This window comes from Limnoraphis robusta BA-68 BA1, assembly GCF_034932365.1.
GTDB lineage: Bacteria > Cyanobacteriota > Cyanobacteriia > Cyanobacteriales > Microcoleaceae > Capilliphycus > Capilliphycus robustus.
The window spans coordinates 1-53,882 of the sequence record NZ_JAYGHR010000020.1 but is presented as its reverse complement, the minus strand read 5'-3'; the positions used below and the strand labels follow the sequence as shown (position 1 = coordinate 53,882).

36 protein-coding genes are annotated in these 53,882 nt (G+C 41.0%); 13 read left to right on the top strand and 23 right to left on the bottom strand.

Translation table 11 applies throughout. The annotated features are described in order from the left end of the window. Nucleotides 1-939 (top strand): CHAT domain-containing protein (locus VB836_RS10150; protein WP_323219250.1); only part of this gene is annotated, 939 nt, incomplete at its 5' end. 223 nt (nucleotides 940-1,162) lie between these two features. Here VB836_RS10150 and VB836_RS10145 read toward each other — a convergent pair. Then, a complete protein-coding gene (locus VB836_RS10145; protein WP_323219249.1) occupies nucleotides 1,163-1,423 on the bottom strand; it encodes a hypothetical protein in 261 nt (86 codons plus the stop codon). A 258-nt stretch (nucleotides 1,424-1,681) separates the two neighbouring features. On the opposite strand from VB836_RS10145, the gene VB836_RS10140 reads away from it, so the two are divergent. The 4 genes from VB836_RS10140 to VB836_RS10125 are packed head-to-tail and all read left to right on the top strand — an operon-like array spanning nucleotide 1,682 to nucleotide 7,328. Beyond that, nucleotides 1,682-3,004 (top strand): hypothetical protein, encoded by a 1,323-nt coding sequence (locus VB836_RS10140; RefSeq protein ID WP_323219248.1) that lies wholly within the window; start codon nucleotides 1,682-1,684, stop codon nucleotides 3,002-3,004. A gap of 37 nt (nucleotides 3,005-3,041) precedes the next feature. Further along, entirely contained in the window at nucleotides 3,042-4,172 is a 1,131-nt protein-coding gene (locus VB836_RS10135) for a DUF1822 family protein (RefSeq protein ID WP_323219247.1), read from the top strand. 17 nt (nucleotides 4,173-4,189) lie between these two features. Then, on the top strand, nucleotides 4,190-6,598 hold the full coding sequence (locus VB836_RS10130; RefSeq protein ID WP_323219246.1) for a CHASE2 domain-containing protein: 2,409 nt from the start codon (nucleotides 4,190-4,192) through the stop codon (nucleotides 6,596-6,598). Continuing rightward, nucleotides 6,591-7,328 (top strand): hypothetical protein, encoded by a 738-nt coding sequence (locus VB836_RS10125; RefSeq protein WP_323219245.1) that lies wholly within the window; start codon nucleotides 6,591-6,593, stop codon nucleotides 7,326-7,328. Before VB836_RS10130 ends, VB836_RS10125 begins: the two co-directional genes overlap by 8 nt. Before the next feature lie 484 nt (nucleotides 7,329-7,812). Here VB836_RS10125 and VB836_RS10120 read toward each other — a convergent pair whose 3' ends face one another. From VB836_RS10120 to VB836_RS10085, 8 genes are all read right to left on the bottom strand, one after another. Next, nucleotides 7,813-11,010, bottom strand: coding sequence for a CHAT domain-containing protein (locus tag VB836_RS10120; RefSeq protein WP_323219244.1), 3,198 nt, complete (start codon nucleotides 11,008-11,010; stop codon nucleotides 7,813-7,815). A gap of 89 nt (nucleotides 11,011-11,099) precedes the next feature. Further along, nucleotides 11,100-11,327, bottom strand: coding sequence for a DUF2281 domain-containing protein (locus tag VB836_RS10115; protein WP_323219243.1), 228 nt, complete (start codon nucleotides 11,325-11,327; stop codon nucleotides 11,100-11,102). 43 nt (nucleotides 11,328-11,370) lie between these two features. After that, a complete protein-coding gene (locus tag VB836_RS10110) occupies nucleotides 11,371-11,706 on the bottom strand; it encodes a XisI protein (RefSeq protein ID WP_323219242.1) in 336 nt (111 codons plus the stop codon). Continuing rightward, nucleotides 11,694-12,113: a XisH family protein gene (locus tag VB836_RS10105; RefSeq protein ID WP_323219241.1), complete on the bottom strand. Its 420-nt coding sequence runs from the start codon at nucleotides 12,111-12,113 to the stop codon at nucleotides 11,694-11,696. Before VB836_RS10105 ends, VB836_RS10110 begins: the two co-directional genes overlap by 13 nt. Before the next feature lie 46 nt (nucleotides 12,114-12,159). Beyond that, entirely contained in the window at nucleotides 12,160-12,951 is a 792-nt protein-coding gene (locus VB836_RS10100) for a Uma2 family endonuclease (RefSeq protein WP_323219251.1), read from the bottom strand. Nucleotides 12,952-12,976: 25 nt separating this feature from the next. Continuing rightward, nucleotides 12,977-13,747 carry a Uma2 family endonuclease gene (locus VB836_RS10095; protein WP_323219240.1) on the bottom strand — a complete coding sequence of 257 codons (771 nt, stop codon included), beginning with the start codon at nucleotides 13,745-13,747 and terminating at the stop codon, nucleotides 12,977-12,979. A 25-nt stretch (nucleotides 13,748-13,772) separates the two neighbouring features. Next, entirely contained in the window at nucleotides 13,773-14,522 is a 750-nt protein-coding gene (locus VB836_RS10090) for a Uma2 family endonuclease (RefSeq protein ID WP_323219239.1), read from the bottom strand. 42 nt (nucleotides 14,523-14,564) lie between these two features. Beyond that, nucleotides 14,565-16,835: a caspase family protein gene (locus VB836_RS10085; RefSeq protein WP_323219238.1), complete on the bottom strand. Its 2,271-nt coding sequence runs from the start codon at nucleotides 16,833-16,835 to the stop codon at nucleotides 14,565-14,567. Nucleotides 16,836-17,765: 930 nt separating this feature from the next. On the opposite strand from VB836_RS10085, the gene VB836_RS10080 reads away from it, so the two are divergent. The 6 genes from VB836_RS10080 (at nucleotide 17,766) to VB836_RS10055 (ending at nucleotide 30,774) form a co-directional block, all read left to right on the top strand. Beyond that, complete coding sequence (locus VB836_RS10080) at nucleotides 17,766-20,945, top strand: helicase-related protein (RefSeq protein WP_323219237.1); 3,180 nt, start codon at nucleotides 17,766-17,768, stop codon at nucleotides 20,943-20,945. A gap of 14 nt (nucleotides 20,946-20,959) precedes the next feature. Continuing rightward, nucleotides 20,960-22,642, top strand: coding sequence for a DNA methyltransferase family protein (locus tag VB836_RS10075; protein WP_323219236.1), 1,683 nt, complete (start codon nucleotides 20,960-20,962; stop codon nucleotides 22,640-22,642). Then, nucleotides 22,614-23,969 carry a hypothetical protein gene (locus tag VB836_RS10070; protein WP_323219235.1) on the top strand — a complete coding sequence of 452 codons (1,356 nt, stop codon included), beginning with the start codon at nucleotides 22,614-22,616 and terminating at the stop codon, nucleotides 23,967-23,969. Before VB836_RS10075 ends, VB836_RS10070 begins: the two co-directional genes overlap by 29 nt. A gap of 104 nt (nucleotides 23,970-24,073) precedes the next feature. Then, nucleotides 24,074-24,451 carry a GxxExxY protein gene (locus VB836_RS10065; protein ID WP_046282166.1) on the top strand — a complete coding sequence of 126 codons (378 nt, stop codon included), beginning with the start codon at nucleotides 24,074-24,076 and terminating at the stop codon, nucleotides 24,449-24,451. 156 nt (nucleotides 24,452-24,607) lie between these two features. Next, entirely contained in the window at nucleotides 24,608-25,012 is a 405-nt protein-coding gene (locus VB836_RS10060) for an EVE domain-containing protein (protein WP_323219234.1), read from the top strand. 614 nt (nucleotides 25,013-25,626) lie between these two features. Beyond that, nucleotides 25,627-30,774 (top strand): SdrD B-like domain-containing protein, encoded by a 5,148-nt coding sequence (locus VB836_RS10055; protein WP_323219233.1) that lies wholly within the window; start codon nucleotides 25,627-25,629, stop codon nucleotides 30,772-30,774. Between the two features lie 64 nt (nucleotides 30,775-30,838). On the opposite strand, the gene VB836_RS10050 is transcribed toward VB836_RS10055, so the two are convergent. Both VB836_RS10050 and VB836_RS10045 read right to left on the bottom strand, forming a co-directional pair. Beyond that, nucleotides 30,839-31,297: a hypothetical protein gene (locus tag VB836_RS10050; RefSeq protein WP_323219232.1), complete on the bottom strand. Its 459-nt coding sequence runs from the start codon at nucleotides 31,295-31,297 to the stop codon at nucleotides 30,839-30,841. A gap of 59 nt (nucleotides 31,298-31,356) precedes the next feature. Further along, a complete protein-coding gene (locus tag VB836_RS10045) occupies nucleotides 31,357-33,132 on the bottom strand; it encodes an iron uptake porin (protein WP_323219231.1) in 1,776 nt (591 codons plus the stop codon). Between the two features lie 521 nt (nucleotides 33,133-33,653). Here VB836_RS10045 and VB836_RS10040 point away from each other — a divergent pair. Beyond that, the gene (locus VB836_RS10040) at nucleotides 33,654-36,566 is read left to right on the top strand and encodes a S8 family serine peptidase (protein WP_323219230.1); all 2,913 of its coding nucleotides are present in this window, start codon (nucleotides 33,654-33,656) and stop codon (nucleotides 36,564-36,566) included. Between the two features lie 27 nt (nucleotides 36,567-36,593). On the opposite strand, the gene VB836_RS10035 is transcribed toward VB836_RS10040, so the two are convergent. The 4 genes from VB836_RS10035 to VB836_RS10020 all read right to left on the bottom strand — a co-directional run bounded on the left by VB836_RS10035 (nucleotide 36,594) and on the right by VB836_RS10020 (nucleotide 41,154). After that, on the bottom strand, nucleotides 36,594-37,556 hold the full coding sequence (locus VB836_RS10035; RefSeq protein WP_323219228.1) for a S1 family peptidase: 963 nt from the start codon (nucleotides 37,554-37,556) through the stop codon (nucleotides 36,594-36,596). A gap of 2 nt (nucleotides 37,557-37,558) precedes the next feature. Next, on the bottom strand, nucleotides 37,559-38,488 hold the full coding sequence (locus VB836_RS10030; RefSeq protein WP_323219227.1) for a S1 family peptidase: 930 nt from the start codon (nucleotides 38,486-38,488) through the stop codon (nucleotides 37,559-37,561). A gap of 87 nt (nucleotides 38,489-38,575) precedes the next feature. Next, nucleotides 38,576-39,223 carry a COP23 domain-containing protein gene (locus tag VB836_RS10025; protein WP_323219225.1) on the bottom strand — a complete coding sequence of 216 codons (648 nt, stop codon included), beginning with the start codon at nucleotides 39,221-39,223 and terminating at the stop codon, nucleotides 38,576-38,578. Nucleotides 39,224-39,699: 476 nt separating this feature from the next. Continuing rightward, nucleotides 39,700-41,154 carry a hypothetical protein gene (locus VB836_RS10020; RefSeq protein ID WP_323219224.1) on the bottom strand — a complete coding sequence of 485 codons (1,455 nt, stop codon included), beginning with the start codon at nucleotides 41,152-41,154 and terminating at the stop codon, nucleotides 39,700-39,702. 129 nt (nucleotides 41,155-41,283) lie between these two features. Here VB836_RS10020 and VB836_RS10015 point away from each other — a divergent pair, with 129 nt between their 5' ends. Then, on the top strand, nucleotides 41,284-42,588 hold the full coding sequence (locus tag VB836_RS10015; RefSeq protein WP_323219223.1) for an RNA-guided endonuclease InsQ/TnpB family protein: 1,305 nt from the start codon (nucleotides 41,284-41,286) through the stop codon (nucleotides 42,586-42,588). Here VB836_RS10015 and VB836_RS10010 read toward each other — a convergent pair. From VB836_RS10010 to VB836_RS09975, 8 genes are all read right to left on the bottom strand, one after another. Then, nucleotides 42,585-42,815: a hypothetical protein gene (locus VB836_RS10010; protein ID WP_323219222.1), complete on the bottom strand. Its 231-nt coding sequence runs from the start codon at nucleotides 42,813-42,815 to the stop codon at nucleotides 42,585-42,587. The genes VB836_RS10015 and VB836_RS10010 overlap by 4 nt on opposite strands. Then, the gene (locus VB836_RS10005; protein ID WP_323219220.1) at nucleotides 42,778-44,745 is read right to left on the bottom strand and encodes a TnsD family transposase; all 1,968 of its coding nucleotides are present in this window, start codon (nucleotides 44,743-44,745) and stop codon (nucleotides 42,778-42,780) included. Before VB836_RS10005 ends, VB836_RS10010 begins: the two co-directional genes overlap by 38 nt. Then, nucleotides 44,745-46,298, bottom strand: a complete 1,554-nt coding sequence (locus VB836_RS10000; protein ID WP_323219219.1) for an ATP-binding protein — start codon at nucleotides 46,296-46,298, stop codon at nucleotides 44,745-44,747. Before VB836_RS10000 ends, VB836_RS10005 begins: the two co-directional genes overlap by 1 nt. After that, nucleotides 46,282-48,579 carry a Mu transposase C-terminal domain-containing protein gene (locus tag VB836_RS09995; protein WP_323219218.1) on the bottom strand — a complete coding sequence of 766 codons (2,298 nt, stop codon included), beginning with the start codon at nucleotides 48,577-48,579 and terminating at the stop codon, nucleotides 46,282-46,284. Before VB836_RS09995 ends, VB836_RS10000 begins: the two co-directional genes overlap by 17 nt. Next, a complete protein-coding gene (locus tag VB836_RS09990) occupies nucleotides 48,576-49,421 on the bottom strand; it encodes a TnsA endonuclease N-terminal domain-containing protein (RefSeq protein ID WP_323219217.1) in 846 nt (281 codons plus the stop codon). The genes VB836_RS09995 and VB836_RS09990 overlap by 4 nt, the downstream gene beginning before the upstream one ends. A gap of 189 nt (nucleotides 49,422-49,610) precedes the next feature. Next, the gene (gene glmS / locus VB836_RS09985; RefSeq protein ID WP_323219215.1) at nucleotides 49,611-51,554 is read right to left on the bottom strand and encodes a glutamine--fructose-6-phosphate transaminase (isomerizing); all 1,944 of its coding nucleotides are present in this window, start codon (nucleotides 51,552-51,554) and stop codon (nucleotides 49,611-49,613) included. A gap of 388 nt (nucleotides 51,555-51,942) precedes the next feature. Beyond that, nucleotides 51,943-52,188, bottom strand: coding sequence for a photosystem I iron-sulfur center protein PsaC (psaC, locus tag VB836_RS09980; protein ID WP_046277594.1), 246 nt, complete (start codon nucleotides 52,186-52,188; stop codon nucleotides 51,943-51,945). Between the two features lie 563 nt (nucleotides 52,189-52,751). After that, nucleotides 52,752-53,660: a CoB--CoM heterodisulfide reductase iron-sulfur subunit B family protein gene (locus tag VB836_RS09975; protein ID WP_323219213.1), complete on the bottom strand. Its 909-nt coding sequence runs from the start codon at nucleotides 53,658-53,660 to the stop codon at nucleotides 52,752-52,754. Nucleotides 53,661-53,882: the final 222 nt, after the last annotated feature.

Sequence of the window (53,882 nt, the reverse complement as noted above, 5' to 3'; positions counted from 1 at the left end):
AGCTTGCCCCCCTTTGTCCCCCCAACTTTGGGATTTAGCCCCCCTAGCCCCCCAACTTTGGGGGGAAATAGAGTTCAAAGTCCCCCAGAAATACCCCCAGAATTTGGGGTCACGGGGGCGGGGGATTTAGGGGGCGGGGATTTAGGGGGCAGAAAAAACGGGTGTATACAAGCGAGCGCTAATAGAAAAGAGTCGGGGATGAGGTCAAACCAACGGTCTACAGATTTAGCGACCCTGACGTTTAGCCCCCTAGAAGGCACCCAACTGGAAGCCGACACCATCCTACCCCTGATTCCCAATTTACAACTGTTCACGGGTTCACAGGCGACGGAAAACCTACTGAATGAACTGCAAGCGCCCCTGATTCTTCATCTTGCCACTCACGGTTTCTTTTTGGAAGATATTGACTGTATTCCCACCACTGGAACTCGCAGTCTCCGGGAAGGGACGATTATTTTTATTCCGAACCCCGATTTTCTACCCGACTGTAAACCGACTCCCCGCAACACAGAAAACCCCCTCTTGCGTTCCGGGTTGGCGTTGGCGGGGTTTAATGTTCGTCAAAGCGGTGAGGAGGATGGGGTATTAACGGCGTCGGAAGTGACGAGACTGAGGCTTTATGGGACGAAATTGGTGGTGTTATCGGCTTGTGAAACGGGGTTGGGTTCCCTTGCAAATGGAGAGGGGGTTTATGGGTTGCGTCGGGCGTTTGTGAAGTCGGGGGCGGAGAGTCAATTAATGAGTTTATGGCAGGTGGATGATTATGGTACCAGTGAGTTAATTTCGTTGTATTATGAGCGCATCAAAAGGGGGGAAGGGCGTTCTATTGCCATGCGTCAAATTCAGTTAGATTTGTTAGAAGAGCCTTTTTATGAACATCCTTTTTATTGGGCATCTTTTATTTTTACTGGGGATTGGCGATCGATGGAACGTTTTTAGTTAATTAATATTCTATCAGTTATTGGGTTTCATGGTTAAACTCAACCGAAAAAATTAATCACTATTAAATCTGTTGTTGGGTTTCATAATTCAACACAACCGAAAAAATTAATAACTATTAAATTGGTTGTTGGGTTTCATACTTCAACCCAACCTACAAAACTGGCGATTGGCGATCAATGGAGGGTTTTTAGTTAATTAATATTCTATCAGTTGTTGGGTTTTATTCTTCAACCCAACCTACTGCTACTCCATCTGCTAAAGTTTGTTCCCATTCCTGCCTTTCAGCAAGTTCTTCTTGCCACAATGTCTCGTTCTCTCTCAAAGCAGTAAACGCTTGATTAGCTTCCATGATAAAAACAGATCGACGATAGTTTTCAACTGCTTGCTCTAAAATAGTCTGAAGGCTTTTGCCCGATGTTTCTGCCAATGTTAGCAGGGTTTTATGAGTCGTTTCACTAATGTTAATCTTTAATTCAGGCATGACTTGATCTCACAGTTCAATAAAGCTATTGTAACTTACGGGGAGGATTTTCTATTTGTGAAGTTGGATAGTCAACAAAAACAGTACGATTTATCTGATAAGTTTACTCTCTCTACCCGCCGAGATAACCAACTTTATACCGTTATTCAGATTATCAAAAGATTAATTAGCATCGGAACACCTAAAACTGCATAAGTTCCGTAGCCTCAGAATATGTCAGAACAGATAGGATAAGTTTGGAGGTTATTTTATACTATCATGGGTTCTACGCTGCGATATTGGTGTTGGGTGAGGTTGGACGGAGGCGGTAAACGTCGGGTGGAAGAAATTTCATCTGCTAAAGCTTTCTTTCAACAACAGTTTCCTGAATGGATAGATAAACAGGATGTTCCAGACGCCGCTATTCAACGAAAATTAGTGGGTTTGATGGCTTCAGAAACTCAAGGACAAGCTGAACTGTGTTTGCGGTGTTTTATTTCTCAGCAAATCGATCAAACTTGTTTAGAATTGGCGAGACGGTTTGGAGAAAAGGGCGGTTTTAATCAAATAGATTTGCTTCCATTTGTTCTCGATGATGTTAAATTGCTTCAGCGTTTCCACTTGCAACTTAATACACAATATGAATCCCTCGCCGACAAAATTCTCCAAACCTTTAACCCAGAAAAAGGTCAACTTAGCACTTGGACTGCAAGACTGGTGAGATCTCATGGGGAATTGCAGATGTTTCTGGAGGAATGCGGAATTTATCTAGAAAGTGACTGGTCACTTCTCAATAATTACTATCCTCAACAGTTAGAACGGTTACTAACTGAATTCTACAATTATAACTCAACTCCAGCTCAAAAAGCAAGGGAAATTTTAGACAGTTATCAAACGGTTTATTTGAGCGATCGCTTACAACAAAACCTCACCCGTTCTCGTTCTCGCTGTCAACCTCCAACGCCCGAACAGTTAAACAGAATTATCGCCGATTTAGAAGAAAAGGGAATCACAGGTTTTACTTATGATGACCTATTAGAAGAGTTAGAATCTCTTGCCGAATTAATTAGGCGATCGCGTCACCCTAAAAAAGAAGAAATTCAAGATAATATACCTTTATCTACTAACGATGAAACCGAGAGAGAAATGGAGGAGTGTTTGCAACGTTATCGTCAATTACTTATTACTAAACTTGACGAAGCCATTGTACAAGTGTTGCAAGAACGTTTGAGTTACTTTAAAAAGCGCAAACCCCCAAAAGATAAAACGTTTATTCAAGGGTTACAGTTATATTGCCAGGGTCAAAGCATGAGTGAAATTGCCAGAGAAATCGGGTTAAAACGACAAGATAATGTGACTCGTTTGTTGCAGCTAAAAACGCTGCGAGAAGATATCCAACAACGGTTACTCAGTACCTTGAAAGACCAAGTTATTCAACTCGCCCGTTACTATAATAATCTCGTTAAATTGGAACGTCTAGAACAGGCTTTAGCCGCAGAAATTGACCGAATGATGGAAGAAGCCCAACGAGATACGATGACTCCCAATTGTTCCCGCGATAGCTTATTTTTTCGCCGTCTCTGTCGTCATCTTGAGTTTTGAAGTTCAACCTATAAACTTAGAATTGGAAACAACAGCCATGAAAAACACAATGATGGAATCTAACCCCTTAAATTTCGGAAAATATTTCGCTGAAGATAGTATTTCTCTGACCTTAGAACAGGTAAATTTAGCAGCAGAAATGAGCAAAAAATTAGCAACTCGTCCCCGCCAACAATGGCAAGTTTATCTGAATATTCTTGCTAAATTAGGAATAGTTGAATGGTTGCGGCTACGCGCCCCAGAGTTTACAATAGAGCATGATATTCAGCTATCTAGTCTATCTGTTAATCAGGTTCAAGTTGACAACTTCAGACTGAATTTAATTGTTACCGATAGTTCGACGAATTCTGAAGTTTGTGTTCCCAGAGTTCTCTTAGAAAACGAGATAAACGCCTCTCAATTGTATGTTTTAGTGGAAGTTATCGAAGATTTACCTGTGTTAGAAGATGCTGAAGAACAGGTTAATGTTTCCGTGTTGGGATATTTAACTTCAACACAACTCAGCCAACAAACCCCAATAATTATTGATGATGAACTAGCGTTACTTTCAACAGATTGGTTTGAATTAAAACCCGATAAATTATTGCTGTATTTGCGGTGTTTTGAACCCGAACCTGTTAGCAGTAAACAACAATTATATCAAGCCGTTAAACCCGTTTTAAATGTTGCCAATTGGTTAAACAATCAGTTAGATAAAATCGCCCAAGACCTATCTTGGATGTTACTTCCTCCTCTATCTTACAGTTCAGAATTTCGAGATGCAAGAAGCCCAATGGAGTTGTTTAGCGAGGCTGTTAATGCGTTAAGAAAGCAAGACCCTAAAGTTGTAGTTCCTTTTGAAGCGAGAACCGCTTGTAAAGAGTTTGTTTGGGGTGAAGTTGCTATGCGTTTATATGCAACAACTTGGCAAATTAATCCTAATAGTTATTCCCCCGAATGGACGCTATTACTGTTGCTGACCTCTCAACCCAGTTCAAGTTTACCTGTGGGAACTCAATTAAGGGTTAGAGATGAGTTGAACTTGCTAGAAGAACCTGTTTTAACGAACCCCAGTAAAGCGTATATTTACGCTCAAGTCATTGGGGATTATAATGAACAGTTTTCTGTGACGATAAATTTTCCGAATGGAACTGCAATTACTTTACCCCCATTCACTTTTATTCGTTAGTTTAAAGCCAAACTATCATGCTGCAATTGTCCGTTCAACACATCGAACAATCTTGTTTATTTGAATTAACTTGGGAGCAGGGAAAACGCCTCTCCTCCCAGGTTACCTTTCCTCAAACGTTGATGGTTTTCTATCAAGATTGGCGTCAAGCCTACATCAACTACTATCAGACTCAACCTTCCTTTAACCCAGACGTTACAGACAGCAATTTGCGAGGAAAATCCGCCGGAAGTGGGACAATACAACCTCCAGTAACAGACTGGAAAGCTCGTTTAGTTGACACCGAAACTCATCTGCTCTATGAGTTTAATGAATGGTTACGCAGCCAGAAATTACATGAAATTAGAGTCAAGATTTCTGATATTTGTCGAAAATATTCCTCTCAACAAAAGATTAATCTCGGCTTAATCTGTGGTTCAACAGAACTGGCAAAATTACCTTGGGAATCTTGGGAAATTGGCGTTGAAATGGCGACAACTGCTCAACTCAATATTACTCGAATTCCCAACAATTTTACATCCCATCCGACTCTAACGGTTAAACGTTCTCAACCTCGAATTTTAGCGATTATTGGTCAAGATGGTCGTCTGAATTTTCAGCAAGATTTCCTCACGCTGCAAAACAAACTGAAACCCCTAGCAACGGTTAAAAAAGTGGGTTGGGAACCGGGAAAATCTATCTCAGACTTGGAAACAGAAATTAAACAAGCCATTACCGATGAAAAGGGTTGGGATGTGTTATTTTTTGCAGGACATAGCAATGAAACTAACTTGACAGGAGGAGAATTAGGAATTGCACCCGGAGAGTTTTTACACATCAAAGATATTAGCCATCAGTTAGAAATTGCCAAGAATAATGGATTGAAATTTGCTTTGTTTAATTCCTGCAATGGCTTAAAAATTGCTGAGACTTTGATTAACTTAGGATTGAGTCAAGTCGCCGTCATGCGGGAACCCATTCACAATCAAGTTGCTGGGGAATTTCTGTTACAATTTTTGCAAAATTTGGCTGAATATAAAGATGTTCAGGAATCTTTAATTGCAGTTTGTAACTTTCTCAATATCGAGAAATCTTTTACCTATCCTTCGGCTTCTTTAATTCCTTCCCTATTTTGCTATCCCAACACTCAATTTTTTCGGCTTCAACCGACGGGATGGAAACATTTTATTAGGCAACTTCTACAACCAAAATGGCATGAAGTTATCGCTTTAGCAACGTTATCTGTTTTAAGTTTGCAATTACCTGTTCAGTATCATTTACTCGAACAACGGGTTAAAATTCAAGCTGTTTATCGGGATATCACTGGACAAGTTCCATCAATAACCCCTTCTATTTTATTGGTCAAAATTGATGACCTTTCCCTAACTGAAGTGGGTTTCCCCGACCCTCTAATTAATCGAAAATATCTCGCTCAATTAATTAACCATGCAGCCAAAATTAACCCCGATGTTGTTGGGATTGACTATGTATTAAAAACCGTTCAACCTCAAGAGGATGAGGTATTAGAAGCATCCTTAAATGCAGCGCGACAAAATTCTCAATCGTTGTATATCTTTGCCACAAGCCGAAATTTACAGGATGAACGCCTCTGGACATTACCCAAATTTGCAGATATAAATTGGCAAGGAGATACTCGAATTTGGGAAAATGGTCGTTATATTACTCTGCTTCCCTTAGAAAATGAAGAACGTCCTTTTCCGTTGAGTTATCTATTAGCTTTAGGTTCTATTTCTGCTCAATCTGAACCCTATTTACAACCCAAACATCCGACTCAATTGACTGAAAATCTATTTTCAAAGTGGATGCGTCCTTCAGTATTAACGATGATATCCTACAGTTTTCATCAATATTGGCTGCATCCCATTGTAGACTTTTCGATTCCCCAAAAACAGGTTTATAAAAGCATTTCTGCTCAAGATTTTCTCGCAACTCAACCGGAACAAGTTCAACAACCCGTAATTTTTATTATCCCTGGAGGATACAGCAATGCAGGCTTAAATAGTGCTGGCGAGGATAATTTACCTGCACCGCCAGGGTTTTGTTATTGGCAAAATAAATCTTATCCTCGGCGTGCTTGTCACATTATTTTAGGAGGTGAAATTCACGCTTATTTATTTCATCATTTTCTCAATCAAAAACCCGTTATTCCGATTCCTGATTTGTGGGTTTTGTGGTTGTTTGCATTTATCAGCAAAGGAGTTAATATTGTTATCGAGCAGCACGAACCTTCTTCAAAAAAAGTTTTAATTTTTCTAACTGAAGGAACATTTTTTTATGGATTAATCAGCTTACTACTTTATCTTTCAGCTTCTGTGTTATTTCCGATAATCATTCCCGTTGCTATTATCTGGGTCTATATGTTACCGCATTTAAGACTTAAAACACTCTCAAAATTTGAACAATTTCAGGGTTTTACCAATGAATAATCTACCCAAATTAAACCTTCTCTCGTCTGTGATTCGCTTGTCTGTTTGCTTAACAATTTTTGCAAGTTTTATCGGCGTTTCTTTTATCCCGAATGTTTTAGCAGAAAATAAAAATACTGAACAACGTTGGCGGAGACTTCTTCCGAGTAGCGAACCCCAAAGACGAGGACAAGAAGGAGGCGGAAAAGGAGAGAGTTTCTGTGCAGTTGCACCCGATAAAATCTCAGAAGTTGAACAGGTTTTGAACGAACGTCCGATTTTTACCTGGACAGGAAATATTGTGAAAGTAGAAATTCGAGAACAAGGTAACGGAACGGTTGTTTGGAGTCGTGATATTTCTGCTAAAAATCAGGTGAACTTAAATTTTCAAACCGCATCTTCAACGCCGTTTAAACTCTCTCAAGTTGCGGTAGAAAAGCCATTAAAACCCAATCAAATTTATGAACTTCAGGTGTTTACCCGGATGCCAACGGATTATCGTCCAATTTTGTTTAGGATAATGACTCCTGAAGAACGGAATAATATCACTCAAGGTTTGCAGAATTTACAACAGGAACTCGCGGCAAAAAATATCACGGGAGAGGCGGCAATTTTACAGCGAGCCGATTATTTTGCCCGTCAACAACTTTGGTCAGAATTTTGGCAAGAAGTGTTATCAATTGAGTCTCCTTCTGAGGACTTGAAAGCGTTAATTAATGATACTGTTAATCAGCTTTGTTTTGAGTATTAAGAACCTCTCCCCCAACCCCTCTTCACCTCTCCCTACCCTCTCCTACGAGGAGAGGGAAAAGGTGTCCCTAATGGGACTATTGTTTAATGGCGAGGGGAGAAGAAATTAGCCTCCTCCTTTTAGGGGGAGGTTGGTGGGGGTTAAGAAGAAATTAGCCTCCTCCTTTTAGGGGGAGGTTGGTGGGGGTTAAGAAGAAATTAGGCCTCCTCCTTTTAGGGGGAGGTTGGTGGGGGTTCTAAACCTCTCCCCCAACCCCTCTCCTAAAAGCAGGGCTGTTTGAGATCACATATAACACTTTTAAAACAACCTCTTGAGGGCGGGTTTATATCAGTTATCTGTGGGAAAACATCAATTAATTGTGAACCCGCCCCTACATGATGGCTGACTGAAAGAGGGCGGGTTTATATCAGTTATCTGTGGGAAAACATCAATTAATTGTGAACCCGCCCCTACACAAATATTATTGATTGAACTGAGATAATATTTATAAACCATTGCCAATTAAAATAAACGCTGCCCAATAATAAGGATGACTGAGATTATTACTAACATCAACAGGTAATCCCGTTTCGTCATCAACTAAAACAATCGTTGCATCACCTGTCCGTGATCTATTTTCTGCTAAATTTGGATTATTATCTAGAAAACTTAATTGAGCCAATTGTAACGCTTCTGCTTTAGTTTTTCCTGACGATAAATAACTGTAAAATTGTTGCATTAAACGACTTGTCGCCGGATCATTCACTAACCAAAGTGAAGCCATTACCGCACTCGCACGTTGGGCTTGGAGGAAATAAGAACTAATTCCGGCAATTTCAATCCCCTCCGCATCCGGCCCCCCCAACGCCGTTTCACAAGCCGATAATACCACTAAATGAACGTCTTTTAACTCCGAACCAATACTATTAATTTCGGGAATAGTCAGACGTTCTCCCGTTCCTAAAACGATGAAAGAATTCTCGGGAACTCCCGGTTCAAATTTGCCGTGAGTCGCAATATGTAAAATTCGATGTCCGGCAACATTTTGAGTGAGAATATCAAAGGTAAAAGCTTGATTGAGATATTTTTGACCCAAATAAATTCCCTCCGAGTCCCTTTCATCACTGCGAACAATGTTATTCAATTCCGTTTCAACATTCGGTAACGGGTCAAACTCAGCAACCCCATTAGACAGTCCCAACGCCAACACCGAGTTCTCTTCAATACCCGGAGAAAGTTTATCGTTCATATCGGTTAATTGGGCTGACAAAATCGAATGAATGGTGTAACGTTGAATCAGATATTGTTCGCCATCATGTAAAGCCGCCATCGGAATATAACGAGTCACCCGATCTTGAGCAAAAACTAACCGTTCAATCTTATTTTGAGTCAGTTCAGACTCTATCGGTTGAATTAACCATTGATAAAGTTGTTGAGCCGTCGCCTGTAATTCCTGTAGATTTGAATTAGGATTATCTAACAGCGCTCGAAATTTAACCACCATGTTTCCTAGCTGTTGCTGACTCACCGGAATCTCTTTGCTTCCCGCCACATTTCCCGCAGTTGTCCACAGTATCCAGAGTTTATCTTCTAACACCAAAGGATAAATTAACACCGTTCCCGGTTGCGCTTCCACAATATCCCGGGCGGTTTCATTGAGATAACGCGGATCATAGAAACTATCATCAGTTTGGCGATTTTCTCGAATAACGGCGATCTGTTCGTCTATTTTTTGATTAAATTGTTCTGAAAGGAGGCGTCGCTGTTCTTTGAGTTGGGGTAATTGCTGACATCGGTTTCGTTCGCAGTCATAAACTTTCGCTCCAAACTCTATTAATGTACCGTATTCATCAATAATTTTCTGCTCAAAATTATTCAGGCTAATCCGCTCGGTAGACTCTCGAATATTAGTATTGCGGGTAAACTCTCGCAGTTCTTCAACCTTCAATAATTCTAAAACCTGTTGAGCTTCAGCAATGCGTCCTTGAGAGAGTAATAAATCCGCCAGACGACGATATCGACCCGCAACAGTATCGGTATAGGATTGCTGCAACTCCCGCGATAAACTTTGAAGATCTTGACGAATTAATTCGGTTGTATTCACAGACTGCTTTAAAAAGACAATAGCCACTTCAGGTTGGTTTTGTTTTTCTAGTAAAATACCAATGTTACTAAGGCTTAATCCTTCCCCTGAGCGATCGCCGATTTCTCGTGCAATGGTTAACCACTGCTGATAGAATTCGATTGCCTGCTGGTACTGCCCCAAAAAAAGGTAAGCATTGCCCAAACCGCCCAGAGAACTCCCTTCCCCCCTGCGATCACCTATTTCTCGTGCAATGGTTAACCACTGCTGATAGAATTCTATCGCCTGATGGTACTGCCCCAAACTATTGTAAGCACTGCCCAAACCGCCGAGAGAACTCCCTTCCCCCCTGCGATCGCCTATTTCTCGTGCAATGGTTAAAGACTGCTGGTAGAATTCTATCGCCTTCTGGTACTGCCCCAAACTCTCATATGCCAAGCCCAAGTTGTTCAACGAAGCAGCTTTTCCACGCCTATCCCCTGTTTTTTTGTCAATAGCTAAAGCCTGTTGGTAGAATTCAACTGCTTGCTGGTACTGCCCCAAAGTCTGATATGCCAAGCCCAAATTGCCCAGAGAATTAGCTTCGGCTTGATGGTATCCAATTTCCCTTGCGATCGATAAAGACTGTTGATAGAGTTCTATTGCTTTTTGATACTGTGCTAAGTTCCAGTACGTCCAACCCAAACTGTTGAGAGAATTCGCTTCCCCTGAGCGATCGCCAATTTCTCGTGCAATCGTTAACCACTGCTGATGGAATTCTATCGCCTTCTGGTACTGCCCCAAATTACGGTAAGCAATGCCCAAATTCATTAGAGAAACCGCTTCCCCAAAGCGAACCTCCTTCGTAGGAGATTCGCTAACGCCGATTTCTCGAAAAATAGTTAAAGACTGCTGATAGAATTCTATTGCCTGATGGTACTGCCCCAAACTATGGTAAGCATTACCCAAACCGCCCAGAGAACTCCCTTCCCCCCTGCGATCGCCTATTTCCCGTGCAATGGTTAAAGACTGCTGATGGAATTCTATTGCCTTCTGATACTGCCCCAAACTATGGTAAGCATTGCCCAAACCGCCCAGAGAACTTCCTTCCCCTGAGTGAGCCTCCTTCGTAGGAACTTCGCTAACGCCTATTTCCCGTTTAATGGCTAAAGACTGCTGATGAAATTCTATCCCCTTCTGGTGGTACTGCTCCAAACGAAAGTAAACACTGCCCAAATTGCCCAGAGATCTCGCTTCTCCATTGCGAGCCTCCTTCGTAGGAGCTTCGCTAACGCCTATTTCTCGTGCAATGGTTAACGACTGCTGATGGAATTCTATCGCCTTCTGGTACTGCCCCAAACTATTGTAAGCATTGCCCAAATTGTTGAGAGAATTGGCTTCCCCTTGGCGGTTTCCGATTTCCCGATAAATATCTAAAGCTTGTTGAAAAGACTGCAACGCTTCTCGAAATTGGCTTATATTAAATTGTTGAATACCCAGATCTAACAATCGATCAGCTTCGGCTTTGCGTTGCTGTTGAGTTTGGGCGAGAACTGGGGACTCAGATAGAACGTTTGGGGGTAGAATCGGACTCAACACACCAACGATCGCCGCCAGGGTTAACGCTTTGAGGTTCAACACCGCAATTCCTCCAAGGGTAGATGTTCATTCACTTCTAACCTATTTTTGGGGGTGTTAGAGTTATGCAGTTGAGATTCCCCGGAGTTGCACTATCTCGGACTTTCCTCTGAAATGCCTTCTTCATCAAGAACTATTGGATCGTCTGCACAACTCCCATCGGTTCTCTGAATAAATTCATCCCAAGATAACTTAGACTGCTCAAAAATAGATTTACTCTGTAGAAACTCAACATAATTTAGAACTTCCTGTTGTTTGTCTGGCGAAAAACTTTCAAGGATTTGAGTAATTTTTTTAAGAATCGTGTTAGTTAAACTCATACTTTTTTGAACTTCATCTAAATTTTTATTGTAAATTAACAGCTTAGTGAGTTGCAAATTCTGTATATTTTCGCTCGGAAGGCGGCTTAAAACCCAAGACAATTTTTTCTTTCGGAATTCCGGCGGCGACTAACTCCAAAGCCACCCCGTCTTCAGTACCATCATGCTGAATCCAAAGTTGATCGTCAATCACATCAATATGTAATACTGTTCCGTAAATGCGATAATCATTTTGCCAGCCTGTTTCGACCAACAAATAGCGATCGCGTTCTCGATCAAAAACCAGTTCAAGTTCTATTTCATCGCCAGCTAAAAACTCGGCATAATTTTTCAACACGTTTTCAATCACATCACGATAGGAAGATTTTAGCGAATCCATTGAATAATCACCTCTAAAGTTGGATCGAAACTGAATAAGCGGATAATACCATCCTCAATTAATGTTTGACCTGCTTCTTCTTCAAAGACTGTTTTTCGGATGTTATCACTCACGGCTAAATAAAGAGTATAGTCGGGATAATAGCGCTTTAATAAGCGAGAATACAGAACAAATTGACCCACAGCTTCTTCAAGGTCTTTCATTTCGGAAGGACGGGTAAAACTCTTGACTTCAACGGCTATTTTTTCTGCATCACGTTCAGCAGCAAGCAACCGTTCAGCACCCATATCAACAAACAGGTTTCTACCTCTTGCTAATCGAATTCGTAAAGGATCATGAGTGATAGTCCAGCCATCTTTTATCAGTGCTTTTTTGACCGTTTGATGATAAATATCCCTAGCAGGCATAGTATTTTGATCAGAGGATGAAATCACTATCAGAAGAACATAAAAATTACAGGGTGTCTGGATCAATATTCAATTCTCGCAATTTAGCCGCTAATCGTTCATTGCGTTGTTGTTCGGCTTGTCTTTGTTGACGTTCGGTTTCGAGTTCTTCTTGGGTTTGGCGGCTTGTTTCTTCCGCTTCTGACGCTCGTTGTTCGGCGGTTTCTCGTTGCTGTTTTTCAGTTTTTGCAGATTCTTCGGGAGTCGGAACTAATATTCCTTCCGGTGTAAAAAACCTCAATTTTCCTTCATAAACTCCCAGAAATAAGTTTAATTGTTTGCTCCAAAGTCTGCCCTGTTCGTTGGGTTGGAGTTCTTCATAAGTTCCCTGTAACAAACCAAATCCCTGAAATTCCAAAGTGTCTGGAGAAAACCAAAAATATTCGGGTGTTCGGAAGATATCTTGATAAATTTCTTTTTTGTTAGTGCGATCAACATTGGCTGTTGATTTTGATAACAGTTCGATAATAACGTTCGGATATTTTCCCCCTTCTTCCCACACCACCCAGCTTTTACGCGGTTTACGTTCAGTATTTAAAACTACAAAGAAATCAGGCCCTCTAAAATTATCCGTTTTCTTTTGTTCCAAACTGTAATAAATGGTCAGATTTCCGGCGGCAAAATAATCGTTTCTGTCTTGCCACAACCAGTCTAAACACTTCATTAACAGCAAGAGTTGTTGTAGATGCAAATAACTTTCCAATGGCGGCTCCTTACTTTCTAAATCTCCGGGGGGAAATTCAATATTTTCTAATTCAGTTTCGGTTTGGAGAACTTCTAAATCTTGAGCAATCGTCATCATCTTTCTCCTTTCACTATTATTATTATAAAGTATCTGGATCAATATTCAATTCTCGCAACTTTGCGGCTAATCGTTCATTGCGTTGACGTTCGGCTTGTCTTTGTTGACGTTCTGCTTCGAGTTCTTCTTGGGTTTTGCGGCTTGTTTCTTCCGCTTCTGAGGCTCGTTTTTCGGCAGTTTTTGCAGATTCTTCGGGAGTCGGAACTAATATTCCTTCCGGTGTAAAAAATCGGAGTTTCTGTTCATAAACACCGAGAAAAAGTTGTAACTGTTCACTCCAAAGAAACCCTTGTTCGTTCGGTTGTAGGTCTTGATATTGACCTAAAGTTAACCCAAATCCCTTAAACTCTAACGTCTCTGGAGAAAACCAAAAATATTCGGGTGTTCGGAAGATATCTTGATAAATTTCTTTTTTGTTTGTTCGGTCTACATTGGCTGTTGATTTTGATAACAGTTCTATAATAACATTCGGATATTTTCCGCCTTCTTCCCACACCACCCAACTTTTACGCGGTTTACGTTCAGTATTTAAAACTACAAAGAAATCAGGCCCTCTAAAATTATCCGTTTTCTTTTGTTCGGGACTGTAATAAATCGTTAGATTTCCGGCGGCAAAATAATCGTTTCTGTCTTGCCATAACCAGTCCAAACACTTCATTAAGAACAAAAGTTGTTGTAGATGCAAATAACTTTCCAATGGTGGCTCCTTACTTTCTAAATCTCCGGGGGGAAATTCAATGTCTTCTAATTCAGTTTGGGTTTGGAGAGTTTCCAAATCTTGAGCAATGGTCATTTTATTTTCCCTTTTAATGTTATAATTATAAAGTATCTGGATCAATATTTAACTCTCGCAACTTTGCAGCTAATCGTTCATTGCGTTGACGTTCGGCTTCCAATTCTTCTTGGGTTTTGCGAGTTGTTTCTTCCGCTTCTGACGCTCGTTGTTCGGCGGTTTTTGCAGATTCTTCGGGAGTCGGAACTAATATTCCTTCCGGTGTAAAAAACCTCAACTGTTGTTGATGTATTCCTAGAAAGAGTTGTAATTGTTCGCTCCACAAATAGCCATGTTCGTTCGGCTGTAAATCTTGATATTTACCATCAACTAGATGAAATCCTTGGAATTCTAGGGTATCCGGTGAAAACCAGAAATATTCGGGCATTCGGAATGTATCTTGGTAAATCTTTTTTTTCGTCGTTCGGTCTACATTTGCTGTTGATTTTGATAACAACTCGATAATGACATTGGGATATTTTCCCCCTTCTTCCCACACCACCCAACTTTTTCTCGGCTTGCGTTCGGTATCGAGAACCACAAATAAATCCGGCCCTCTAAAATCATTCGTTTTGACCTGTTCCGAACTGTAGTAAATCGTTAGATTTCCCGCTGCAAAATAATCGTTTCTATCTTGCCACAACCAGTCCAAACATTTCAGCAATAGTAATAATTGTTGTAAATGCAAATAACTTTCCAATGGTGGCTCCTTACTTTCTAAATCTCCGGGGGGAAATTCAACGTCTTCTAATTCGCTTTGGGGTTGGAGAGTTTCCAAATCTTGAGCAATCGTCATCTGATTCTCCAGTTTACTACTTTATAGTATAATAGATTCACATCAATTAACGATTTCAATCACAGCCGAAAGCACTACCATTTTTGAGGTTTCGTAGGGGATTGAACCTTGAGTTGAAGCAATATTTCTATCCGGTTGACCACTGCGGGAAAAACCCGTTAAATCTTCTAGCAAACCGTTAATTAAATCGGTGGGTTCATTGTCTGTTAAACCTGTGATAAATCCGCGAGACATTCCGCGACTGCGTGCAATGGTTTGCATGGCTTTGAGGGCTTGGCGTAGCGGTTCCTGACTCACTAATAATAACAACTCGGGCGCACGACCGGATTCACCTCGAACTTGAAAGTTACCCTCTCTGGGGCGAGGTACCGTCAAACTGCCATTTCTATCAATTCTAGAGGCTTCTTCGGGCGCTTCCCAGTCGGCGGGATAAAGAATATTAATTGAACCCGTTGCACTAATCACTAACACTCCTAAATAGAGGTCTTGATTTTCAAAATTTTCTACTTTTACTTGCAAATTAGTCCTCGAAGGAACTTGCAATAAATTCGCTGTAGGATTGCCGGATTCTGCGCCCCGACTCGCCACTTTTATCGCGTTTACCCCACCAAAAACTTCGGCTTGAACTTGAAGCGGTGAACCCTGACTCACATTTAATAATTGCCCTAAAATTTGATTAGCTAGTAACCGTTTAAAAGTAGGTTCCAATCGATTAATTGCATCAACAATCCGTTCATTCAAACGAACAAAAGACTGAGGTTCTGGTGTTAAATCTGGTTGAAATAAACCCACACTATTCACAGACGGAAGTTCAATCTCGAGGTTTCTTGGGGTTTGTTGTTGTTTGTAGCTTTCTGTGAATCTTCCTAAAAAATATCCGCTATTATCAAGTTGAGTTGCTGGCACTAATTCAACCCATTGATTCGATTCTAATTCAGCTTGTGCGGTTTTTAAATCCGCTCCCAACGATTCATCTAAAGCTAGTTTTAGCTTGGGATTTTTTGGAATTCCGACTATTTTCTCCCGCAAAAGCCGACCTTCTTTGATAGCCGAAGCGTCTCCCGAGATTTGTTTCCCTATTCCAAATAAACCCTCAACCCGAGACGTTTGTTGAATTTCTCCGACAATATTTCCCGACTCATTTAAAACCGAAAATACGCCTTCTTTCTCCGAACCTGTGAGGTTTTGAGATGCCACACCTCCCAACCAAAATTCAATAGTTTCTCCTCTAATTTTTGTAATAACGGCTTCAGCAGAAGGGGTTGTTAAGTTCAGGAAAAACAACGGTTTTTGATTAAAGTTGCTTCCGGGTTGGTATTCTAATATAGGGATTTGGGCGGTACGACTTTGTTTAGATTCTGCTAAACTGCGGGTACTGCGTCGGAGATTAATATACGTTGATTCCACACTTTGAGTTGAGGTGAGTTGCCAGAGATAACGGGTTAATAAATAGGTGAATGCACCCGCATGAAATCCGTCAAATTGTGCATCAATGGCTTCTTGTGTTCGTCCAGCAGAACCTAATGCAACACCCTTAGCAATTCCAGAGGTTCGTTTGCGTTGAAATTCCTCTTTACCCCAACCCAATTCGGCTAATAATTGTTCTTGTAATTCCAATTCTATTTCGCTTGCAATCAATTCTTCGCCGCTTCTCGTCAATCGCGCCGCCCGAACCACTGCATTTCCCCTCGTTCCCGCACCGGAATGACAGCTATCCAAAATCGTTGTTAACTTATCGGTTTGTAGCCGACTCATTAATAAAAATAAGGTTTGTCCCATGATATCGGAAACGGTGACGGCTTCTCCTTGTTGACCCAAAGGTGTAGCGTTTTGAGGTACAATTGTTCCGTTGTATAAGCAGCTATTGTATGGACGATTTTCTGCACGACATTCTTTTAAATCGAGGGGAAAGGGATCTTTAATTAGGCTACCATGTCCCGAATAATGAAACACGACAACATCATCTGCTTTGGCTTGTTTAATTAAATGTTCTTGAAAGGCTTGAATAATATTTTCACGGGTGGGTTTTAGATGAGAATTGTCAGATATAATTATAATATCACTGGGGTTAAACCCAAAGCGATAAATGAGTAAATGTTTCTGCAATTCTACATCGGTGAGACAACCCTTTAATGATTTGGCTCCCTGATAGTTGTTAATTCCAACTAATAATGCTAATTTACGAGGTGTAGTTTGTGCTAAAACTCGACCATAACGTTCCGCTTGTTGGAAGAAGTCGAATTGACTTAAACCGAGTGTTGCTAGAGTCGAACCTGCAAATTGTAGGAAATGACGGCGTTTGAGTTGAGACATGGAGTTTTAAGAGTATTATCACTGAAAATCTATTTGGCTGGTATTTCAGCTTATCCAAGCCAACAATAAAGAGGAATAGATATTAAGTCAGTGGTAATGATATAGCGATCGCAATTTAGCTTCACCTCAACCTGACGGCAATCGTTTTTCTATAACAGTCGAACTACTACTACGACTACTAGGTTTAGCCATTTTACAGCCTCACTAATAGAGGTTATAGAGCTTGATCTAACTGCTCGCTATTCCAATATAGTACAAAAGCCCTAGATCAGCAGTATACAACTTGATTTGCTGGTCTAGAACTTTATTTTTTAGTCAATGAGTTTATTCGATAGTAAACGACCTTATTTTCTCGTTATAATTAATGTATATAAACAATAAAATTGTACAATAAAAACCTAATATAGCGGTGTGCGCTCGTATGAGGTACAAACCAGAAACCCGGTTTCTGCTAGAAACCGGGTTTCTACCCAATCGGTGCTGTACCTCACAGAACTGAAAACTGCTATATATGACTGCAATTTCGTAAAAACTTATGACGCTTGAGAAAATAAAGTTGTACACTAAATGAGAAGCAGTGTAAATCAATGGGGCAAAATTAATAAAATAAAGTTGTACACTCTAACTCTGGCGCTTGTGATAGAGTTAGAGAATCTGGCACTTACCTATGGTCTCTCAGTTTGTATGATCGCTCTTTCTTGCAACCACTAAAAAGCGATCGCCCTCTTGCCGCAAGCCACCCCATCATTGGTGTCATTGCCAAAGCCAAGGATTGCTCAGAGGGAGGAACCCTGCTCTAGCTCTCTTTTGTCACTCTCCGACAGCAAAAAAAGAGCTAACCCACCCTACAAATAGCGCCTATGCGTAAGTCCTGTACTTGTTTCTAATAACACAGTTGTTAGAGTTACCCCTTTTACAAGGAAAGGCTAAATGATATTAGACAATGAAAAACATCTGAAAGTCCATGAGTGGATTGTTGAATATACAGAAGAAGGCACTATTGATATCGTTACAGGCTATTTCACGGTTGGGGCTTTAGCTTATCTTTCGCAGCAGGTTAATCAAAAAATTGCGAAGTTTCGGTTGGTACTGGGAGATATTGTTAACTTAGATCAAGTCGATGATCGTCCCTTAGATTTGCTAAATGAGAATATTACGATAAAGGCGGCATTGAATCTTAGTCGTTTGGCACAGGAAGCCGTTATCTTTTTAAGACAAGACAAAGTTACAGCAAAAACTTTAGAGCCGAATTTTTGTCATGCTAAGTGTTACTTGTTTGAGCCATCGAAGAGTGATGATCGCAACAAATACTTTATTTCAGGTAGCTCGAACCTGACGGAAGCAGGGATTGGCTTAAAACATACTAATAATCTGGAACTGAATATTGCTGAGACGGGAAACAGTAACCAATATAAAGAGTTAGTCAAATGGTTTGAGTCCCTCTGGAATAAGCCTCAAGCTCACAAAGAAAAAACAATTTTGGCTAAGGATGGCACGAGTAAAAAGATTGATTTTAAGCAATATTTAATTGAGGCGATCACTAAAATATTTATTGAATATTCACCAAGGGATATTTACTACAAAATTTTGTTTGAGCTATTTGGCAATCAAATTCTGGAAATTGAGAACGATCCAGAGTTTAATCGTCAAGTGGGAAGGTTAGAAAATACGGCTGTTTTTAATGCTCTGTATGATTTCCAGAAAAAAGGTGTCCTGAGTTTAATTCGGATGCTTCAGAAATATGATGGGGCAATCTTAGCGGACGCGGTGGGTTTGGGTAAAACTTGGAGCGCTTTAGCAGTGATAAAGTTTTTCCAGATGCAGGGGCGTGAGGTGATATTACTTTGTCCGAAGAAACTGGAGAATAACTGGAGACGCTACAAGGAAGATCAAGCCTCTAAGTTTGAATCCGATAAGCTCAAGTTTTTTCTGCGCTTTCATACGGATATGAGTAACTCTCGCTTAGAGTCCTACACTGATCGCGGTGATAAGTTCTTTTGTAATGATAAGCCTAAATTGATTGTCATTGATGAAAGCCATAATCTCAGGAATGACAAAGCCAATCGTTATAAATTTCTGGTTGAGCAGATTTTGCAAAAAAACCAAGATGTCAAAGTTTTGTTGATATCGGCAACACCGATCAATAACTCTCTAAATGATGCCAGAAACCAGTTTAAGTTAATGGTGCAGGGGAATGTTCATGGCTTTGAAGCAAAACTAGGTGTCAGAAATATTGATTATTCTTTCAAACAGGCACAGACAGTATTTAATAAATGGCGCAAAGAGAAAAATCATAAAATCGGAGACTTCATTAAACAACTCTCAGGTAACGATTTCTTTAGATTGACCGATTCTCTGCTAGTAGCAAGAACTCGCAAGATGTTGGAAAGTCAGGATAATGACTTAATCTTTCCTTTTAAAAATAAGCCCGTCAATTTATTTGTGACCCCTCACCAGCTTGGTAACTTTGATACTTTTGAGGAACTGTTTGACCATTTTCCACCGATGTTGTCAGGCTATCAGCCCGCTTTTTATGCAGATGATGGCTCAGAGAAGAAAAAGGATATTTTGCGAGATGAAAAGCAGCGCGATCACTTTCTCGTACAAATGATTTATATCCTCATGGTGAAGCGTTTAGAGTCTTCTTGGTTCTCTTTCTATTCAACGGTTGAGAAAATTAAGAATCATCATCAAAATGCTTTAGATAAGATTAAGGCTTATCAAGCAAGCAAGGCAAAAACTGTAATCTTAGAAAATGATGCGGAAAACTTGGATGATGATCAAAATGACGATGAGTTTACAGAAGCGGTTGAGCAGTATACGCTAGGCAAAAAACGCCCGATTAGTATCGCCGAAATTGATCAAGCTGGGAACTTAGACAAGTTTAAAGAGGATCTGAAACAAGATTTAGATGCTCTAGATAAGCTTTCGGTCAACTTACAAAAATTTGCTGTAAAACTTGACAAAGAAATTGCTCCAGCTTCCAAGAAGTCGGATCGGCTAAAATCCTGTGATGATAAGTTGAAGGCTCTGATTGCAGAGATTCTCAAAAAACGTAAGTTGGGCGCAAATAACCATAATCGCAAGGTGGTAATTTTTACGGTCTATCGAGATACGGCGGAATATCTGTTTAAACAGCTTCAGGCTAGAGGATTTGAGGAGATTGCGATCGCATCGGGGACAGGCTCTTACTCATCAGATGATAGCAATCGCAAACAGTCTATGGAAGCGATTCTCGAAAGATTTGCACCCTATACCAAACTGTTTCGTGAAAAAGAATGGACTTTTGAATCTGACAAACAAGGGTTAGAGGCTTTTGCAGAATGGAAAAATTGGATTAAAGAAAACCATCCTGAAACTCACCAGAAGTTAACTAAGCCCATTGATATCTTGATTGCTACGGATGCCCTCAGCGAGGGGCAGAACTTGCAGGATGCCGATATGGTGATTAATTACGATATCCATTGGAACCCTGTGCGGATTATTCAACGGATGGGACGGATTGATCGCTTGGGTAGTCCAAATGAGCAAATTTTCGGGATTAACTTCTGGCCCTCAGACAATATTAATTCTTACCTCAATCTGCAAGGAAGGATTGAGCAACGCATGGCGGCGATGAAGTTGGCTGGCTCTGAGGTCGATCATCAGTTTTCGGATAGCTTTGCAAAGATGGCTCATGATGAGGATTTTGATCGCAAGATGAATGATCGCATGATGGAGCAAATGCTGATCACTTGGGATGATATCGAGGTAAGCGATCAAGGGTTAGGCTTTGATAGTTTGTCTTTGGAGCGCTATCGACAGGATTTACTTGCTGAGTTTAATCGGCATAAGGATAAATATCGCCAGATGCCCAAGGGTGTTTATTCGGGATTGGTGGGAGATATGGCGACAGGCGATCGCAACGGGATTGTGGCTTTGCTTGGTTATCCTGCGAAGCCATCAAAGAAGCTCGATCATCAATATCAGGTGTTTGACTTGATTTATATCGACAAGTCGGGCAAGTTGGTTTTAAACAATCAAAAAGAGGTTTTAGATTTTCTGACTGTAAACAAAGACCAAGAGCGATATATAAGCGGAATCAAGAAGGGGAGAAGGCTGGCAAAGTAACTCTGTTAAGGGATGTGAGTATTAGCAATATTCACGCGGCACATGAAAAAATTATTTTTGGGAATAAGAATTTTAAGGGTTTAAAGATTGATACGAGTAAAGTTAATAGTTTTAAAAAGTTGTATGACTATTGGCAAATAGTATTTTCATTACAAGCTTTAAATAACCAGTTTTATGCTGATTTACAAGGGTGGTTTTATTATGCGTCGCAGAAGATAAAACTTCCTTATAGACCTGAATATTTGCCAGACAACGAAAATATCAAAAACTTTTTGGTGCGTTTGCTTGCTCGAACTATGTTTTGCTGGTTTATTAAGGAGAAAGGATTGATTAAACCTGAACTTTTAGAGCTTAGAGACTGGGATGGTCAGGTTTATCCTTTGGTTAAAGATTTTGAGGATGATAACTTTTTAGAGTCAAATAGCTACTATCGTGGCATTTTACAAAATATCTTTTTCAATTCATTAAATCAAAAGGATAAAAAATCGCTCAAAGATTTTAAATGGACTAAGTATTTACATTCTGATTTTCAGGTTGAATGCTTTACCGAAATTCCCTATTTGAATGGCGGTATTTTTGATAAGTTGGATGAAGATAATGCCAAAGAAAGTATTGAAGATACGGTAATGCGTGTACCTAATTTTCTGTTTTATGGGATTGAAACAGAAGAAATGGTTACTAAGGCTAAGGGTAAGGCTAAAGCTAAAAAAACTGATATTACTAAAGTTTATCATAAGGGATTAAATGAAATTTTCAAGTCCTATAAATTCACTTTGGAAGAGAATACGCCCTATGACGAAGATATTGCTTTAGATCCTGAGTTGTTGGGTTTAGTCTTTGAAAACCTATTGGCAGAACTTGATCCAAATTTGGAAGAGAGTACGATCAAGAGTATCCGTAAGCAGACAGGGAGCTATTACACACCGCGTAAGGTGATTCAGGAAATGGTGAATGAGAGCTTGTTTATTTATCTTAAAAAACATACTACTCCTGAGAATGTGGAAATCCTGAAAAAATTGGTCTATGAGAATATCCTAGATAATGCGAACGATGCTTTTTGTGAAGGTGTGGTTAATGGCATTGATCGCTTCAAGGTGCTTGACCCTGCCTGTGGTTCGGGCGCTTTCCCGATGGGTGTTTTGCATCGTTTGGTCGATATTTTGAAGTTGGTTGATCCAGATAATTCCAAATGGTTACGGCTAAAGTTACAACCTGTGGATGCTAATTATCGAGATGAGTTTGAGAAGACACTCAAGCAACATTTAGATGATTACAGTCGTAAGTTAGGGATTATTCGGGATAGCATCTATGGCATTGATATTCAGCCTTTGGCGGTACAGATTACGAAGTTACGCTTTTTTATCTCTTTGCTAATCGATCAAAAGGTTGAGAAAGGCATTACACCGATGCCAAATATTGAGACAAAGATTATTTGTGCAAATAGTCTCAAAAATATTCAGCCAGATTTATTTTCGTCTGATGCAATTCCCCAGTTAAAAATCGCTAGACTCAAGTATTACAAGCCAGATTTGTCACTTGAGGAGAAAAATTTAGTTGTCGAAGAGATTGTGACAGTTTTAGATGGTGCTTTTTCGTCTTTTAGTAAAGAGATAACTGGTAAACAGATCACAGGACAAAATAAGGAATTATTGCGTCATTGGTTTACCCATGCGACAGTGGCTGCTCCATTTTTTTAAGGCAACTGTAAATACGGCGATTATTATTTGTGAACGCAATACGTCAAAATCTTTTAATCAGGATCATGTTTGTCAGATGGTGGATATGACTAATGTGAGTGTTCATGATAGTTATAGTCGGTTTGTGGAGTTGTTGGGACTGGCGAGGGGAATTACTTTTGACAAGGTTAAAGAATGTGTGAGTAATGAGGAGTATGGGATTTATTATTATCCACAAACTTTGATTAAGACTAATAGAAATTTGCCGTTTTTTGTGGCTAGTCCTAAGTTGTTTGCTTTGATGAATGATAGTAATGATCCTGATTGTATGCCAAAAACTATTGTACAGGAAATTGGTGGTAAAAGGGTAACTGTACGCAAGATTGAGATGAATGGGAAAGAGATTGAAGTAGTGAAGTTAGGGGATATTGCGGATGTAAAGGTTGGTTTACAAACTGGTGATAATCAGGCTTATTTATTCCAAAATCCTGATGCAAGGGGTAATTATCGCAGTATTGAAGATTTTAGAAAGTATTTGCTGACTGAGGAAGATTTAGACAAGATTAGAAATAATGAGAATTTGCGTTTAGAGGTGATTAATAAAGGCATTTCTAAAGATGATTATTCAAGTCAAAGATATTTTGGTGGGCGTTATATTGTTCCTTATGATAAGGGTGGTGAAAGTGACTCAGATGATGGCTGGATGCCAAACTATTTTGTTCCGACTAATTATTTTATTGATTGGAGTGAGTGGAGTGTAGGTAGATTGAAAAATTATACTGTCGCTCAAAGAATTAGAGAATATAAAGAAGCAACATTAATAAAGAGTCATTATGAAACAACTAATGCGGCTGTTATCAGAAATCCTGAGACATATTTCAAAGAAGCAATAACTTTTTCTCCTACAGGAATTTATGCTCCTACCTTTAGAATCCATTTACCTAGTGTTTATGATAAAGAAGGATCTTGTATATTTTGTGACTTTATAAATGTAAATTATCAAATAGGAATATTTTCCTCAAAACTTACTAAATATCACCAGAAGAATACTCTTAATGGAACAGTTCATTCAATGTCTGGTGATATTATGGAAATGGCTTTTGTACTAGGGAACAATTCCAAATTAATAGATGCAGTTTCTAAGATTATCCAAAAACAAAAAACTAATCCACGTTATGATTATGCCAGTCACGAACAGATAGAAATAGATAAATTAGTCTATGAAGCCTATGGACTTAACGCCGAAGATATTGCCGAAGTTGAAAATTGGTATGCGCGTAGATATCCAAAGTTATCGCAAGCTCAGAAAGCTAACCTGCGGAAAAAACAACACTTGAACACGGATTGAGGGGATTACACAGATTGCACAGATTTTTTGGATTTTAGGAGATTGAATAGATTAAAATCAGTGAAATCAGCGTAATCCGTATAATCCGTGTTCAGAGTTTTATTATGACCTTCAAACACCAAGACATCACCCAAAAAATCATCGGCGCATCATTTGAAGTCCATAAATTTCTTGGTAACGGCTTCCAAGAAGTAATCTATCAACGCGCCCTAGCCTACGAATTTCATCAAGCAGGATTAACATTTGCTAGAGAAATAGAACAACAAATCTATTACAAAAATCTACCCGAACCAATCGGCACACGCCGCGCTGATTTTGTAGTCGAAGAAAAAATATTAGTCGAACTTAAAGCCACCAAGCAACTAGAAGATGTCCACTTTGCCCAAGCCCTAAATTACCTCAAAGTCTATAAACTCGAAGTCGGACTATTAATTAATTTTGGAAGTAAAAGCCTAGAATTTAAAAGACTAATACGAACATAAACATCTGAACACGGATTAGACGGATTACACTGATTTCACAGATTTTAATTGTCTATTACTGTAACAGATAACTTAATCCGTGCAATCTGCGTAATCTGCCTAATCCGTGTTCTAATCTGAGTAATCCCCTTAATCCGTGTTCAGAATTTAATTAATATGAACTACTGGCTAGTAAAATTCGCACCCTTCCGCTACAGTTGGCGAAAAATCCTATTACATGGAAAATTTGAAATTTATTCCGTCCGCAATCCCCAAGCACGGAATAACCTCAAAGCCATGCAACTAAACGATGAAGTCTTGTTTTACCATAGCCAAGAAGGAAACAGCATCATGGGTAAAATGAAAGTAATCGTCACTGCCCATCAAGACCCAACCACCGATGATCCCAAATGGTTAAGCGTCACCTTTGAGCCAGTAGAAACCTTTGAGAAACCAATTACATTAAGCCAGATAAAAGAAACTCCTGAATTAGCAAATATCGGCTTAGTCAAACAGCCAAGACTCTCAGTAATGCCATTAACTAAAGGCGAGTTTGAGTTGATTATAAAATTAGAAAATTAAAAAGTCAGAATCGCGGATGATGCGCTGATTACACAGATTGCGTTTAGCCATCTGATTACTTCACCCAGATGGTTAATACAAGCCAGTCTCCAGAACTTGAGCTTCTGGAAAACTGTGCAAGTAAAGTTTACTTCCTTAGTCTACAGCTTTGTTAGGTAGTGTACAACTTTATTGGCTTTTTACAACTGTTGTTTTAAAATAAAGTCGTATACTATAAATAGCTAAAATGCTATGTTTCTCGTCTCCTTGCATCAAGGTTTAATAAATAAACTTGTCTACTGACTTAAAGACTCTCGGTCGTTGCGAGGTTTCTACATGAAAATAAAGTTGTATACTGACTAAATGCCTTATGTGACTTCGGAACTGCGTAGGCGATCGCCGAAATTCTTGCTGTTGCTTGCATTAACTGACACGCATGGCGATCGCTGCTTTGTTTAGGCTGACTGTCAATGCTACATTGGATAATGGCTGAGAACTGGAGGTAGCAGGAGGATAAAGTTGTTGGTCTGGCCTTTTCAGAATGGGTGTTAGCTACTGAGCTTAATTGAACTAACAACTTTATGTAGTCCTACAGGACTCGTCTTTACACAATATTTTGGTGGAGGAGTTAAATTGTGAGTACAATTCGAGGCTCAGTTTTTCAGGATAGTATTACCGCTAACGGTATTTTTGACCTCGGTGAAGGTCTTCCTGACGTTACAGTAATTCTAGTTGGGCCAACAGAAGATTTAGATGGGGATGGTGAACCTGATGATTTAGATGGGGATGGTGAACCTGATGGAGAACGACGAACAGATTTAACGAATGATAATGGTAATTATGAGTTCACAAATTTGCCAGCAGGGGAGTTTACTTTAGATCAAGAGACGATTGATCGTTTCAGTGAACCTGTAGGAGTTCCCTTAGCTATTACGACAACGGACGATCCAAATGAACGGATTGATGTTAATATTTTAAATTTCCCTATTCCCAATCAACCTCCAATTGCTGTAGATGATACCGCTACAACCAATGCAGGGACACCTATTTCCATTGATGTTCTTGCAAATGACTCAGACCCAGACAATAGCCCAAGCCCCTTAAGTATCACTGAAATTACAACAACTCCAACGAATGGAACTGCGATTATCAATGATAACGGTACGCTCGATGACACGACTGATGATTTCATCGACTATACCCCTAGTTCAGAGTTTAGCGGTGCTACTTTTACCTACACTATTACCGATGGTTTAGCTACCGATACAGCTAATGTTACTATTACTGTTAACGCTGTTGAACCGCAACCTACTATTCCTACTACGTTAATCGTCACAACAACCGAAGATGAAAATGATCCTGAACCTCTAACAGACCCTTCTGATCTCTCTCTACGCGAAGCTATAGAATTAGCAAATAGTAACCCAGACTCGAACACAATTGAATTTGATCCTAATGTCTTTGCAACTCCTCAAACAATTAATTTAAGTTTGGGACAATTAACAATTACAGAAAATCTAACGATTAATGGTTTGGGTGCTGATCGAATCACAGTTGATGCAAATCAAAATTCTCGCGTTTTTAATATAAATGATGGTAATAATGACGAGAATAAACAGGTTGAAATTAATGGATTGACTATTACAGGTGGCAGAACACCTTTTGCATTAGAACTGGATGAAAATTTAGCTACAAATTCAGAACCGGGTGGTGGAATTTTCAGTGCGGAGAATCTCACTGTAATTAATAGTCGGATTTCCGAAAATACAGCAAGTGGTGCAGGTGGGGGGATTGCCAGTAATGGTTTTGACAATTCAACAACAATAATTAATAGTACAATTTCTGAAAACATAGTTCTTGCAGTATCTAGTGAAGTTTTTAGCAGTGGTTTTGGAGGTGGAATTAGTGCCAGTAATCTAAGGGTTAATAACAGTACAATTTCGGGGAATAGAGCAGAGATTGGTGGTGGAATAGAAACTTCAGGTGCGGTAATCAATAACAGTACAATTTCGGGAAATAGAGCAGATAGTCGTGGTGGTGGTTTGGCTATTTTCTTCCAGGAAGTGGGTTTCCCAGATGGTACTCTCGTTATTAATAACAGTACAATCACTCAAAATAGTGCGACATCAGTAGGAGGGATTAGTAGTCAGAATATAAATTCTCGTATTCCTATCAATAATTCAATTATAGCTGGAAATACAGGCAGTGCATCTTTAACTGGTGGTGCTTCAGTAGATCTATCGGATGAAGTTCAAGGAAACGATAATTTAATTGGCATTCCAGATGGTTTGTCTCTTGATGATATTCTTGATGTTGAGTTAAGAAATAATGGGGGTTCTACTGCAACCCATGCGTTAGTTCCGGGTAGTCCGGCTATTGATGCAGGTAATAATGATATTGCTAATCAAAATGAACTTATAACAGACCAACGAGGAGACGGGTTTGACCGAATTGTTGATGGGAGTGGAAATGGTGAAGCAGTTGTTGATATTGGTGCATTTGAGGTACAAGAACCACAAGGCTTAAGTACCTTAACGGGAGCCGTTTTTGAAGATGTAAATGGTAATGGTGAATTTGATCCAGGCGAAGGTCTAGAGGGTGTTTTAGTTTTCATAGATACCAATGAAAATGATTTACCAGAGGAGGGAGAACCGCAAACACCAACGGGTGCTGATGGTTCCTATACATTCTTTAATCTTCCTGTTGATACGGTTACTCTCAATCAAGTTTTACCTGAAGGTTTTGTTAGCGAAGATACTCCTGCTGAGATTCCTCTCATCGCCAATGAAACAGTTTCCTTCAATATCCTAAATGTTCGGCAAATTCCCGGTTTAGGAAGTATTCAAGGGGTGAAATTTAACGATCTTTTTGATCAAGATGGCAATTTTGATCCAGAAGATGGAGAAACCAGAATCCCTGATGTCCCAATCTTCCTAGAGTTGATTAGTGAAAATGGAAGGGAAGTTATTCAAGAAACAATAACAGATAGTGATGGTAGCTTTCTATTTAATAATCTAACTCCAGGGACTTATGTTGTTCGAGAGGAACCACAACTCGGTTTTACACGCACAACCCCTCCACAGGAAATAACTGTTTCAGCCGATAGCGTTACAGAATTTGATATTGGAAACCAAGCAGAAGCAGTTGAAACAGGTAGTATTACAGGGGTTAAGTTTCAAGACGATTCCCCAACAAATGGAGTTCAAGATCCAGAAGAGTTGTTACTTTCAGGATTTACAATTTATGTGGATTTGGATGGAGATGGACAACGAGATGAGAATGAACCTTCTGGTATTACCGATGAAAATGGTAGCTATTCTATCTTAGATGTTCCAGTTGGAGAGTGGGTACTTCGAGAAGATTTAACAGAGGAACAACAACTTGAATTTCTTCAAAGTCTTGATGGAGTTCCAGTTGAAGTTACCGCGAGTGAACAGCCTACGACTGCTAACATTGGTAACGTTCCACGAATCCCTGAAACGGGTACAATTGCTGGTGTTAAGTTTGAGGATTTGAATCAAAATGGTATTCAAGACCCCAACGAAGATCCATTACCCGGCTTCACAATTTATATAGATAGCAACAATGATGGTATCTTCAATGATGGTGAATTCTCAGACTCTACAAACAATCAGGGTGAGTATCGTTTTGATAACCTAGATCCAGGAACATACATTGTCAGAGAAGTTCAACAGCCAGGTTTTATTCAAACTTCTCCAAACTCTGAAGCTGACCTCACAGTTGAAGTTATTGCTAATCAAGAAAGCATACTGAACTTTGGTAACTTTCGAGAAGCATCACCGGAAACTGGTCAAATTAGCGGAACGAAGTTTAATGATGCGAATGACAATGAGAATTTAGATCCGGGAGAACAGGGTATTGGTGGAGTAACAATCTACCTTGATCTCAATAACAACGGTCAGCTAGATCTTAACAGCAATGATCCTATTAATAATGAACCCTTTGTATCTACAGGAGCAGATGGTTCTTATGAGTTTGTAGATTTAACACCGGGTTCGTACTTCGTTCGCGAACTGCTACCCCCTGGTTTTGCACGTACAACTCCCGACGAAGAACCCATTACAGTTTCGGATGGAGAAAATGTATCTTTTAATATTGGTAATGTTGAATTAGGGAGTATTCGAGGAACATTTTTTAATGACCTCAATGCTAATGGTATTCGGGACTTAGATGAACCCGGACTGCCAAACTTTCCTGTATTTTTAGACTTAAATCGTGATAATATTCCGAATCCAGAAGAACCGACAACTATTAGTGATGTCGCCGGAAACTATCTATTTGGTAATTTATTTCCCGATACCTATAGTGTTCGCCAAGTCAATTCAGGCTCTTTTCTCCCCACTTTAACTCCTAATCCTATTGTCATTGAGTCAGGTAGTGATGCTGTCAATGCTCTTAATGTTAACTTCGGTAATGGTCTTCCAGGTATTTTAGGCTTCAATGAAGCAAGCTATCGAATCAATGAAGATGGGACATCGGAAATGGAAATTCTGGTGACTCGCACAGAAGGAAGTGTTGGTGAGGTTAGCGCTACGGTAGAGACTGCTCCCGGTACAGCAACACCAGGATTAGATTATAATCCAACGCCTGAGCCTCAAACTGTGACTTTCGCCAATGGAGATAGTGAACCCAAATTAGTTACGATTCCTATTGTAGACGATCCGTTAATTGAGCCTGATGAGACAATTATTCTGAATCTGGTTAACCCTACAGGTGGTGCAACATTAGGACGCCTTCCCGAAGAAACTCCCTCCGTTCCTGATATTCCCAGTAATAGTATTTCTGGTGTTGTGTTCAATGACCTCAATGCTAACTCTTTACTTGATATAGATTCAGTCACAGAGATACCAGATGGACCTTTAGGGGATGCTACAGTTTACCTTGACTTGGATAATGATAGCAGTCGCGATGATGGTGAACCAACGACTACAACTGACTCCAACGGAAACTTTATCTTTCTGGATTTACCACCCACACCAAATATTGACCCTGTGACGGGTTTTGCTCCCACAGAAGATGCTTATGTGGTTCGAGTTGAACCAACAGATGAACAACCAAACTTAACGACTCCGGTTCTGGCGATTACCTTGGCTGCGGGTGAGGCGGCGCAGGTCACAGCAGGACTTTCGAGTGAATTTCCATTCCCCCCCGAGAACCAATTTGCTCAACCAGATGGTGGTGTTGACGAAAATGCCTTAATTCCAATCAGAGGCTTCGCTCCGTCCCCATCTGTAGATTCCGATTCATTTAGACAAGCAACTTTGACAATTAACGCTAGCGATGTGGGTGTTCCGCTCGATCTCAGTGGGATTGAAGATTTAGAACCTGTTAATAGTCTTGACTCATTCATTAACGCGGGTGTAGAGATTTCTGATAACGCCCTTGGAATTGTCAGTTTTGAACAGGATGGTAGTGGAAACTTTATGGATGCCGATCCGTTAAATAGCAACGCCATTACCTACGATCAGGGAGATTCAATTATCCTTAACGTTCCGGCAGGATTTGAGCAACAGTTCTCATTCCGTTATGCTTCCCCCTTCTTCTCCGGTCATACGGTCACAATTTACGATCAAGTCAATGGAGGAGGAACACCTTTGGTGGCTGCAACACAATTGCCCGAAACTAATGATTCGGGTGATACTCCAGGTGCTTATGAAATTAGCGCTGAACCCTTTAGTGTTGGTTTTGACGGAATTGCCCGTTCTGTTGTTATCGGAAGCCAAGCCGATAAACTGGTTTTCACCGATCTGACTTTTGGTTAATATTTCGCTCTGAAGGGATCAAGGAGATCAATTATCCCAATCCCTTCAAAATGGATTTAACAAATCAGCGAATAATTACATTTGTGCGGTCAAAGCCAGAAGGCAGTGTGGGAGTCGGCTGCGAAGGTCGGCTGGGAGTGGATGGGGAAACTTGCCGAGGTGTGAGTGCAGGTTCTCCCGCGCTGGGAATTAGAGTTCGTACTCCCGCTCTTACGGGAATTCTTCCATCTCGAAATTCGGCATTTTTCAGAGAGTCCACCGTCGTACCCACACCTGCCGATCGTCCCAACGGATCTGCAACCCCGCCCAGTGCATCTCCGAGAAATGTATCTCTAAATCCCCGACGCAACTCAACCTCTTGCTCATCTTCAAAAAAGGTGGGTTTTATGCGGCGCTGGGCTTGCAGGTCGGAAGTTTGAGCCTGAACCCCTTCAACCCAAATCAGCGTTCCACTCATAATTGTAGTTGCGATCGCAACCACTGATAAATTCCTAAAAGATCTTGACAAATTTGAGATGTTCATTTTCCTGTCCTCATCGGTTAACAATCGCGATCGCAGTTACTTTTGATTCTACCGAGATCTTAGAAAAGAAATGCTCCTCTGAGAACACCAATCACCAGCGTGTCATTATCTGAGTTGTGTTCGGGGTCAGTCACCACAAAAACACCGGGAGTCAACCAAATATAGTCGTTGACTCGGAAGCGATAGAATGTCTCAATATGCAAAGAGGTATCCGGGTCGTCGCCTTCCAATAAACCCCGACCTTCTTCTAATTTGGGAGGCTGACCAAAAATAACGGCAAATAAGTCCCCTTCGCGGTTAAAGGGATCGGATAACCCGAAAGAAACGGTGTAGGTGGTGGTATTGGCGTAAGCGTCACTAATTGTAGACTCACCAAAAGTAACACCTCCCCAAGCGGCCAAGGTAATTTTACGATTCACTCGCCATTGGAAGGATGCACCCACCGTATTAAATTGCATGGGTTCTGAAATTAATCCAGAGGAGTCTGCGTTAAAACTTCCCGTTAACCGATCCAAAAATCCATTGGAGGAATAGGAATTAATGTAAGTTAACCCCGCCAAGGTATTCGCGGAAGGTTTGGCCAAAAGTTGAACCCCCAACGCACTGTGATCGGAGTTGAACATCCCCTGAGTCGCATCATTAATCCCACGAGTTCCGTAAGCGACTTGTAGCCGCAATCGATTCGTAACCAACCAGTCCGTCCCAAATCCCCCTTCTAAAGCCCCGATTTTAAAGATAGGATTGGCCTCACCAAAGCGAGAAATTGAACCCCGTCCCGTATCAAAAAACGGAGAGTTAGCCGTCAAAACGTCACTCAAACTAAATCCCAACGGTTTAACCGTGAAAACCACTCGATTATTAAAGGCGGGAAATCGATATTCTAGGGAATCCAGAATCACATCATCCTGGGTATCCGCTTGATAGGACAGCAAAGCCATGTCCGTTGCTAGGGAAGGATTGTCAACGGTTCCTGCATATCCTCGGTTGGCAAAGTTTCCCGACAGCAGACCAATTCTCAAGCGGTCTAACCCGCTAAACGAGGAAACCATACCCAAACGCAGCAGGTAATGGAATACGGCTTGACGATCATCCTCATTACCGGGCGGAACGCCACCTCCCGCAAAGCCCAAACCAAAAATTGCCTCTCCACCGAATACGGTTGTGGTTGAGAATTGATTGGCTTCGAGTTCGGCGGTACGGGATTCTAAAGCGGTAATTCGACCCGCTAACCCCGCCAGTTCTGCGGCGAATTCTTCCTGTAAACGTTGGATAATCGCCAGGTCATCCCGCGAGACTTTATCGGCGGTGGCGGCACCAATTAGTTCATTGACCCGCGACAGACAGGAATATAAACCCGCAGCAAACTCGTAACGGGTCATCGCCCGGTTGCCTTTGTAGGTGCCATCGGGATAGCCCGCAATACAGCCGTAGCGTTCAACCAAAGATTGTAACGCTTGAAACGCCCAGTCCGTCGGCTGAACATCGGCCAATTGAGAAACGGATGTTACCTGAACCAGATCTTCGTCCTCAAACGCCCCCTGCATCGATTGTGCGATTCTCAAATTTGGAGATAAGTTTGCAGGTAAATTTGCAGGTAAATTTCTAGTGGGGGCGATCGCACTTGAAGGTTGAGCTTGATCCAAGGGTTCAAATTTCACCTCCGAGAACGATAAGGCTCTCGGTTCGGCCACAGGTTCAACAGCATCGGAAGATAGGGGGAGTTGCTGTTTATCCTGAAAGGGGTCTTCGGTTAATTGGTCTGGGGAAGCCGCTTGAGCCGTCGATCCGATTAACAGCGCAAGGCAAACGCCCCAAGGGAAAGTCTTGGTTTCCATTCATTGCTCCTCACAACCTGAAAGCATTACAGAGAGTAGTACACTTGCCGATTTAACTCTTGTCAATGTTACTCGCTTTCTGGAAATTTTTCTCTGAACAGATAAATTTTGATACAATGAGCAATCAATCCTATTGAGGATCGGCGATCGCACTGATTGTGCAAGAAATAAGCGATACGGCTCAACCACGCGAAGCTTCCACCTCACGCATCCGTCTGGGTCGTTGAGGCAGACAGATGTACCCAGTGAGGGGATTAAAAAAATTGCGCTACACCCTTTCCAGGCAAGGATTCCATTGTTTTGAGCCAGGGGAATTTCAGTTAAGAAGTATTAATTTTGCTAAAACTTAGATGTCAAATTATTAAGGTTTCTTCATGAGTTACTGACAAAGGCTGTTTCCTATGCAAATTTTGTAGACAAACCCCTGAATTAGCTCAGTTGTTAAAATGTCCCGAAGAGTTCTCCGAATCCTAATTAGTATCCTCCTGGCAGCACTGGTTGCTGTAGGTCTTATTCTAAGATTGCCCCAAGTTGCCCTCAGTACCGCTTCAGATGCAGTGTCGTCTGTAACTCAGTCAGAACAGACTGAACAACAAGTTGCTATTTCAAGTTACGAGGCTCAAGTGCAGCAAGATTACCAACGGCGATTTACCTGCGTAGAAACTCAAGAGTTTTCAAGGGCAGAATTTGAGAGGCAGTTTGCTCAGGGATTATTAACGGGGACAAATGTGAAGGACATGGCGGCACGGTTGGCTTCATGTGTCAGCACAAATAATATTCGGAATGTGAATTTGTCGAGTCTAGTAGGAGTAGTCTATACCACAGAAAAGCAAGGGGATCAGGTCGTTTTAGTGGTGGGAGTCGGGCTACGAGCTGGAGGCGATCCTGAAATATCACCTCCTGATGAAACATTAGCTAAGGGAAAGGAACGACCTGGTTTGCCCGAACCTTCTCGTCAAGTGGATGGATCGTTTCAGATTTTTGAGAGTAGCGTACCGGGATGTGAGAAGGGATATTACGAAGTTAGTGGCCAGTTCAATGAGAATTTTACTCAGTTTACTCTCAATCAGGCACGGGGAGCAGAGGGATGTTTTAGCTCGGTTCCTGTGCAGTTGTTTACTGCTTCTGGGTTAGTGGATGCGGAAGAACCGATTGAATTTGAAAGTAATGCAGGGCCAGGAGGTAGTCGAATTGCTGGTAGTATTTCCCAGATTTATGGCTCTTTCTCTAGTCCAATTATTTATCCAGATGCGAGTGGCGATACCTTCGGGATTCTGGCTTTGAATTCGGAGAATACTGAGGTGAGAGATCCTCGAGGAGAAGAACTTACAGATGAGACTACAGTAATAACTGAGCTACCTGCTCCGGGTGAACTCAAAGTTTCTGAAGTTTTACCTGATCTCCTTCCCGATGCTGCTACAGAAAATGAACAGCAGAGAGATACTCGTTCAGACAGCGACACTAGCGGATTGATTGTTGTTCGGAATCAATTGAGAGTAGTTTTCTCTGATGATGCAAAGGTTGAAGACATTAATGCAGCACTAAAAGCAACAGGATCAGGAATTATTAGTTCTGCTGAAGGAGTAACTGCTATAACTCTCAAAATTCCGGATACAGGAGATTTAGATGGGGTAGATAATGTGGAGCAAATCCTATCAACTCAGCCATCGGTTGTAACCACTGTACCTGTCATTATTGATGAAGTTCCAGACCCAACAACAGATGATTTAATAATGAATGAGTTTCCAGAGCAAGGATCAGTAACTTTATCATCGTCCGCTGAAATGCAAAAGAGTATTGCTAGCTCAAGCTATAGGATAATATCTAACAGTCAGCCTGAAAAATCTCAAAATTATACTATTGCACAAGAGCCTAATCTAAGATCAATCCCTCATTATCTGAGAGTAATGGGGGCGATAGACAGTAGTAATACTTTAATAGAGCCATCGGGCAATGATCATCCACCCAATCTCTTTATAGTAGATTGGTTTTCAATGCCGATGAATAATGATCTTACTCTTGTTAACCCAGTTTACAAAAGATATAGTCGTTTATTCGAGCCGTTTTTGGGGATGAAAGATTCTGCTGTTCTTACAGCTAGGAAATTAATCCCATTCAAGCAAAATAATGCCCTCTTGGAATTTCTTCATAATAAGAAACTAAGCTTCAACTTGGACGATATTCAAGATTCTTCTCAATCTCAAGATCAGACAATTCTAGTAGACAATTGGTTCTGTAGAAATGTAGGCTTTTTTTGTAATCAGAAGGTAGGTGTTAATAAAGGTCAGTCTCTTGATCAGTTCGATGATAGAAACATTGCAATTTTTAATGATAGAAGTGCTTCACATATAGAAGACAAGAAAACGTGTGACGAGAACAACGATTGTGACTTAAATACTCATGGTTTCTTAGTTGGTGGTATCATGGCAGCTCATGGAAACAAAGTTGTCGGAATGTATCCCTCCACCAAGAGAGTTTTTGCGTTTAATGCAGTAGCGAGTAATTGGCAAGAAAAACTACTGTTTACTCTTCAGAAAATGAGCGGTAATCATGTTGTCAACTTTTCAGGAGCACTAACAAAAAATTCTATCCAACTTCCAGACGGAAGAATAATTTATATCAGTACTAGAAGCGTATCTGAACGTCAAGGTAAATATTGGGCAACACAAATTCGTCAGAGGGGTTTAGAAAATAGGGTACTGTTGGTTCAGGCTGCTGGAAATGATAGTAATATGTTACAGGGCAGAGTAATTGACGCAGAAGATAGTGGAATATGGACAGCAGCAGGGTTAGTTGATACTCTAACGGAGCAAAGTAAAGAGAAGAAGTGCGGAAGTTTTGGAAGTCGTATTAAAAGATTCTTTAAACGGGGAAGCTTCTGTAAAACTGTGACGAAGACGAATAAGATTCCACGTCTTAAAAATGTATTGGTTGTTGAGAATTTACACGTAGACTTGGCGGGATGTTCGTTAGCCAACATCAGAAATCCCCGGTGTTGGAGCAGTCAAAATAGAAATACTTATGAAGGGAGCTACAACAGAACTTCAAACATTGTGTCTAATAGATCTCTAGGAGTTCGAGCATTTGGTACAGACCAGACACCATGTCTCATCAATTCCAGTTCTAGAGGTTTTCCATCGCTGAGTTCCAATGACGCTGTAGACTGCACAGAATTGGGTGGAACTTCATCTGCTGCTCCTCAGGTTGCAGGGTTAGCAGCTTGGTTGTGGAGTGTTGAGCCTTCAATCCCTGACCCTGATCGCTATCTCACAGCTCCTGAATTAGCCGACTTAATCAGAAGGAGCCAAAGAAAATTCCAAGTGCTTGATCTTCAGGGAAATCCAGCAGTTGACTCAAACAACACTCCAGTAATGTCTAATGTTAATGCAATTAGTGTAAGGGAAGCTTTTAAGGAACTAGAAAACCTCTTATAACGGGCTACTGAAGTTGAGTCAGCTTTCTCAATCGCAATCCGGAATCAACAAAAAATTACACCCACTAGAAGGCCGATCCCGCAACCCAGACGGTAAAAATTCTGTTGTAAAGTCCTCATAGATGTTGTTAATCACATCAGCCCTCGCCTTATTTTTTCTCCCCTGTTCAATTAGTCCCTGTTGCACAGGGGGTTCTGCATAAACAAGCTGCAAGCCCACCTTAGTTGCCTGATCGATAAAATGAATTGACTGCATCCCACAGCTATTGCTGCGATTGATATCATCTTCAGGACTGCAATTATTCTCAGTTCCCCTTCCCCGTCCATGAATCCCAATCAACTCTCCTTGAGTGTTAAAAACCGGGCCACCACTCATCCCTGGACGAGTTTGGTTATTGTACAGTAAACTATATCCCCCATCCTCAGAAGGTGGATCGACAATTAAATTGAGCTTGCCATTATCAGACAAAACTCGGACACGGCGAGCGCTCAGATCTTCCGGATTTGGCCAACCCGAAACATAAGTTGACTCCCCTGAATGCAGACTTTCCGAATTTCCCATTACCGCAACTGGATAATTGCGATCGCTTTCAAACTTCACTAGCGCCAGATCAAATCCATCAATCTTTTCCCCAGACTTCCCCAGTTCCTTACCAAACACTCTGACATTCTTATCCGAAACAAAATGCACCTGTCCATCGTTCGTCCGTACCCCGTAGGTTGTTCCCTTAACCCGGACGACGTGAAAAGCCGTCAGCGCGTAGTAGGTTTTTCCCTGTTTAGCCACAATCACACCCGAACCCGGTAGCCATTCCTGTTTTGCCTCTAGATCCCCCTTTTTCAACCCTTCCGCAATCAACACCGTTGTTTGAGAAGCCATTGCATCAATTTGTTGAGGAGTCAGCGTTTCTGTTGCAGGTGCTGAAGTCCCAATCAAAAGAGCAATCCCAAAACCGATTAAGACAGCAAGAAACCAACGCAGAACTCTCATGCTTAATCCTCTCTTTCCGATAACTTTAATGACTGTATAATTTGAGTTTGAGATAATGCAGACTGGCTGTTGCGAAACCGAGAAATAGGGACAGCCCAGCTTAAAGCTTCCATCTGTTGAAATTGTGATGCAGAAGGTTGAGTACCATTCTCAAAGGTGTAAGCACTCATACCTTGCAAGGGATACTTGAGTCGTCCATTGACTCCCACCAATCGTCCATTGCCATCCAAAACAGGCCCACCACTCATCCCCTGTTCAATCTCATTGGTGTAGCCTAGTCCGTATCCTCTCGTTAGGGGTAACGGTAAAATCATCTCTACTTGACCTACAGTAGAACGAAAAGCTCTCGTTCCCCAATCACGAGTATCATAAATTCCATTACGCCAGTCACTCATATCCCAATTAGGAAACCCAGCCGCATAAACAGTATCTCCTGTTTCCAAGGTGCTAGAATTTCCCAACTCAACTACCCGATAAGAGCGATCGCTCCTAAACTCCATCAAAGCCAAATCTGCATCTGGAAACTGAATCGAATCTAACCATTGTGCTGAATGGGTTAGACCATCAGATGTCAAGATTGTATAGCGATTATCTCTACTATCAATCACAACATGATTATTCGTTAGGACAGTATAAATATTACCTCGACGACCGATAATTACACCGGAGCCTGCCCCTGGATTAGTGAGAATTCTAACCGTAACTTGCCGAGCGATTTCCTCAGCCGATATTCCGATTGATGAAGTATGGGAATAAGATAGAGCGAGAAGTTTATTGTTTAAATTAATAGAATCTAACTGATGATTGGCAGGTGTAGGTACTGCTAATGCTATAGAAGCAATCTGCTTACAACCAAAAACAGCACTAAGTAGTAAGATGGTCGAAGTACCTAAAACTTTTAAATGTAGAGACATAATAGGTTTTGTCTTCACAGCAATCTCTGAATAACATTAATATTAAATAACCTGAGAAGTCATTTACCTCCCAGGTTAGCTTAAAAGAGGATTGATACAAGATTCCTAGATACCACCGCCAGTGCTAGGACTGGGAGAAACGGGTTGACGTTGGGGAGGATTCGGTTGTACACGAGGACTCGGATTCGGTTGAGCATCTATAGTTTCAGGCCCTAAAATCTGATTAAGTTGATCTAGCCGAACATAAGGCCGTCCATTTTGTTCTTGGACGGGACTACCAGTACCTGTCACACTAAAATTCAAAATTTGAGCCAGAACTTCACCTGCTCTTCGCGCATTCTCTGGTTTGAGAGTGAATAACATATTGTAGCTATTACAAGCTTCCTGACCTTCATTGACATAACAAACAACTGTCAAACCGTTAACCGGGCCGATTGTCAGGAGTAGATCTTGTAAGCTTCCACCATTTGCTGCCACTACTGAGGTTAACTTATTGGAAACAAAATTGCAACGTTTCTCAGGTGTATATTCAGAGCCAAAGTAGTATGTATTCCAGGTAATTATTGGAGGTGTAACATTTTCACCCCTTCTAGCAACCGTAGCCCATCCACCAGAAGAATTATTTTGTACACAATAAAAAGTAGTCGAAATACGACGGGGAGTTGCTATAGTTGACTTCTGGTAAGTGAAAGACGTTACTGTCGATAGAAGGGTAGTGACAGCCAGACTGACTATGGATTTGCAATTGATCATAACTCTTTAAATTTTGCCAATAACAGTAGAGAAAAGATGCACAAATTAACTCGACTCAGCAGCATTAACTGAGTGGGAGTACATAATCAACGTTAGACTTGAAAAGCTAATTGCCCCACCGTAGGGAACTTCCAGCCTCAAACATTGTCCGATAAATTAGGAACACCCACTTCACTCTGAGTTTTCCTCATGTTTTCCACCCCAGTGAATCCAGCTTAACAATAAAAGTTATGACTGTCTTTGAAAATCAGATAATCTTTACAAAAGCTTTACAAATAAAACAAGTTTTATAAAGTTTTAATAATGTGGCGATTAAATTCATAAAAATTCAACATAAAGGCTCTATTGCTCAGGATTACGGATTCACTGTCAACCAGAACAAAACCAGTCTTTCAAGCTCCAAGTAGTAGAAAAAATTTCTAGGCTCGATCTGGTAATTCTTAATAGCTTGATTTAAGGTCACTTCTGAATCTTTTTTACAGATTGATAATTTCTTTAGCCTTCTTATAGAGTCTTTCTCCCCAATCCTCAGTAGATTTACTGGTATGTTTAGTTAGAGCAAAGACAAATCCACTTATTTCTTCTTGAAGCTTTTTAAGGATACTACGTTGCCATCCACCTTGAGGAAGTAAAGCTTGAGTTAATAATTGATCTAGAAGATTCTCATATTGTGCCTGAACATTTTGTGGAGATAAGGAGAAAAGCAGTGTAGAAATCGAGAAATTATCAGGTCTACCAAACTCCAATATCCAGCAAGAAATCTGTTCTGAGCTTTCTAGCTTGACTAAAGCAAACTTTCTCGTGCGATCAGCAATCTTGGCAAACAGAGTTTCTTTTGCGAACTCTCGCACTTCCCAAGTCACTGAAATATTCCAATGTGTCTCATCCAAAAAGCGAATTGCTTCAGCAAACTCATTGAGTCCATCATCTGTAGCAACAAAGATATCCATTGGCGAACGAAGGGCAAATTCAGCAGGTTGATTTTGTCCTCCGACTCCTGTATCAGCAAGATTAACAGTTTGGCTTTTCAAAACAGCTTCCGAGTCTTGATTATCAACTTTAGAGAGATCAGCAGTTGTCTTTGGAACCGTGACTGAGGTAGCCCCGGTTTGAGTTATTTTGAGCTTTTTCCTTTCAATAATCGAGCTTCTTAAACGAGGAAGGTTACGGGTTGGCGTTGCAAGCTTAGGAGGGCTTGCTTCAGTTTCTATTACGTTTTCATTATGAACAGCTTTTTTTTGTTTTCTTTGTCGCTTAACAACTTTTTTTTCAACAGACTCTCGCTTTTTAATCCGAGGATGCGTAAATTCAAGTTCTGAGAAAGGTAGCGATCGCACTGGTGCAACTTCCAATATTTGCTGAACCCATAGAATTTGCTCGGTTAACAGACCTCTAACGTGCCAATTAGAAGTAAAACGGGGTAAATTAGTCACGAGTGGAATCGAGGAATTCCAGTTGACCTGTGAGGCTTGACTGAGGCGATCGCGATACACCCGATCCCATGCAGAGCGAAACGATGAATCATGTAACAACCGAGCCACAGAAAACGTAAACGGCTTACTTAAAACTCGTTTAGCCATATCCTCTGAAAAATCTAAAAGCAGTTTATTACCGATAATTTCATTTCGAGTAATTACACGCTCAAAGTAGTTGGGTTCTAGTAACCCAAATGCTAATGTTTTATTCGGAACCAGAAAAGCCCGAATACACTCCAAGACCGGAAACACAAGCGTAATACCTTGTGGGGTTTGAAATTTAATGCAATATTCGGTTAAATTACTTTCACCTTCAAGTAGATAATTGGCTAGGGTTGGGATGTTTGCGACCTGGGAGAGTGTAGCCGAGGATGAATCATAAATCACGAGCTTAAAGACATCACCCGTCGTTTCATTCCAAACGGGTTGCCCATTTTGAAAAACCTTAAATAACACGGGAGGAAGTTAGCCAGTTCGTTTTAACGACTGGTTGAATAACGACACGGCAGGTTAAAACCTGCCATTATTTTCCCCTCTGATTTTCAATACTGTTTATTGGTATTATATCTACAGGAGGTGATGAGATTGTACGGATGTCAACAACACTTAATTAATAGCAACCAAGAAGTAGCAGCGATACTTGAGTATATCTGCTCAGAATCCAACAAGCTAATAAATTGCGGAATTTATTTATGTCGCCAGATGTTTTTCAAGGCGAATCACTTCTTATCGAAGTATGACCTTGATAAAAGGTTAAAAAATAACCCGCATTTTAAAGCTTTAAGGTCAGCTTGCGCTCAACAAACTTTGCATGGCGTGGTTGAATCATTCAACTCTTACAAGAAACTAATTAGAATGTACAAGCGAGGGGAATTAACCAATAAGCCTAAGCTTCCAAAATACAGAAAGAAAGGGGGTCTAGCAGTTGTAAGCTATCCAAAACGATGGGTAAAGTTAACCGATGGTCATTTACAATTTTCATTGGGTAAGCAAGTAAAAGCCTGGTTTGGGATTGATAGCTTTACGTTGCCTATGCCCACTAATTTGAGCTTTAATGCTATCAAAGAGTTTCGGTTTATTCCGCGCAACAATAGTTTTTACCTAGAGTTTGTCTACGAACAGTCAGAAGTCAAACAAGTTGAACAATCTGAACACATACTTGGGATCGATCCGGGATTGAATAACTGGCTAACTTGCGTTAGTACGACAGGTAAATCGTTCATCATTGATGGCAAAAAGGTGAAATCCCAAAATCAATGGTATAACAAGCAGGTTGCTCAGTTAAAGACTGGGAAGGAGCAAGGTTACTGGGATGAACATCTTGCATCTATTACCGAAAAGCGCAATCGTCAGATGCGTGACAATGTTAATAAAGCCGCAAGGTTTATCATTAACTGGTGTCTCAAGAATAAGGTTTCAACCATTGTATTTGGATGGAATCAGCGCCATAAAGACAGTATCAATATGGGCAAGAAGAATAACCAGTCTTTTGTACAGATTCCCACGGCAAAACTAAAATCCCGCATTGCTCAACTTTGTGAACAACACGGGATAGAGTTTATCGAGACTGAAGAATCTTATACCTCAAAAGCCAGTTTCTTAGATAGTGATATTCTACCTACATTTGGTGAGAAACCCATAGGGTGGACTTCATCAGGAAAGCGAGTTCAAAGAGGTTTGTTTAGAGGTTCTAGAGGTCAATTAATTAATGCGGACTGTAATGGTGCTGCCAATATAATCCGAAAATCAAAAGTATCAACACAGCACTTAGCTAAGGTTGTTAGGGGAGTGTTGAGTCTCCCACATCGATATTTTCTAGGTAGTCTTTCTAGATCGTATCGTAAGCAGTATTGCGAAGCAGATTTTAATCTGAGTAGCAATTCCGCTTAGAATCCAGGTTTTTTAAAGCCTGGAGAACTCAATTGTCCCAATCGCAGCCAAGGTATTAATCCCCAAGGAAAATCGACTTCTCTAAATTCACCTGACTCTTGTTTGAACACCGCAGTCGTGCGCCATTGCCGATGAGTCGATTCTCGCCAAGGCGATCGCAACCACCAAAGCGTTACACATTCATCTTGATCAAAGGGCCATTCGCTGAGGCGGACAATCTTTGCCATGTTGGTGAGGTATTTGCTTGAGAATTTCCAGAGCTTGATTGAGAGCATCTTGTACTGATGGTAGCAGTTCAACCTCTGGACGTAGACCTGCTCGACGGACTAACTGCCACCTCGGCGGACACACTCCCTCCTGGCAGTAACAGTCTACTACCCAGTTAATTCTCCTGATTGCAAAAGCTTCTCGACTTTCAACCAGACTTTCTAGAACTTTTGCTGTTAAAGGTAACTTATCAAGATGTTTCTGAATAAGCGCTAATTGACCTAATTCTCTAGCGATCGCCGAAATTGTAACCTGCTTCGGTTTTCCTAGTTTACTATAAAGACTTGCTGCTACCAATTTGACTGACTCAGCCAATTCATTATCCCGACTTTCCCAATCCACACGAGGCGGGGGAGGTGCTTTTTGCTGTATAGCTGGCAGATGCGCTTCTAGCCATTCGCGATCGTGTCTTCGCAACCAAGTGTAAACTCGCTGAAACTGTTTTCGTAAAGTATTACGTCCGGCTTCAGGATTATTATTTCTGGCACTTAGCCATTCTGAGCGATATTTTTCCAAAGTAATTTCCAAAATTTCCTGCTTTTTGTTTTCACTACCCACTAATTTTCTTTGACTCCGATTAGTTTGTCGCTTACTTTGACGCGGAAAATTAAGCGATAGAGCCGCAGCATGAAGTTTAACAGTATTTGGATCGACACCAAGCTGACGCGCCATTCCTCGCAGACTAACAGTTGAATCTTGCCAAAGTTCTCTGAGGCTATTCTCCCATGTAGAACCAAAGGCTTTTATTTTAGTAATGCGTAATTGATCTTCTTCTGTGCGATCCGGCCCGGTACGACAATAAATAAATCCGCAAGTACAAGAAAAAGTAGCGATGGGTTTACCATGCTCTTGACTGTAAGTGATATCGCATTCTTGAATGACAGACTGACGGAAATGGCTAGCGGTTCGATTTAGACAGAGCCAAGGCCCCGTGCCAAATGGTTGAAATTGCTTAGGAAGTTTAAAAAATGACTCAACATTGTGACCCAAAAATTGAATCAGCAGCAAGTGGCGTAATGGATGCTGAGAACCTTTAGGCGATCGCACTAATCGTAATAACCAGCTATGTTCGCTTTTTGGATCAATTTCACACTGAAGTCGTTGTAGTAAATCGTCAGGATAAAAGCGTTTAAACTCTTCTAACAACTTACTTGCTCTGACCCTACCACTATAAGTTGCTAAGTCTCGCTCTGCCAGTAACTCTCGGTAACGTTTGAGCAAAATCGTTAGTCCGGGTGGAGAGATATGTTTTTCTAAAAGCCAAGCAGCATTTTGAGCAATTTTTAATAAAAGATCGTGATGTGAATCTTTCAGGGTATAAGACTGAGATTTTGGTAACTTGATTCCTTGATCTGCTGTAATAAATTCATGGCGAGTCGTAGGATTTTGTACTCGAACTTGGCTGTTAACTAATCGAATTTGGTGCTGAGGGCAAATCTCTACTCCAGGTATTTGATGAAGACGATGCCAGTAAGATTCACCAAATTTATGTTGATCTTCTTGAGCGCATTCCGGACAAAACCTCAGCCATTCTGGAGGTTGAACTACACTAGCCATTAATCCAGAACGCATATAAATAGCAGAGCCACGCGAACCTTCCATATCTGCCCAAAGTTGCCGAAATTGTTGAGGGTCGAGGAAAGGGGCAAAGAAAGGCAATAAAGTATGTTGATTAATTAATTTTTCAACTGTATAGGGACTGCCAGTTGGTAATGCTGAGACAAGATTGCTCAGATTACTCGGGAGATCAACAACTGCGATCGCCGCTTCATCACCAAATAATTCTCGCAAGGTATTCTTCTTATTCGGATATTGAACTCGTTGATGGTAACGAGCGCAAACACTATACAGTAATTCATCAGGATAAGGATCAGGAAAGCAACCAATCATTAGCTAACCTCCTCTTGTAAATACTCAGTTGCCGGACGAATCAAACCTGCCTCTCTAATAGAATCATAAGCGGTCAACTTTTGTTTTTCTCCCATTGCTGCAATTGCAGGCAAACTATCTGCTGCTAACTTTTTCTTCTTGCGGGTTCTAGACGTTTTTGGTGGAGTCTCAACACTCTTTGTTCCGGTTTCAGGTTGAAAAGTTGTCTGCGTTGGCGATGGTTTTTCAGGACTAGATTTGTTTCTTGTTCTACTTAAAGCTTGGAGTTGTTCTGCCTTATTGAGCTTACTTTGGGCTTCTTGCAAAAAGGAATCTAAATCAATCGGATGTACATCTTCTACAGTATGAAGGATTCGAGTATCGCCTGTTCTCAGGGCTTGCAAAATAGGATTAGCCATCCGCAGACTTTCCTGAGCAACTAATCGAATTTCCTGTGCAGTTACCGTTTCTTCTCCCATTGCGATCGCCCGAATTTGAGCGAGCATATAGACTTTAACAGCAAAATCTGTGATGCCTTGTGTCACTTCATATAAAGCATCACTTAATTCGGGCGTTAATTTAGATCGTTTCTGTACATATTGATACCCCCAAAGGCATTCCAAAAACCAGTCCCAAATTTCATCCTTTTTCATTCTGTCCCAGACCAGATCCCCTTGTCCAGTTCCTCTGCGAGTTTGCCTAAATTCCCCACTCAAAACAGATATAGCCTTGTAAGTTCCAACCAGTACAACGGGTAATCCAATGGTGTTAATCAACTGAACAAAAAAGTTCAACATCTTGCTAGAACCGCCACTTTTGGCTTGACTGAGATGCTGAATTTCATCAATCACCAACACGCCAATTGAGTGTAAAGAAGCAACCAGTGCCATGCGAGGCAGCAATTCATCTACAGTTTTACGACCACTAGCATAATTCTCGTAGTAGCGAGTTCCCAGTAAATCATCTACTGCCTGGAAAAAGTTTAAGCATAACCCTTTGATAGAACCATCGAAAGGACAATCTAATTTGAGCCATACGATTTGGGTAAAACTGAAATTATTCTCACGGTAGCAATGATGGAGAATTACCTGCGGATACAGTGAAAGAATAGCTTCAATAGAAGTCGTTTTACCAACACCACTAATACCAACAATCGTAAATCCTGTAGCAGTTGACCGTGAAGATTGACGAGTTGTTCTTAAAGATTGAACTCGCGTCTGTACATCTCCCCAGAATCCATTTATAGCAGGATTTCTGGCTTGATATCCTACTCGGATCATGCGTGAAAATCGTTGCTCCAAATCAAAGTGAACAGGTAGCGGTGCAAAAAACTGAAGGGCATTTTGAATTAAGTGTAAGCGCAGGTGAGCAGGCATAGTGCGTTGCTCTTTGTCATAGTCAGGATAATCAGCTAACAGTTCTGCGGTTTCATCCTGGGTCAAAATAGCTGGAAGAGCTTCGATCAGAGGATTATCTCGATAATTGGGTAGTTCAGGATCTCGATAAGTTGCCTGTTCAATCCTACCTTTACCTACTAATATAGACGGAATATGTTGGTTAATCTTCATCATCATTCCATGTTTGGGGACGCAACTTACGCAATTTGTTAATCAACTGAGATTGAGGTACATGAGATGAATCAATTTCAATTGAAGTCTCAGAAACTTCATTCGTAGACACATCTTTCTCTGACTGTTCACAAAGAATTTCGGGTTCATTATCTTTTGCTTCTTCAGTTGTAGATTTTAATGGAATAACTTGTCCGAAGTTGCCTACTGATTCCTCTTGTCCTAGTTGCCAAGCTTGAGTTTCGCGCTCTATTTCCCTTTCCTGTTTCCGGTTCTGTCGAATTCCCTTAATGCGCGATCGCTTACTCTGTACCTCAGCAAACTCTGAAGCCTCAGAGGTTTGCTCTGTTGCCTGATTAATAATTTGTTCCATTTGGGCTTGTAAAGTCGCTTTAGATTGCTGTTTTCTCGTTCTAGATGCTTCTTTAGACTGTTTCCGCAACTCAAAATAATCAACAGCTTCATACCAATCTAGACCTCTAAATGTTTTGTCTGCATCTACAAGGTAGCAAGCTTCAATTCTTCGCCCATCTTCAAGTCTAAGATAAAGAGTATCTAGTTTCCGAGGATCGTAAGCAACAGATATTTTCCAAGTTCCTCTTTCTCTTGCTCTTACAAACCATTGTTCTTTTAAGGCTAGATCACAAGAGTAAAATAACCCTTCAAAACGTATACCTCGATATGTAACAGTAGCTTGAGTTGTGGTCAGAAGATTAAGTTTAATAACCTCAGAAGGAACTTTTCTTAAGTGTCCAACTCGATTATGGATACCCCAATTCCACAAATCAATTGGGTAAGGCTCAATATGAGCTTGAATCATGTACTCATCCATGCGATACCAGTCCATCCGATGCTCTTTGTTATGGTCTAGAACAGATAAAATCATTAATTTACGGAACTGATGTAAATCTAGTACAGCATCTAAACGGTAGTCAGTATCACCTCGCTCACGAGGTCGATAAACAGCCCCAGGTATCCAATGAATAAACTTGTCATTACTTAGTCGAAAATTACGCTCAATGATTGCTTTCCAGTCAGCACGATAGGGAGGAGTATTTGAAACTTTTACATTTAGAGCATTCACTAAATTATCAGCATTGTAGCCTTCCAATTCTCCTCGATCTGCAAGAATTTCTTCTGGTAGGTGACAACTCGGCCAGTCTTCTTGTGTAATTTCAATCCCGTACTCTTTACAAAAGCTAACTTTATCACTGGCAGTATTTTCCAAAGCTTGCATTGCACCCAACCAACTTGGCCCTTCCAAACTCACACTAATTCCTACTATTAACCGACTAAAAACATCAATAACAATGTAAATAACAGGTCTACCGATAATTCTGCTTCGATCTAAAGAACTGACAAGATAGACATCGCCAATGGTTGCATCAATTTGATACAGCGATCCGGGGCCGAAAGCCATCTGAGTTGAATCACCTAAAACTTCACGATAGCTGAGGTTGTAACGGCGTTGTCCTTTACGTTTAGAAAGTGATTGTTCAGCATTGCGCTCTTTTTCATACCAATAATAAAACTGTCCGAAAGTTGGCAATTCGCTGGCTGGAGGTAAGTAAGGTATCAAAGTACCATCAGGTGCTAATTCATAACCTTTTTTAAAATATTCTTTTAGTGTTCTGTCATAAGCATCTTGCAAAGTTCGTCCGTTAGCATTTTCATAGAACTTGCTAATTCCTCGCCTAAATTTGTCTCTCATATTTTCATCAACATTAACTCCTCTGGGTATTGCAGTTGCTTTGGCAAGTTTTGTAGGACGACCTCGCTTAAGCCCATGACTGTTTCTTAGCTTACCTTTTGCGCCACATTTATCAAATAAAGGCAGTAAAGCGTTTTTAGTTTGCCCACCCTGCCAGTAGCGACGCAAATATTTGTATAGAGTCATTCTCGTCCGCCCTGTTTTTTGCTCTGCATCTCTTAGCAACATTCCCCTTTCTTTCGGATAAAAGATTTCTCCATTGTTATTCTCAACTAATTTAGAAATAACATCCCAAGCTTCATCTCTATATTTTCGATGTTTTTCTGGAATGGTTTCTTCAGATCTGAGCAAAGTTGCATAAGGATCAACTTCGAGTATCTGTATATGTTGATTTTCAATTGCAAATTCAATATCTTTATATTTTTGAAACATGGGTAAAGCCTTTGGGTTTAAGATCTCAATAGTTGCAATATCAACACCTGAGATATCTGTCCAAAGCAGACGCTCGATTCGAGATTCTGCATCCTCGCTTCCCTGAAGTTTCCACTCCCAGAGCATATTGATATAGAGTTTCATCCGATCCCCTCAACTTGCTCTTGAATACTGACTGACTTGACAGCAATCTCTACCTTTTTACTCGGTATAATTGCCTTATTCATATTTGTCGTCCATTTTCGATTTGCTAATAGGTGACGAACTACAGAAAGACTTGTACCTGGTTCTATACCAAGTTGGTCATCGCAAAGGTTAGTAATATTAGTTAGAGAGCTATTTGCTTCAATAACCAATCGGGCAAGAACTATCTCTATGCGATCAAGTTCCCTTTGTGTCAGGGGTAATAGTTCGGTAGCATCGAGATAAGTATGCAGCCACTTAATATTCTCAACAACTGTTTTAGGGATTTCGCGTTCAGTAACAATTCCCCAATCTATATTGCGTTTTTGCCAGTAACATCTTTCAATTTCTAACTTTTCTAGAGTTCGCTGAGATTGTAAATCCTTAGCATACTTAATGGTTCGAGCTTGGTCAATTGGGTTAATAAAGTTCCTCTGGGAAGTAATCAGAAAATCGGTGGTCATTACAACTGGTTCTTTGCTGTAAGGGTCACTTGGATGAGAAATATTTAGCTGTTCAGCGATCGCTAAAGTTTCTGTTAAGGGTAAAAGAGGATATTGTTCGCGAATATCAGAGACAATCTCAGACCACTCAAGAACGTAAAAATACTGACCCTCAAGCTTACTCAACAGATGATGAACTCTGCTTGTTTTCCAGCCCTTAATTCGGATAGCCAATCCCTGTGATGCAACGTCTTGTGTATGTAACCAAGGGTTATAGTTTTCTCCTTTCCCTTGACCTCGACCTTCCTTCAATCGCTGTTCTATAACAGTTGAACTACTACTACGACTACGTTTCGCCATTTTCTAGCCCCATAGAGGTTGTAGAGCTTGCCCGAACTGTGGAGCGATTCCAATACAGTACAAAAGCCCTATACCAGCAGTATACAACTTTATTTGCTAGTATAGAACTTTATTTTTTAGTCAAGGACTTTATTCGATAGTAAACGACTTTATTTTATCGCTACAACAGTTAAAACAGCATAAAATTAACTATTCAACTGTTACCGATTTTGCCAAATTACGAGGCTGATCTACATCTAAACCTCGCCGAGCCGCAATATAATAAGCCAAGAGTTGTAAAGGAACAACTGCTAAAATCGGTGATAACAATTCATCGACCAAAGGAACAGGTAAAATATCATCGAAAACATCAGATTCTTCTAAAGTTTCTTTCGCTGTTACCCCAATTAAATGGGCATCTCTAGCCTTTGCTTCTTGAGCATTAGAAATCACCTTTTCATAGACTGTTCCCGGCATCGCGATCGCCACAACAGGCACATCTTTATCTAATAACGCGATCGGCCCATGTTTCATCTCTCCTGCGGGATAACCTTCGGCGTGAATATAACTAATTTCTTTGAGTTTTAATGCCCCTTCTAAGGCAATTGGAAAATTAATTCCACGCCCTAAAAAGATAAAATCTTTCGTATCACTAAACTGGTGGGAAAACTCCTCAATATTAGCGGCTTGAGTATTTAAAATCAGTTCAATTTGAGAAGGCAACTTTCGCAAACCTTTAAGAATTTCCTGTAAACGAGACTGAGGTAAAGTCTGTCGTCGCCAAGCCAAATCTATCGCCAATAGATAAAAGGCTATAACTTGAGCCGTAAACGTCTTCGTTGCAGCCACCCCAATTTCAATTCCAGCGCGAGTATTAATCAGATGAGGAACTAACTGACCGAGTGAACTTTCCGTGCGGTTGGTAATCCCTAAGAGTCGAGCTTTAAACTGTTCTGGTGCATTCAAACGACGTTGTTTTTCCATCGATAAAGCCGCCAAAGTATCAGCCGTTTCACCCGATTGAGTCACCCCAATTGTTAATGTATTCGGTCTGATCGGCGAGGGGGCATAACGGGCTTCTGAAGAATATTGTACAGTTGTCGGTAAATCCGCTAATTGTTCGAGTAAATATTTCCCGACTAAACTCGCGTGCCAACTCGTCCCACAAGCCAAAATCTGCACTTGTTCGAGATTTTCTAATAATTCATCGGGTAATCCTAATTGTATCGGAGATTCGTTCGTATTCACCGGAGCCGGATGCAATTCATCCGTTATTTTGGCTTCAAATTCAAGCTCCCAATTGCTATTAATATAAGCCTGCAAACAGTCTCGCACCACTCCCGGTTGCTCGTGAATTTCTTTGAGCATAAAATGTTTGAAGGAGTGTTTCTCAACCAGAGTAGGACTCACATCGAGAATACGCGGCATTTTATGGAGGCGTTCACCTGTGAAACTATAAACCTCAACCCCCAAATGCGTTAAACGGGCGAGTTCGCCATTTTCTAAACTGAGAACCGTTTGCGTATAAGGAACTAAAGCAGGCGTATCAGACGCACAGAAAAATTCGCCTTGACCTAAACCAATCGAAAGCGGTGCTTGTTGACGAGCAACGATTAATTCATTGGGAAAATCAGCACCAACAACAGCGATCGCAAAAGCCCCAGTCAGTCGATTCACCGAAGATCGTACCGCATCCACAAATACAGAAGGAGAACAAACCATCCCATCAGGTAACGGTTGAGAGAGATATTCAGAAATCAGATGAGGAATAACTTCGGTATCCGTATCTGATTTAAACTCATACCCCTTTGCTTTGAGTTCTTCACGTAATTCGCGATAATTTTCGATAATCCCATTTTGAACAACGGCAACTTTTCCATCGGGGGAAAGATGAGGGTGAGCATTGCGTTCTTCTGGTTTTCCGTGCGTCGCCCAACGAGTATGACCAATCCCGATATTGGCTGACATTTCTGTATTGGCGAGTTTGTTGCGGAGGTTATAGAGTTTACCCTTCGCTCGAATATAATGAACTTGACCTTGCCAAACCGTCGCCATTCCAGCCGAGTCATAGCCACGATATTCTAGCTTTTCTAAGCCACTCAACAGGATTTCACTAGCGGTTTGAGTGCCGATATAACCAACAATTCCACACATCAGGGTTGTTACTCCTACGAAGAATCAAATCAAATGCGAATAAAGAAACGGTTAAAGCTACAACGTTTGGGATTCGGTTTACAGAAATAGTTAGCACCAGATGGGATATTGATTGAGAATATAAGTTTTTGAATGAATCCGCCACCCTGTTGCTTTTGACCCCGTTTCAATAGCATTTGGACTTAGTTCACTATACTGCGGAAATTTCGGGAATCAGGTTTTGAGAGATCTTAACTCAAGGTACGGGTCTGATGGTCGAACGTCAAGCCTCTCAAACTAAAATCAGCAAATAAATAGAGAGGAAGTTAATTCTCCCTCTCTACAACCATTAAAACGGCAATAGTGACTCAAAGATAAGTTCAGAAGAACTTCTTGTTTGTCCCAGATTTTAGTAAGCCAGACCCATACTCCGGGTTGTTTCAGCACCCAGATAAACCCGAATGCTTAGGAAGTCAGTCGGACAAGCGGTTTCACAGCGTTTGCAACCCACGCAATCTTCTGTACGGGGAGAAGATGCGATTTGCTTTGCCTTGCAACCGTCCCAGGGAACCATTTCAAGAACATCTACAGGACAAGCCCGAACGCACTGGGTACAACCGATACAGGTATCGTAAATTTTGACTGAATGAGACATTGAATAAGCTCTCCAAAGGATCTCAAGTTTTGCAGAATCTACATCGTTGTAGATTTTATGGCAAGTTCTAGAGCTGAATTATCGTATATATTCCATCACTTTATCCCAGTCTTTGGCGAGCAAGATACACAAGGCGATAAAACTTTAGACTCCGTAATATTATGTTCGCTCCGGGGGGCAGGGTCAGTGAACAGTTTACAGTCACTCATGACCAGTCACTCATTACCAGTTAAAAGGCAATAGGCAATAGGCAACAGGCAACAGGCAACAGGCAAGAGGCAATCATGCAAAAGCGCAAGAGGCAATCATGCAATCATGCAATAGGCAACAGGCAAGAGGGGAAGTCTTTAACTGCTAACTGGTCACTCTCTTACAAACTTTGCTCTCTTACGAACTTCGCTCTCGCCGGAAACCGCCGGGCCGCGAGTTCGCGCTACCGACTATTCCGCCGGGTCGCAAGTTTGCGCTGGTCACTGGTCACTGTTCACTGATAACTGTCCCCACTGGTCACTGGTCACTGAAAACTGGTCACTGAAAACTGGTCACTGGTCACTGATAACTGTCTAAAGTCCTAACTTTTGCAAAACAGGCTGAGTGGACACCACATGACGGTCTAAGCCGAGTTTCTTCGGTTCAATCCCCAATGCTAACGCCACCAGTTGAGGAAGGTGTAGAATCGGTAAACCGAGCGATCGCTCAATCACCTTTTCGACTTCCGGTTGACGAGAATCAAGATTGAGATGACATAACGGACAAGGCGTTACCATGCAATCAGCCCCCAAGTCAATCGCTTCAGTGATATGATTTCCCGCCATTTGAAACGACAGATCCGTCGCATAACTCGAAAGCGGCCAACCGCAACATTGAGTCCGTCCCCGGTAATAAATCGGAGTCGCCCCCACTGCGCGAAACAAATTTTCCATCGACTCCGGTTGATAAGGATCATCATAGGGGAGACTGGTTTGAGCGCGTAACAGGTAACAACCATAAAACGCCGCACAGTTTAACCCCGAGAGTTTACGAGTCACCCGACGTTGAATTTCATCCAAACCATAGTCCGCAACAAGCGCCCAGAGTAAATGTTTAACCTCAGTGGTTCCTTTGTAGGGGCTACAGCTTTCTTTAGCGAGTAAATGATTAATCTGTTCTAAAGAAGCGGGGCTATTTTGCTGAAAATCTTTCAGGCGTTCATCAACCCGACCAATCACCCCTTGACAAGTGCTGCAATGCGTCAACAGAGGCAAATTGAGTTCCTCAGCTAAGGCGATATTACGCGCATTGACCGTATCTTCGAGAAGTTGGGAATCTTCCTTAAACGTACCCGATCCACAACAAGACGCTTTCTTCAGCTCGACCAGTTCAATCCCAAGGGTTTGAGTCAAAATAGCCGTAGACTGATAAAGTTCCCGACAGGCACCTTGAGCCACACATCCGGGAAAATAGGCATATCTTAATTTTTGAGATGATGGCATGAAAGTAGTGTTCTCCTAATCACACGAGCGCTTCGCTCAAATAACCCTTCTATCTCCATGTTAAGAGCGCAAATTCCCAATCTGCACTGAAAAAACATTGACATCCTCCCTCGCCGGAGACGAGGGATTCCCAAACATCGCTATTTGGGTTTCTGTTTCTTAGCACCTGGCTTAACAGATTTGCTCTGTTCAGCTCTTACGGTCGCTCCACAGACTGACACT

What these genes read in the sequence shown, in the direction of transcription:
- VB836_RS10145 (WP_323219249.1), bottom strand. Translation starts at nt 1,423, where the DNA reads ATGCCTGAATTAAAGATTAACATTAGTGAAACGACTCATAAAACCCTG.
- VB836_RS10140 (WP_323219248.1), top strand. Translation starts at nt 1,682, where the DNA reads ATGGGTTCTACGCTGCGATATTGGTGTTGGGTGAGGTTGGACGGAGGC.
- VB836_RS10135 (WP_323219247.1), top strand. Translation starts at nt 3,042, where the DNA reads ATGAAAAACACAATGATGGAATCTAACCCCTTAAATTTCGGAAAATAT.
- VB836_RS10130 (WP_323219246.1), top strand. Translation starts at nt 4,190, where the DNA reads ATGCTGCAATTGTCCGTTCAACACATCGAACAATCTTGTTTATTTGAA.
- VB836_RS10125 (WP_323219245.1), top strand. Translation starts at nt 6,591, where the DNA reads ATGAATAATCTACCCAAATTAAACCTTCTCTCGTCTGTGATTCGCTTG.
- VB836_RS10115 (WP_323219243.1), bottom strand. Translation starts at nt 11,327, where the DNA reads ATGAGTTTAACTAACACGATTCTTAAAAAAATTACTCAAATCCTTGAA.
- VB836_RS10110 (WP_323219242.1), bottom strand. Translation starts at nt 11,706, where the DNA reads ATGGATTCGCTAAAATCTTCCTATCGTGATGTGATTGAAAACGTGTTG.
- VB836_RS10105 (WP_323219241.1), bottom strand. Translation starts at nt 12,113, where the DNA reads ATGCCTGCTAGGGATATTTATCATCAAACGGTCAAAAAAGCACTGATA.
- VB836_RS10100 (WP_323219251.1), bottom strand. Translation starts at nt 12,951, where the DNA reads ATGACGATTGCTCAAGATTTAGAAGTTCTCCAAACCGAAACTGAATTA.
- VB836_RS10095 (WP_323219240.1), bottom strand. Translation starts at nt 13,747, where the DNA reads ATGACCATTGCTCAAGATTTGGAAACTCTCCAAACCCAAACTGAATTA.
- VB836_RS10090 (WP_323219239.1), bottom strand. Translation starts at nt 14,522, where the DNA reads ATGACGATTGCTCAAGATTTGGAAACTCTCCAACCCCAAAGCGAATTA.
- VB836_RS10085 (WP_323219238.1), bottom strand. Translation starts at nt 16,835, where the DNA reads ATGTCTCAACTCAAACGCCGTCATTTCCTACAATTTGCAGGTTCGACT.
- VB836_RS10080 (WP_323219237.1), top strand. Translation starts at nt 17,766, where the DNA reads ATGATATTAGACAATGAAAAACATCTGAAAGTCCATGAGTGGATTGTT.
- VB836_RS10070 (WP_323219235.1), top strand. Translation starts at nt 22,614, where the DNA reads ATGCGACAGTGGCTGCTCCATTTTTTTAAGGCAACTGTAAATACGGCG.
- VB836_RS10065 (WP_046282166.1), top strand. Translation starts at nt 24,074, where the DNA reads ATGACCTTCAAACACCAAGACATCACCCAAAAAATCATCGGCGCATCA.
- VB836_RS10060 (WP_323219234.1), top strand. Translation starts at nt 24,608, where the DNA reads ATGAACTACTGGCTAGTAAAATTCGCACCCTTCCGCTACAGTTGGCGA.
- VB836_RS10050 (WP_323219232.1), bottom strand. Translation starts at nt 31,297, where the DNA reads ATGAACATCTCAAATTTGTCAAGATCTTTTAGGAATTTATCAGTGGTT.
- VB836_RS10045 (WP_323219231.1), bottom strand. Translation starts at nt 33,132, where the DNA reads ATGGAAACCAAGACTTTCCCTTGGGGCGTTTGCCTTGCGCTGTTAATC.
- VB836_RS10035 (WP_323219228.1), bottom strand. Translation starts at nt 37,556, where the DNA reads ATGAGAGTTCTGCGTTGGTTTCTTGCTGTCTTAATCGGTTTTGGGATT.
- VB836_RS10025 (WP_323219225.1), bottom strand. Translation starts at nt 39,223, where the DNA reads ATGATCAATTGCAAATCCATAGTCAGTCTGGCTGTCACTACCCTTCTA.
- VB836_RS10010 (WP_323219222.1), bottom strand. Translation starts at nt 42,815, where the DNA reads ATGGCAAAGATTGTCCGCCTCAGCGAATGGCCCTTTGATCAAGATGAA.
- VB836_RS10005 (WP_323219220.1), bottom strand. Translation starts at nt 44,745, where the DNA reads ATGATTGGTTGCTTTCCTGATCCTTATCCTGATGAATTACTGTATAGT.
- VB836_RS10000 (WP_323219219.1), bottom strand. Translation starts at nt 46,298, where the DNA reads ATGATGATGAAGATTAACCAACATATTCCGTCTATATTAGTAGGTAAA.
- VB836_RS09995 (WP_323219218.1), bottom strand. Translation starts at nt 48,579, where the DNA reads ATGAAACTCTATATCAATATGCTCTGGGAGTGGAAACTTCAGGGAAGC.
- VB836_RS09990 (WP_323219217.1), bottom strand. Translation starts at nt 49,421, where the DNA reads ATGGCGAAACGTAGTCGTAGTAGTAGTTCAACTGTTATAGAACAGCGA.
- glmS (WP_323219215.1), bottom strand. Translation starts at nt 51,554, where the DNA reads ATGTGTGGAATTGTTGGTTATATCGGCACTCAAACCGCTAGTGAAATC.
- psaC (WP_046277594.1), bottom strand. Translation starts at nt 52,188, where the DNA reads ATGTCTCATTCAGTCAAAATTTACGATACCTGTATCGGTTGTACCCAG.
- VB836_RS09975 (WP_323219213.1), bottom strand. Translation starts at nt 53,660, where the DNA reads ATGCCATCATCTCAAAAATTAAGATATGCCTATTTTCCCGGATGTGTG.